Source organism: Novosphingobium sp. (assembly GCF_036803765.1).
Lineage (GTDB): Bacteria > Pseudomonadota > Alphaproteobacteria > Sphingomonadales > Sphingomonadaceae > Novosphingobium.
Genome location: NZ_DAIRTS010000001.1, coordinates 55,146 through 112,816 on the forward strand (window position 1 = coordinate 55,146; position 57,671 = coordinate 112,816).

Consider the following 57,671-nt stretch of genomic DNA (forward strand, 5'->3'; position numbering starts at 1 on the left):
GGCGAATGCGCCGCACTGATGCTGCTCGATGCTTGCATTCGCCTGCTGCCCGGCGTAATGGGCGCGGCTTCCAGTGGGCACGAAGAGTCGTTCGAGAACGGGCTGCTCGAGTACCCGCATTATACCCGACCCCAGGAATGGGAAGGGCGCACGATCCCTGAAGTGCTGCGATCGGGGGATCATGCGAAGATCGCGGAATGGCGCCAGCGCCAGTCCGAGGTCGATACTCGGTCACGCAGGCCGGACCTTTGGGAGCGCCACGTCGGCGCTCGGGACCAGTCTGCCTCTGGCGCGCGGCACGAAGTGCAGGACGTTTGACCATGAACCTGATTCAGCAGATCGAAGCTGAAGCCATCGCCGAATTCAAGGCGAAGAAGGAAATTCCGGATTTCCGCGCCGGTGACACCGTGCGCGTCGGCGTGCGCGTCGTCGAAGGCGAGCGCACCCGCGTCCAGGCCTACGAAGGCGTCGTAATCGCCCGCTCGAACCGTGGCCTCGGCTCGAACTTCACCGTTCGCAAGATCTCGTTCGGCGAAGGCGTGGAGCGCGTGTTCCCGCTCTACTCGCCCAACATCGACTCGATTACCGTCGTGCGCCGCGGTGTCGTGCGTCGTGCGAAGCTCTACTACCTGCGTGGTCGCACCGGTAAGAGCGCACGTATCGCCGAGCGCCGCGACGTTCGTCCCGCCCAGGAAGGCTGATAAGCCGCCGCCGCGACACGGATACAACCGTAAAGGGGCGTCCTGGCTTATGCAGCCAGGGCGCCCTTTTGCTTTTCGGGATGCCCCCCTTGCCATGCGTCTTCGTCCCCTGCTGCTTGCCACCGCGCTGCTTGGCGCGCCGATCGTCGTTCATGCCGCGCCTGCCAAACCGTTGCCGGCTGGTGCTGTGAAGACGGTGCCCGCTGCCGCCGGTGCGTTGACGCTGGAGCGCGTCTTCGCCAGCCCCTCGCTCAACGGGCCGAGCCCGCGTGGGGTGAAGTTGTCGCCCGATGGGCGCTACCTGACGCTGCTGCGCAACCGCACCGACGATCGCGAGCGGTTCGACCTGTGGGGCTTCGATCGCAAGACCGGCAAGTGGTCGATGCTCGTCGATTCGCTCAAGCTCTCGTCGGGCCGCGTGCTCAGCGAGGCGGAGAAGATGCAGCGCGAACGCCAGCGCATCGGCGACCTCAAGGGGATCGTCGCCTACGACTGGGCGAGCGACGGCAAGAGCGTGCTCGTGCCGCTCGACGGCGAGCTGCTGCTGGCGGGCCTCGATGGCACCGTGCGCAAGATCGCCGGCACGACCGGCGGCGAACTCAATCCGCGCCTTGGCCCCAAGGGCCAGCACATCGCCTTCGTACGCGATCGCCGGCTGTGGGTCGGCCCGGTTTCAGGGCAGGGCATGCCGGTCGCGATCAGCCCCGAGGAAAGCGCCGACACGGTGCACTGGGGCGAGGCCGAATTCGTCGCGCAGGAAGAGCTGGCGCGCATGACGGGCTTCTGGTGGGCGCCCGATGAAAAGCGCCTCGCGGTCGAACGCTTCGACGAAGCCAATGTCGGCGTCGTCACCCGCGCCGCGATCGGCGCAGACGGCACCAAGACCTTCGACCAGCGCTATCCGGCGGCCGGCGGCGCCAATGCCGATGTCTCGCTGTGGCTGATGGATGCCGATGGCGGGCATCGCGTGCCTGTAGATCTCGGACCTGACAAGGATATCTACCTCGGCCGCGTCGATTGGGCGCCCGACGGGAAGACCGTCTATGTCCAGCGCCTCGACCGTGCCCAGACCAGGCTCGACATGCTGGCCGTCGACCCGGCGACGGGCGCCGCGCGGGTGCTGTTCACCGAGACCGCGCACGAGAAGAGCTGGATCAACCTGTCGAGCAATTATCGCTTCCTCGATGACGGCAGCCTGATCTGGTGGTCCGAGCGCGACGGTTTCGGCCACCTCTATCGCTTCACGCCCGGCGCCAATGGCGGAACGTGGCAGCAGCTGACGCAAGGCCCGTGGGCGGTGACCGATCTGGTCGGTGTCGACCAGCAGGCCGGCCGCGTCTATTTCGCGGGCACCCGCGACGACGTGCTGGCGGGCCAGGTCTATGCCCTGTCGCTCAAGACGCCGGCCAAGGTCGAGCGGCTGACCGACCTTGCCTTCGCCAATAGCGCAAGCATGGACGGCAAGGGCCAGGCATTGATCGTGACGCGCAGCGGCGATGCGCAGCCGCCGCAGTCCTATCTCGCCGATGGAGCGGGCAAGCGGCTGGCATGGATCGAGGAAAACCGCCTCGATGCCGGCCATGCCTATGCGCCCTACCTCGCCGCGCATCGCCCCGCCACCTTCGGGACGATCCCGGCCGCCGACGGCACGCCGCTGCACTACATGATGATGACCCCGCCGATGGAGCCGGGCAAGCGCTACCCGGTCTTCACCTACCACTACGGCGGGCCGACCGCGAACGTGGTGCACAAGGGCTGGCAGGGCGCGCTGGCGCAGGCCATCGTCGCCAAAGGCTACATCTACTTCGCGCTCGACAACCGCGGCTCGGAAAACCGCGGCGTCGATTTCGCCTCGAAGATCTGGCACGCGATGGGCACGGTCGAGGTGGAAGACCAGCTGGCGGGCGCGCAGTGGCTCAAGCAGCAGCCCTTCGTCGATCCCGCGCGCGTCAGCATTTTCGGCTGGTCCTATGGCGGGTACATGACCGTCAAGATGCTGCAGGCGCATCCCGGCGTCTGGGCGGCGGGCATCGCGGTGGCGCCGGTCACCAAGTGGGAGCTTTACGATACCGCCTATACCGAGCGCTATCTCGGCAATCCCAAGGCCGTGCCCGAGGTCTACAAGGCCGCGGGCGCGCTGGAGAACAGCGCGAAGCTCAAGGATCCGCTGCTGCTGGTTCACGGCATGGCCGACGACAACGTGGTGTTCGAGAACAGCTCCGCGCTCATCGCCAAGATGCAGGGCGAGGCGGTGCCGTTCGAGATGATGCTTTACCCCGGCTATACCCACCGCATCAGCGGACCGAAGGTGAGCCAGCATCTCTACGAGACCATGTTCCGCTTCCTCGACCGCAACGGTGCGGGTACGGGCACGGCGACCGGCGGAAAATAACAAGTTCGCGGGGGCAAAGCCCCTTTCGCTTGGCTGGTCGGAACCAGCCGCTAAGGAGCGGGCGCGCGCAAGGCGTTCGCAGGGAGTGAGAGTTACCATGGGTTATCGGGTTGTAGTGGTGGGTGCCACCGGCAATGTCGGGCGCGAAATGCTCAACATCCTCGCCGAGCGCGAATTTCCGATCGACGAGATCGCCGTGCTGGCCTCGTCGCGCTCGCAGGGGTCTGAGATCGACTTCGGCGAAACCGGCAAGAAGCTGAAGGTCCAAAACGTCGAGCACTTCGACTTCACCGGCTGGGACATCGCGCTGTTCGCCGCCGGGTCGGGCCCGACCAAGATCTACGCCCCCAAGGCCGCCTCGCAGGGCTGTGTGGTGATCGACAACTCGTCGCTCTACCGCATGGACCCCGATGTTCCGCTGATCGTGCCCGAGGTGAACCCCGAGGCGATCGACGGCTACACCGCGCGCAATATCATCGCCAACCCCAACTGCTCGACCGCGCAGATGGTCGTGGCGCTCAAGCCGCTGCACGACAAGGCGAAGATCAAGCGCGTCGTCGTCGCGACCTACCAGTCGGTCTCGGGCGCCGGCAAGCAAGGCATGGACGAACTGTTCGAGCAGAGCCGCGCGATCTTCGTCGGCGACCAGGTCGAGCCCAAGAAGTTCACCAAGCAGATCGCCTTCAACGTCATCCCGCACATCGACAGCTTCCTCGACGACGGCTCGACCAAGGAAGAGTGGAAGATGGTCGCCGAGACCAAGAAGATCCTCGATCCCAAGATCAAGGTCACCGCGACCTGCGTGCGCGTGCCGGTGTTCATTGGCCACTCCGAGGCTCTCAACGTCGAGTTCGAGGACGAGATCTCGGCCACCGAGGCGCAGGACATCCTGCGCGAGGCGCCGGGTGTCATGCTCGTCGACAAGCGCGAGGACGCCGGATACGTGACGCCGATCGAATGCGTGGGCGACTACGCCACCTACGTCTCGCGCGTGCGCGAAGACCCGACGGTGGATTCAGGCCTCGCGCTGTGGTGCGTCTCGGACAACCTGCGCAAGGGCGCCGCGCTCAACGCGGTCCAGATCGCCGAACTGCTCGGCCGTCGCCACCTCAAGAAGGGCTGAGGCAAGCACGCCGCCCCTCGCGCGAGTGAGGGGCGGCGGTGTTTTCCGGCAGGTGCGTCACCCCGGGCATTGACCCGGGGTCCCGCTTCCGGGGCCAAAACCGCGTTCGATAGGTGTCGCCCAAAAGCTGGACCCCGGGTCCTCGCCCGGGGTGACGTGCATGGAGTCGGGCGCCTTATCGCGGCGTCGATGTCAGACGATCGCGCCATGCGGCCAGCCGGCTTATGGCCTCCTCAAGCATGGCTGCCGGCTTGCAATGGCACAGGCGCAGGATGTGGCGCGGGGCCGGCGGGCCTTCCCACAGCGCCGAGAGCGGGATCGTCGCGACGCCGGCCTCGTGCACCGCACGCTCGGCGAATGTCGCGTCATCCAGCGCGATGCCGCTGCGGGCAAGGTCGATGCAGGCGAACCACGTCGCCGCATTGGGCTGCACCGCGAAGCCATGGCGGGCAAGCCCGTCCAGCAGAACCTGCCGCGCGGCCGCCCAGTCGGCCACCAGCGCATCGATCGTCACATCCTGCGCCAGCCCCTCGGCCACGGCTGCCTGCAGCATGGGCGGGGTGGTGAAGGTCAGGAACTGGTGCGCCCGCGCGACGACCGCGGCCAGGGCCGGGGCGGCCAGCAGCCAGCCGACCTTCCACCCCGTCGCGCCAAAGATCTTGCCGGCCGAGCCGATCTTGATCGTCCGTTCCGCCATGCCCGGCTCGGCCATCAGCGGGCGGTGCGGCGCGCCATCGAAGCGGACGGTCTCCCAGACCTCGTCGCAGATCGCCACCAGATCCGCCTCCAAACACAGCTGCGCCAGGGCGGCGCGTTCCGCTGCCGTGGTCACGGTGCCGGTTGGGTTGAGCGGATCGTTGAGGATCAGCGCGCGCGTGCGCGGCGTGACGGCCTGGCGCAGCGCCTCAAGCGGCAAGGCCCAATCGGGCGGGGCGAGGGCCAGGAACACCGGCACGCCGCCCGCCCGGCGCACCAGCGGAGCATAGGCATCGTAGGCCGGCGCGAAGACCAGCACCTCATCGCCGGGTTGCACGACTGCAAGGATGGCCGCCGCCAGCGCTTCGGTCGCGCCCGAGGTCACGACGACATGGTCCGCCAAGACGGCCACGCCCTGCCGCCGCGCATAGAACCCGGCCACTGCCTCGCGCAGCACGGGCAGCCCGGCCATCGGCGGATATTGATGCGACACGCGATCCACCGCTTGCGTCAGCGCCTCGGTCAGCCACGCCGGCGGCGGACCATCGGGAAACCCTTGCCCCAGGTTGATCGCACCGGTCTGCCGGGCAAGCCCCGACATGCGCTCGAACACGGTGGTCGGCATGGCGGCATAGAGCGGGTTTAGCGAAGGCACGGTCATGCCGCGATCACTACCCGCGCCGACGGCAGGCGCAACCGTTGTGCCGCTCAAGCCGCCTTCTTCGCCGCCCGGCGTGCGATGGTCGACAGGCCCTTGGTCAGCTGGACCAGTCCGTTGAGGCGGCCTTGCGGATCGCCCCAGGCGCGCTGGATCACCAGCTTGTTGTCCGGGCGCAGCTTGGCGGTGCCCTTCAGGCGCTCGACATAGGCGATCAGGCCCATGGGGTCGGGGAAGTCGTCGTTGTGGAACGAGACCAGCACGCCCTTGGGGCCGACGTCGATCTTGGCGATGCGCGCCTCGATCGCCTGGCGCTTCACCTCGATCAGCTGGAGCAGGTTCTGTGTCGCCTGCGGCAGCGGGCCGAACCGGTCGATCATCTCGGCGGCCAGCGCCTCGACCGCGTCGGCGCCCTCGGCATCGTTCATGCGGCGATAAAGCGCCATGCGCACGGCAAGGTCGGGGACGTAGTCCTCGGGAATCATGATCGGTGCATCAAGCGTGATCTGCGGGCTCAATGCCTCGCGCTCGCGCGCCAGGCCGATGTCGCCGGCCTTGGCGGCGAGGATCGCATCCTCGAGCATCGACTGGTACAGCTCGAAGCCCACTTCCTTGACGTGGCCCGACTGTTCGTCGCCCAGCAGGTTGCCCGCGCCGCGAAGGTCGAGGTCGTGGCTGGCGAGCTGGAAGCCGGCGCCGAGCGAATCAAGGTCGCCCAGGACCTTGAGCCGCTTTTCCGCGACTTCGGTGAGTGCCTGATCCTCGGGGTAGGTGAGGTAGGCATAGGCGCGCAGCTTGCCGCGCCCGACGCGCCCGCGAAGCTGGTAAAGCTGGGCAAGGCCGAAGCGGTCGGCGCGGTGCAGGACGATGGTGTTGGCGCTGGGGATGTCGATCCCGCTTTCGACAATCGTGGTCGAGAGCAGCACCTCGTACTTCTTTTCGTAGAACGCGCTCATGCGGTCCTCGACCTCGGTCGGGCTCATCTGGCCATGCGCGGTGACGAAGCGGACCTCGGGCACGTTGAGGCGCAGCCAGTCCTCGACTTCGGCCATGTCGGCGATGCGCGGCACGACGATGAAGCTCTGCCCGCCGCGCTGGTGTTCGCGCAGCAGCGCCTCGCGCATTGTGACGTCGTCCCACGGCATGACATAGGTGCGCACCGCGAGGCGGTCGACGGGCGGGGTCTGGATCGTCGACAGCTCGCGCAGGCCCGACATCGCCATTTGCAGCGTGCGCGGGATCGGCGTGGCGGTGAGCGTCAGGACGTGGACGTCGGTCTTCAGCTCCTTGAGCTTTTCCTTGTGCGTCACGCCGAACCGCTGCTCCTCGTCGACGATGACGAGGCCGAGCCGCTTGAAATGCACCGACTTGGACAGCAGCGCGTGCGTGCCGATGACGATGTCGATCGTGCCCGCCTCGATCCCGGCGCGGGTCTCGCTTGCTTCCTTGGCCGGAACCAGGCGCGACAGGCGGCCGATCTGGATCGGGAAGCCCGAGAACCGTTCGACGAAGTTGCTGTAGTGCTGGCGCGCCAGCAGCGTGGTCGGCGCGATGACCGCCACCTGGTGGCCCGCCATCGCCGCGACGAAGGCCGCCCGCAGCGCGACCTCGGTCTTGCCGAAGCCGACGTCGCCGCAGACCAGCCGGTCCATCGGCTTGCCCTCGGCCATGTCGGACAGCACGTCGTCGATCGCGCGTTCCTGGTCCTCGGTCTCGTCCCACGGGAAGCGGTCGACGAAGGGGCCGTAGCTGGTCGGGTCGACCGCGAGCACGTCGGCCTGGCGCAGCGCACGCAGCGCGGCCGTCGCCATGAGTTGCCCGGCCATTTCCAGGATGCGCTCGCGCATCCGCGCCTTGCGGCGCTGCCAGCCTTCGCCGCCCAGCTTGTCGAGCGTGACGCCCTCGCTGTCGTTGCCATAGCGCGAGAGGACGTCGAGGTTTTCGACCGGGATATAGAGCTTGTCGCCGCCGGCGTAGGACAGCTGGACGCAGTCATGTGGGCTCTTGCCCACCGTGATCGCCTCGAGCCCCTCGTAGCGGCCGATGCCGTGGTCCATGTGGACGACCAGATCGCCAACCGACAGCGCGGACAGTTCGGCGAGGAAGGCGTCGGCATCCTTGCGCTTCTTCTTGCGGCGCACCAGGCGGTCGCCGAGAATGTCCTGCTCGGTCAGCAGCTCCAGCTCGGCATTGGCGAAGCCATGCTCGAGCGGAAGCACTACCGCGACCGGCCGGCCAGACGCGGCGAGACCCAGCGCTTCCTGCCAGGTGTCGGCCATGGCGGGCGCCTGCTTGCCGGCTTCGGCCAGCAACGAGGCAAGGCGCGAGCGCGAGCCGGGAGTATAGGCCGCGACGATCGGCTTGAGGCCGCGCGTGCCGAGCGCGGCGAGATGCTTGGCCGCCGCTTCGTAGATGTTGGCGCCCTGTGCGCGATCGGGTGCGAAGTCGCGGCTGCTGGTAAAGCCGAAGTCGAGCACCTGCGCGCTTTCCGGCTCGGCGAACAGCGTGGCGCGGTGAACCGGCCAGCCGGCGATGGCGCGGTCGAGTTCGTCTTGCGTCAGGTACAGCGCGTCGGCCTTTAGCGGGCGATAGGCGCCGGGCTGGCGCGCCGCGCTGTCGAGCCGGGCCTGGTGATAGTCGGCAATGTCGGCGAGGCGGCTTTCGGCGGCCTTGGCGGCGGCGGCATCGATCACCACCACATCGCCCTCGGCGAGATGGTCGAACAGCGTGACCATCCGCTCCTCGAACAGCGGCAGCCAATGTTCCATGCCTGCGAGGCGTCGGCCTTCGCTCACCGCCTGATAGAGCGGGTCACCGGTGGCGTTGGCGCCGAAGGTCTCGCGATAGCGGCTGCGGAAGCGCTTGATCGAGGTTTCGTCGAGCAGCGCCTCGCTCGCGGGCAGCAGCAGGTGTGTCTCGACCGGCTGGACCGAACGCTGCGTGCTGGGATCGAACAGGCGCAGCGTTTCCAGCTCGTCGCCAAAGAAATCGAGCCGCAGGCCATGGTCGAGGCCGGTGGGGTAGATGTCGAAGACCGAGCCGCGCACCGCGTATTCGCCGGCATCGACCACGGTGTCGGTGCGCAAATAGCCCTGGCGCTGGAGTAGGGCGATCAGGCTTTCGCGGCCGATCTCCACGCCGGGGCGCAGCAGGCGAGTCGATTCGCGGATGCGGAACGGGGTGAGCGTGCGCTGTAGCACGGCGTTGATCGTCGTGACCAGCAGCTGCGGCCGCGCGTCGCGCTTGTGTTGCAGCAGTTGCAGCGCCGCCATGCGCCGCGCGCTGATCGACAGCGCGGGCGAAGCGCGGTCGAAGGGCAGGCAGTCCCACGCCGGGAAGTCGATTACCTCGAGTTCGGGCGCGAAGAACGCCGCGCTTTCCACCAGCGCGCGCAGCGCCGTGTCGTCGGGCGCGATGAACACTGCGCGGCCCTGTGCCTTGGCCGCTGCCGCCGCGCGCGCGATGTCCGCCATGACCAGCGGCTGCGCCCCGCGCGCCACGCTGGCAAGGGTCAGGGGGCTGCGGGCAGAAAGGATGCGGGACAAGTCGGGCATGGGGGACAGGCGTTCCGGGGTGATCGGTGAGGTTTAGGGGAAGGTCGGCGTCAACGGGTTTGAAAAGCCACGGGAATGGGTTGGTTCCGGGTGGGATAAGCGTTTGGCATGGGGCTTCGACACGCTCAGCCCGAACGGATCCTTTGAGAAATCCAGCTCCACCCCCGTTCGCCCTGAGCCTGTCGAAGGGGCCAAGCGCGATCAGGCAAAAGGCGAGGCCGTACCCGCAGACCCATCAGCGCGGAATGTCGACGTAATCCAACTTGCGCATCCGCTCCATCAGCGGCCCCTGGTATTCGGCTGGGACCGACAGCGTGCCCAGCGCCCAGCCGAGAATGTCGACGTCTTCCTCGTCCATCAAGGCCTCGAACCATGCGGCCTCGGCCTCGCCCCATTGCGCGTGGAAGCGGTCGAAGTAGCAGCCGATCATGTAGTCGGCCTCGCGCGTTCCGCGATGCCAGGCGCGGAACTTCATCCGGCGCAGGCGGGCCTCGTCGAGCTGCGGGGCGGGCGCAGTGCCGGACGTGCTGCCGGATTCGGGCGTTTCGGGCGTGTCGGTCATGCGGCTGCGGGTAAGCCAGCTTGCCCCATGGCGCAACGGCCCCATGGTGATTATGGGAGTGCCGATGCGCCCCGATCTGCTCAATCCGCTGTTTGCCGAGGCCACCAGTCTCAAGGGCGTCGGCGCCGGGCTGGCGCGCCCGCTCGACAAGCTGGGCCTCACGCGGATTCGCGACTTTCTCTATCACCTGCCCGACCGCTTCGTGGAGCGGCGCGCGGTGCCGACGCTCGACGATGCGGCACTTGGCGAGCAGATCGTGATCGCGCTGACGGTGCGCGAGCATCGCCAGCCCGCCGGGCGCGGCCCGTTCCGCGTGCTGGCCGAGGACGCGGTCGGCAACATGGTGTCGATCACCTATTTCGGTCGCGCTGCCTATTCGGCAAAGAAGGCGCTGCCGGTGGGCGAGACGCGCTGGGTGGCGGGGCGCCTCGACCAGTACGGGCAGAGCTGGCAGATCGTTCACCCCGATCACGTCGCCGAAATGGGCGAGGCGACGCTGGGGCACCTGACCGAGCCGGTCTATCCGCTGTCGGAGGGGCTGACGCAGGGCCGCATCCAGGCGCTGGTGCAGCAGGCGCTGGCCCAGGCCCCGGCGCTGCCCGAATGGATCGAGCCAGGCCTCGTCGCGCGCGAGGAATGGCCCGAATGGCGCGAGGCGCTGGCCCGCGCGCACAAGGCGCAGGACAAGCGCGCGCGCGACCGCCTCGCCTATGACGAACTGTTCGCCAATGCCCTGGCGCTGATGCTGGTGCGCGCCGCCAACCGCGCACGCGCCGGCCAGGCGCTGCACGGCGACGGGCATCTGCGCGCCAAGCTCAACCTGCCGTTCCAGCTGACCGGTGCGCAAAGCCGCGCCATCGCCGAGGTCGAGGGCGACATGGCGCAAGGCTCGCCGATGCTGCGCCTGCTGCAGGGCGACGTCGGCTCGGGCAAGACGGCGGTGGCGCTCCACGCCATGCTGATCGCGGTCGAGGCGGGCGGGCAGGCGGCCCTGCTGGCGCCGACCGAAATCCTCGCGCGCCAGCATGCCGATACGCTGGCGAAGATGGCGCGCGGCACCGGTGTCGACATCGCCTTGCTGACCGGGCGCGACAAGGGCCGCGCGCGCGAGGCCCTGCTGATGAACCTGCTCGACGGCGGGATCGACATCCTCGTCGGCACGCACGCGATCTTCCAGGACAGCGTCGCCTATCGCAACCTCGCGCTGGTGGTGATCGACGAGCAGCACCGCTTCGGCGTGGGCCAGCGGCTGATGCTGACGCAAAAGGCGCGCCGCACCCCGCACTGCCTGGCGATGACCGCCACCCCGATCCCGCGCACGCTGACGCTGGCGCAATATGGGGAGATGGAAGTCTCGCGTCTGGATGAAATGCCGCCGGGGCGCCAGGCCATCGACACGCGCGTCGTGGCGCAGGAGCGGCTGGCCGACGTCGTCGATGGCATAGGCCGCCATATCGCCGCCGGGGCGCAGGCCTATTGGGTCTGCCCCATGGTGCGCGAGGCCGAGAACGAAGACCTCGCCGCGGCCGAGGCGCGCCACGCCATGCTGTCCGAACGCTTCGGCGATGGTGTGGTGATGGTCCATGGCCAGATGCGGCCCGAGGCCAAGGACGCCGCGATGGAACGCTTCGCGCGCGGCGAGGCCAAGCTGCTGGTGGCAACGACGGTGATCGAGGTTGGGGTCGACGTGCCCAATGCCACGCTCATGGTGATCGAACAGGCCGAACGCTTCGGCCTTGCCCAGCTTCACCAGCTGCGCGGCCGCGTCGGGCGGGGCAGCCAGAAATCGACCTGCCTGCTGTTGCGCGGGGACATGGTCAGCAAGGTCGGGCGCGAGCGGCTGGCGCTGATGCGCGAGACGCAGGACGGCTTCCTGCTGGCCGAGGAAGACCTGCGCCTGCGTGGCGGCGGCGAATTGCTCGGCACGCGCCAGTCGGGCGACACGCCGTTCCGCGTGGCCGACTTCGAGCAGATCGCCAATCTTCTGCCGATCGCGCACGACGACGCCCGGTTGCTGATGGAGCGCGACGGCGGACTGTCCTCGCCGCGCGGGGAGGCGGCGCGCGTGCTGCTTTATCTGTTCGAGCGCGACTGGGGGGTGCAACTGCTGCGCGGGGGATGAGGGGGCTTGCCCCTCCACCACCGGCTACGCCGGCAGTCCGCCTCTCCGCCTTCGGCAGGGAGGATCGTGGGGAACGATCCTCCCCACACCGTGGGGAGGGGGCAGGCGCGCCAGTGACTGACGGAGGGGCGAGGCGCAAAACGGCCCCGCAAACAACTCGGACTTATTCCCAACGAGACGCCACTGTGCCACAGCACGCCCGAACCATCCAGGGGCACACCGCCATGACCGAATGCACGCTGGCCATCGACTGGGGCACCACCAACCGGCGCGTCTTCGTGCTCGGGCCGGATGGCGCAGTTGCGCATGTCGAGCGCGACGGGCGCGGCGTGCTGGCGATCGAGGCGGGCGGTTTTGCCGCCGAGATCGACGCGATCCGTGCGCGGCTGGGGGATTGGCCGGTGATCGCGGCCGGCATGGTCGGCTCGCAGCGCGGCTGGGTGACGGTGCCTTACCTGCCGTGCCCGGCGGACACGGCTGCGTTGGCCGGCGCGGTCCATGCCATCGACGCGCGCACGGTCCTCGTGCCGGGCCTGTGCGATCCGCGCGGCGACGTGATGCGCGGAGAGGAAGTGCAGTTCCTCGGCGCGGTCGAGGCGGGTTTGGCGCCAGGGGATGCGCTGCTGTGCCAGCCGGGCACGCATTGCAAATGGGCGCGGATGGAGCGCGGCGCGGTTGCCGGGTTCTCCACGAGCATGACCGGCGAGATCTATGCCCTGCTGCGCCAGCACAGCCTGCTGGCCGAGTTCCTGGATGGCCCGGTCGCCGATGGCCCGGCATTCCGTGCCGGCGTGCGCGCCTCGGCCGAGGGCGCACTGCTGACCACGCTGTTCGGCGTGCGCGCCTCGGCGCTGCTCGGCCTGCGTGCGCCGGAAGACAGCGCGGCCTATTGCTCGGGCCTGCTGATCGGCAGCGACGTGCGCGGCGCGGGTGTCGGTGCTGGCACGGTGGTCCATCTGCTGGCCGATCCTGCGCTGGGCACGCTTTACGCCGCCGCCATTGCCGAATGCGGCGGGACGGCCCACCTCATCGACAGCCAGGCCGCGTTCGTGGCCGGCGTGACCCGCATCGGGAGATTGCTGCGTGACTGAAGGACCCAAGCCCGCCGAACTGCTTGCAACCGCGATGCACGCCTGCCCGCTCGTCGCGATCCTGCGCGGGGTGCGCCCTGACGAGATCGAGGCGATGGCCGATGTCATCATCGCGGCCGGCTTCACGATGATCGAGGTGCCGCTGAACTCCCCCGAGCCGCTCGAATCCATCCGCCGCATCGCGCATCGCTTTGGCAGCGACGTGCTGGTGGGGGCGGGCACGGTGCTCACGGTCGAGGACGTGGACGCGGTGGCCGAGGCCGGCGGGCGGCTGATCGTCTCGCCCAACGTCGATCCGGCGGTGATCGCGCATACTGCCGCCCGCGGGCTGGTTTCGCTGCCCGGCTATGCCACCCCGACCGAGGCCTTCGCCGCGCTCGCGGCCGGGGCGCATGGGCTCAAGCTGTTTCCGGCCGAGGCGGCCAGCCCCGCCGTGCTCAAGGCGCACCTCGCGGTGATCCCGCGCCATATCCCGATCCTCGCCGTCGGCGGCGTCACGCCCGAGAACCTGGGCGAATGGATGGCGGCGGGCGCAGCCGGCGGCGGGCTCGGCTCGGCGCTCTACAAGGCGGGGCGCAGCGTCGACGAGGTAGCCCAGGCGGCCAAGGCCTTCACCGCCGAACTGCGCCGCCTGCTGGGCTGAGGCCGCTCAGCGCAGCGTCAGGCCGTCCTCGCGATCGACTTCGAAGCCCGCTCGGTCGCTCGCGCGCGCAGGTGCCCAGGCGAGGCCGGGGGCAGCGGGGTCATTCCACTCCGCCGCATCCATGATGCGGCCATCGGGTGCGGTCCAGGTGCCATCCTCGGGGAAGCGCGCCATGGCGGATTGCCGGGCAGCTCGCGCTGCGGCGAGCGTCGCGACATGGTCTTCGAGGTCGCGGTCGCGGGTGGCCCAGTCGATCCAGCCGATCGCGTTGTCCTGGCAATAGGCGTTGTTGTTGCCCTGCTGCGTGCGGCCGAATTCGTCGCCTGCGGTCAGCATGATCGTGCCGGTCGAGGCGAACAGCGTGCCGAGCAATGCACGCTTTGCGGTGGCGCGGCGCGCCAGCACATCGGGATCGTCGCTCGGGCCCTCGACCCCGCAGTTCCACGAATGGTTGTCGTTGTGCCCGTCGCGATTGGCCTCGCCATTGGCCTCGTTGTGCTTGGCCGTGTAGCTGACCAGATCGGCCAGGGTGAAGCCATCGTGCGCGGCAATGAAGTTCACGCTGCGGCAGTCGCGAGCCGCACAGGGGCCGAACACATCGGCCGACCCCGCCAGCCGCGTCGCCAGCACAGCGGCCGTGCCCTGCTCGCCCCAGAAGCGGCGGGCATCATCGCGGAACAGGTCGTTCCATTCGAGCCAGCCCTCGGGAAACTCCCCCAGCCGATAGCCGCCGGGGCCGATGTCCCAGGGTTCGGCGATCATCACGCGGTCGGCCAGCCAGGGATCGGCGGCGATTTCGGCGAAGATCGGCGCATCGGCCGCATAGTCCGGCCCGCGCGCCAGCACGGGGGCGAGGTCGAAGCGGAAGCCGTCGACGCCCGCATGGCGCACGAAGTGACGCAGCGTGTCGAGCGTCAGCGCACGCACCGAGGCTTGCGCGAAATCGAGGGTGTTGCCGCAGCCGGTGTGGTTGACCAGCCGGCCTTCGGGGGTGTGCGCGTACGCCGCATTGTCCAGTCCACGCAGTGAGACGATCGGGCCGATCTCCTCGCTCTCGCCGGTGTGGTTGAACACGAGGTCGAGCAGCGTGCCGATGCCGTGGCGGCGCAGCGTGGCGACCGTTTCGAGCAGTTCGGCCATGCCGCCGGGGCACAGGCCGGGATCGAGCGCCATGAACGCGACCGGGTTGTATCCCCAGGCGTTGGTGAGGCCGAGCGGGGGCAGGTGGCGTTCGTCGAGCCAGGCGACGATCGGCATCAATTCTACCGCCGCGACATGCAGTTTCTTGAGGTGGGCGAGCACGGCGGGATGCGCCAGCGCCGCCACGGTGCCGCGCTGCGCCTCGGGGACATCGGGGTGCAGCAGCGTGAATGCGCGGACATTGACCTCGTAGATCAGCCCGCCAGCGGTGAAGACCGGCGGCTGCTGCGGCACCTCGGGCAAGGGCGCAGGCACGATCGCGCGGGGGACGAGGGCGGCGGTGTCCGCCCCGTAGATCGCCAGCGCGGGGTCGAAGGCGAAGCGGCGATCGAGCTCGACCGCGCGCGGATCGACCAGCAGCTTGGCCGGATCGAACCACAGGCCCTCGTCCGGCGCCCAGCGCCCGTCAGCGCGATAGCCGTAAGCCACGCCGGCATGGTCGCCCGGCAGGGTCAGGACCCAGTCGTCGCCCTCGCGCGCCATGGCGTGGCGGGTCTCGGTCTCGCCCGCGAACAGGCAGAGCCACAGTGCTTCGGCCCGTGGCGACCGGACCCGCCAGGTATGCGCCATCAGGTGACGACGTCGGGCGCGGTGCGGCCGGTGTGGCGCGCAATGCCGGCAATGGCGTCCGCCGCGGCGATGAGGTCGGCCAGCATGTCGGGCGTCTCGCGATCGAGATAGCCGTCGGCCGGCTCGTAACGCTCCAGATAGACGCGCAGCGTCGCGCCTTCGGTGCCGGTGCCCGAGAGGCGGAACACGATGCGCGAGCCGCCTTCGAACAGCACGCGCAGGCCCTGGTTCGAACTGGTCGAGCCATCGACGGGATCGAGATACGAGAAACTGTCGGCCTCGGCGACGGTCAGCGGGCCGAAGTCCTTGCCCGGAAGCGTGGCGAGCGCGGCCTTGAGTTCGGCCATCAGCGCGTCGGCCTTGTCGGTCGGGAGGCCCTCGTAGTCGTGGCGCGCATAGTAGTTGCGGCCGTACTTGGCCCAGTGTTCGCGCGCGAGCGCATCGACGCTGATCTTGCGCACCGCGAGGATGTTGAGCCACAGCAGCACGGCCCACAACCCGTCCTTCTCGCGCACGTGGTCCGATCCGGTCCCGGCGCTTTCCTCGCCGCAGATCGTGACCTTGCCGGCATCGAGCAAGTTGCCGAAGAACTTCCAGCCGGTCGGGGTCTCGAACGCGGGCACGCCCAGCGCCTCGGCGACGCGGTCCGCAGCGGCGCTGGTGGGCATCGAACGGGCGATGCCGGCCAAGCCCTTGGCATAACCGGGCGCGAGGTGCGCGTTGGCGGCGAGCATGGCGAGGCTGTCGGAGGGGGTGACGAAGCGGTGCTTGCCCACGATCAGGTTGCGATCGCCGTCACCATCGGATGCAGCGCCGAAGTCGGGCGCATCGTCGCCGAACATGGTGTCGAACAGCGCCTTGGCGTGAACCATGTTAGGATCGGGGTGGTGGCCGCCGAAGTCCTCGAGCGGCACGCCGTTGCGTACCGTGCCGACGGCAAAGCCCAGGCGCTTTTCGAGGATCTCGACGGCATAGGGGCCCGTGACCGCATGCATGGCGTCGAACGCCATCGTGAAGCCGCCTGCCACCGCTGCACGGATCGCGGCAAAATCGAACAGCCGCTCCATCAGGTCGGCGTAGTCGGCCACCGGGTCGATCACCGAGACCTGGCATCCGCCGACATCGACGCTGCCGCAGGTGTCGAGGTCGATGTCGGGGGCGTCCACGGCCATCCAGCGGTCGATGGTCTGCGTGCGGGCATAGATCGCCTCGGTCACGCCCTCGGGCGCGGGGCCGCCGTTGGCGATGTTGTACTTGATGCCGAAGTCCTCGTCCGGCCCGCCGGGGTTGTGGCTGGCCGACAGGATCAGGCCGCCGCTCGCCTTGTACTGGCGGATCACGTTGCTGGCGGCCGGCGTCGAGAGAATGCCGCCCTGGCCGACCAGCACTTGGGCATAGCCATTCGCGGCAGCCATGCGGATCGCCTGCTGGATCACGGTGCGGTTGTGGTAGCGGCCGTCACCGCCGATCACCAGCGTGCTGCCGGCGGGGCGCTCGACCACGTCGAACACCGCCTGGATGAAGTTCTCGGTGTAGTTCGGCTGCTCGAATACGCGAACCTTCTTGCGCAGGCCCGAGGTACCCGGCTTCTGTCCCGCAAATGGCGTGCTGCTGTGCGTCGTCGTCATTCTGCCCCCGCAAGTTGCCGATAGAGCGCAGCATAGGCCTGGCCGCTGCGTTTCCACGAAAAGTCCGTCTTCATGCCCGTGCGCTGCATCTGCGTCCAGGTATCGCGCTGATGGTAAAGATTTATCGTCCGGGTTATCGCATCTGCGAAAGACGGATAAGTGACGCCCGCAAACTGGATGCCGGTGGCGGCCCCCGCCTGGATCGCGGCGAGGTTGGCATCGACCACGGTGTCGGCCAGCCCGCCGGTATGCGCGACCAGCGGAACACAGCCATAGGCCAGGCCGTAGAGCTGGGTCAGCCCGCACGGCTCGAACCGGCTGGGCACCAGGATCACGTCGCCGCCGCCCTGCAGCCGGTGCGACAACGCCTCGTCATAGCCGATGCGCAGGGCAACCTTGCCGGGGTGGCGTGCGGCGGCCGCATGAAGGCCCGCCTCCATCGCCGGATCGCCGGCGCCGAGCAGCGCCAGCCGCCCGCCGAGACCGACCATGTGGTCGATCACCTCGAGCAGGACGTCGATACCCTTCTGCCAGGTCAGGCGCGAGATGCACACGAACAGCGGGCCATCGCTCTGGTCGAGATGGAACTCGCGTTCCAGCGCGCGCTTGTTGGCGCTGCGCCGCGCGATCGAGCGCCACGAATAGCGCTGGAGCAGGTGCTTGTCGGTCTCGGGGTTCCACACCGCCGGGTCGATGCCGTTGACGATGCCGGTCACGCGGTCGCCGCGGCTGTCGATCAGCCCTTCGAGGCCCATGCCGAACGCCGGCTGGCGGATCTCGCGCGCATAAGTCGGGCTGACCGTGGTGATCGCGCTCGCGCTTTCAAGGCCTGCCTTCAGGAAGCCCACGCCGCCGTGATATTCGACGCCGTCGTAAGTCCAGGCCCACGAGGGCAACTCGAGCAGAGCGAAGATGTCGGAGCCGTAATAGCCCTGGAAGGCCATGTTGTGGATCGTCATCACCGTGGGCACGGGCGTGCCGGCGGGGGCGAAGCGGATGTAGGCCAGCGCCATCGCCGCCTGCCAGTCGTGCGCGTGGGCCAGGTCGAAGGTGAGGCCCTTGACCGCGCCGCCTGCGACGTCGGCCGCCGCTCGCCCGAAGGCGGCGAAACGGCGCCAGTTGTCGGACCAGTCGCGCCCGGCCATGTCGGCATAGGGGCCGCCCTCGCGCTGGAACAGCGCCGGGCAATCGAGCACCAGCAGCGGGTGCGTGCCGAGCTTGCCCTGCAGCAGCCGTGCCGGCTCGCCCAGCAGGCTTTCCCACTGGTGCAGCGGCTTGGTGCGGCCCAGCGCCTTGAGCACGGCAGGATAGCCCGGCAGCATCGTCGTCATCGCGACGCCGTGCGGCGCCACCGCATCGGGCAGCGCGCCCGCCACGTCGGCCAGGCCGCCAGTCTTGATCAGCGGCACGGCTTCCGATGCGATCGACAATACGCGCAAGGTCATGGTCGTCTCCTGCCGGGTGAGGGCGGTGATGTCAAAGCGGGGGTGAGTGCTTGGGCTCCACCACCCCCCGACCCCATCCCCTGAAGAGGAGGGGGAGTATCACGTAAAGCCCCCTCCTCTTTAGAGGAGGGGGTTGGGGGTGGTGGCAGCCTTACGCCAAGACGCGTCACCCCAGCTTGTCGATCATGGCCTTGGTGATGAGGCACACCCCGCTGTCGGTGCGGCGGAAGCGCTGCGCGTCGTATTCCGGGTCCTCGCCCACGATCATGCCTTCGGGAATGCGCACGCCCGAATCGAGGATCACCCGCTTGAGCCGCGCACCGCGCCCGATATTGCAGTAAGGCAGGATCACGCCTTCCTCGACCCGCGCGTAGGAGCCCATCTTGACGCCGGTGAACAGCAGGCTGCGCTTGGCGAGCGCGCCCGAGACGATGCAGTCCTGGCTGATCAGCGACGAAATCGCCGTGCCGCGCCGGCCTTCCTCGTCGTGCACGAACTTGGCCGGTGCGGCGACGATCTGATCGGTCCAGATTGGCCATTCGCGGTCGTACATGTTGAGCGCGGGGACGGTGTCGGTCAGGTCGAGGTTGGCATCGAAATAGGCATCGAGCGTGCCCACGTCGCGCCAGTATTCGCCGATTTCCTCGGCTGCGCGGATGCAGCTGTCGGTGAACCTGTGCGCCACCGCCTTGCCGTGTTTGACGATGTAGGGGATGATGTCGCCGCCGAAATCGCGGTTCGAGCCGGGCGTGACCGCATCGCGGCGCAGCTGGTCGAACAGGAACTGCGTCTCGAATACGTAGATGCCCATCGAGGCCAGCGCATGGTCGGGGTCGCCGGGGATCGTCGGCGGATCGGCCGGCTTCTCGACGAAGCTGGTGATGACGCTGTTCTCGTCCACGCCCATGACGCCAAAGCCCGTGGCCTCAGCCTTGGGGACGACGAGGCAGCCCACCGTCACGTCGGCGCCCGAGTTGACGTGCTGCTGCAGCATTAACTCGTAGTCCATCTTGTAGATGTGGTCGCCCGCGAGGATGACCATGTGGCGCGGCGCATGCGCCTGGATGATGTCGATGTTCTGGTACACCGCATCGGCCGTGCCCTCATACCACAGCAGCTCGGAAATGCGCTGCGAGGCGGGAAGGATGTCGAAGCTCTCGTTGCGTTCGGGGCGCATGAAGTTCCATGCGCGGTTCATGTGGCGGATCAGCGAATGCGCCTTGTACTGCGTGGCGACGCCGATGCGGCGGATGCCCGAGTTGATCGCGTTCGACAGCGCGAAGTCGATGATCCGGCTGACCCCGCCGAAATAGACCGCCGGCTTGGCGCGGTTGTCGGTCAACTCCTTCAACCGGCTGCCACGCCCGCCGGCCAGCACATAGGCCATGGCATCGCGGGCCAGGGGTTGCCCATATGTAGCGCGCATCATTCTCTCCTGACCTTTTCGTCTCTGGTTATGACTGGAACTGGAACATCATCGTCGACAGTGGCGGGACGATGACAAGCGCGGCGCCATCCTCGGCGATGATCTGCCCGGTATTGCCAAGGCCACTGCCACCGTAGGTCGTCGCATCGGAATTGAGGACCTCGCGCCAGGTGCCGTCGAGCGGCAGCGGCAGGCGATAGTGGTCGTGGATCGCCGGGGTCATGTTGCACACCACCACAACCGGATCGGCGCCCGGCGCGCGCCGCACCCAGGCGAACACGGAAGCCTGGGCATCGTCCACCACCAGCCATTCGAAGCCCTCGGGCTCGCAATCGCGGGCATGAAGCGCGGGCAGGGCGGCATACGTCCGGTTGAGGTCGCGCACCCAGGCCTGCACACCCTGGTGCGGGGCATATTGCAGCATGTCCCAGTCGAGGCTGCGTGCCTCGCTCCATTCGCGGCGCTGGGCGAATTCCTGTCCCATGAACAGCAGCTTCTTGCCCGGATAACCCCACATCAGCCCGTAATAGGCGCGCAGGCTGGCGAACCGCTGCTCGTCGGTGCCGGCCATCTTGGCGATGAGGCTGCCCTTGCCGTGGACCACTTCGTCATGGCTCAGCGGCAGGACGAAGTTCTCGGTGAAGGCGTACATCAGCCCGAAGGTGATCTCGTCGTGGTGATGGCGGCGATGAACGGGGTCGCGCGCCATGTAGCGCAGCGTGTCGTTCATGAAGCCCATGTTCCACTTGAACCCGAAGCCGAGCGCCGACGACCGCGGCGCATCCTCGCCCACCGGCAGGGTGACGCCGGGCCAGGTGGTCGATTCCTCGGCCATGGTCATCACGCCGGGACTCGCGGCGTAGACCGCCTTGTTCATCGCGCGCAGGAAGGCAACTGCCTCCCAGTTCTCGCGCCCGCCATCGGCGTTGGGGATCCACTCGCCCGCCTTGCGCGAATAGTCGCGGTGCAGCATCGAGGCGACCGCATCGACGCGCAAGCCGTCGACGTGATAGCGCTCGGCCCAGAACACCGCGTTGTTCACCAGGAAGTCGCGCACCTCGCGGCGGCCGAAATTGTAGATCGCGGTGTTCCAGTCGGGATGGAAGCCCTGGCGCGGATCGTCATGCTCGTAGAGCGCGGTGCCGTCGAAGCGCGACAGGCCATGCGCGTCGGTCGGGAAGTGGGCGGGCACCCAGTCGATCAGCACGCCGATCCCGGCTCGGTGCGCGCCATCGACGAAGCGCGCAAAGCCCATCGGATCGCCGAACCGCGCGGAAGGGGCATAGAGCCCCGTGGTCTGGTAGCCCCAGCTCGGGTCATAGGGATGCTCGGACACCGGCATGAACTCGAGATGGGTGAAGCCCATGTCGACGACGTAGGGGATCAGCCGGTCGGCCAGTTCGTCCCAGGCGTAGAACTCGCGTCCGTCGCCCGGCTTATGCCACGATCCGGGGTGAACCTCGTAGATCGTGATCGGCTGGCGGCGAGCATCGACGTTGGCCCAGTGCGCGCGGTGGGCCTCATCGCCCCAGACATGCGGCGGCGCATCGAGCGTGATCGAGGCGGTGTGCGGGCGCAGTTCGGCCGCGAAGGCAAAGGGGTCGGCCTTGTAGGGCTGGACCGTGCCGTCGGCTCCGACGATGCGGAACTTGTAGGCGCGGCCGCCGCCGATGTCGGGAATGAAGATTTCCCAGATGCCGGTGTCGGCGCGGCGGCGCATGGGATGGCGCGCGGCTTCCCAGTCGTTGAAGTCGCCGACCACGCTGACGAGGCGGGCATTGGGCGCCCAGACCGCGAAGTGCACGCCGCGCGCGCCTTCGTGGTCGATGACATGGGCGCCGAGCTTGTCGAACAGGCGCTGGTGGCGACCCTCGCCGATCAGGAAGTCGTCCACCGGCCCCAGCACCGGACCGAACGAATAGGGATCGGTCACCTGCCAGGTATGCGCCCCGCCGCCGGCGCTGCAGTAATAGCGCACCGGCTGGCGCGTTCCCTGCACGGGTCCCTCAAAAAGGCCACGGGGATCGACCCGTTCGAGCGTGCCGAGCAGGGCGCCGTCGAGCGAGCGGGCCTCGGCGGTTTCGGCCCCCGGCAGGATGGCACGCGCAAACGCGCCTTGCGGCCCCGGATGGATCCCCAGCAACGAGAAGGGATCGGCATGGGTGCCGGCAAGAAGGGCCACGATGGCATCCGCCGGAGGCTGCATGGCCAGACGTTATACTCCCCAGATATCGCGGGCATATTCCGCGATGGTGCGGTCGGACGAGAACCAGCCGACGTTGGCAATGTTCCGGATCGCGCTCGCACGCCAGCGGGCCTGGTCTTCCCAGCGCTGGTCGACGTGGCGCTGCGCGGCGTGGTAGGCGTCGAAATCGGCGGCGAGCATGAACCAGTCGCTGTCGTAAAGCCCGTTCATCAGCGCGGTGTAGCGGCTCTTGTCGTCGGGCGAGAACACGCCGTCGGCAATGGCCGAGACCGCCTGGCGCAATTCGCGGCTGCCCTCAATGATCGCGCGGGGGTTGTAGCCGTTGGCTCGCTGGTGCGCGACTTCGTCGGCGGTAAGTCCGAAGATGACGATGTTGTCGTCGCCCACGCGGTCCTTGATCTCGACGTTGGCGCCGTCGAGCGTGCCGATCGTCAGCGCGCCGTTGAGCGCGAACTTCATGTTGCCGGTGCCCGACGCTTCCATGCCCGCAGTGGATATCTGCTCCGACAGGTCGGCCGCGGGGATGATCCGCTCGGCCAGCGTGACGTTGTAGTTGGGCACGAACACGACCTTGAGCAGGCCGCCGACCGCGGGGTCGGAATTGACGCGGCGCGCGATGTCGTTGGCCAGTTTGATGACCAGCTTGGCGTTGTGATAGCTCGACGCGGCCTTGCCGCCGAAGATCTTGACGCGCGGCGTCCAGTCGCGCTCGGGGTGGCTGCGGATCTGGTCGTAAAGCGCGACCGTCTCGATCAGGTTGAGCAGCTGGCGCTTGTATTCGTGGATGCGTTTGATCTGCACGTCGAACAGCGCGTCGGGATCGACGCGCACGCCGGTCAACTGCTTGATGTGGCCGGCAAGGGCGACCTTGTTGGCGCGCTTCACCTCCGCGATGCGTTCACCCAGCTGAACATCGTCAGCCAGTGCATTGAGATCAGACAGCTTTTCCGCATCGTCGAGAAAGCCGTCGCCGATCGCGTCCTTGAGTACACCGACCAGTTTCGGGTTGCATTGCTGCAACCAGCGGCGCGGCGTGACGCCGTTGGTCTTGTTGTTGATGCGCGTGGGATAGAGCGCATGCAGATCGGCAAAGACGGTGGTCTTCATCAGGTCGGTGTGCAGCGCGGCGACACCGTTGATCGAGTGTGCGCCGACGAATGCCAGGTTGGCCATGCGCACGCGGCGCTCGCCGCCTTCGTCGATCAGGCTGATCGCGGAAATGGCGCGGTCGTCAAGGCCCGACTTGCGTGCCTCGCGCAGGACGCGGCTGTTGATCGCGTAGATGATCTGCATGTGGCGCGGCAGCAGGCGCTCGAACAGCGGCAGCGGCCAGGATTCGAGTGCCTCGGGCAGCAGGGTGTGGTTGGTGTAGCCGACGGTGCGCTTGGTCACGTCCCAGGCCTCGGCGAAGTCCAGCCCGTGGACGTCGACGAGCAGGCGCATCAGTTCGGCGACGGCGACCGAAGGGTGCGTGTCGTTGAGCTGGATCGCGGCCTTGTCAGGCAGGGTGCGCACGTCGCCGTGGTACTGCGCATGGCGGCGCACGATGTCCTGGATCGAGGCGGAGGTGAAGAAATACTCCTGGCGCAGGCGCAGTTCCTGCCCGGCGGGTGTGCTGTCGGCGGGATAGAGCACGCGCACCAGCGCATCGGCACGGACCTGCTCGGCCAAGGCACCGGCATGGTCGCCGGCGTTGAAGGCGTCGAGCCGGATCGGGTCGAGCGCATTGGCGGTCCACAGCCGCAGCGTGTTGACGCGCTTGCCCTTGTAGCCGACCACGGGGGTGTCGACCGCGCTGGCCTCGACCTTTTCGGCCGGGCGCCATTCGACGCCGTCACCGTTGTCGATCACTTCGCCGCCGAAGCCGATCATGTAGGCGCTCTCGCGGCGGTCGAATTCCCAGGGGTTGCCGTGGCTCAGCCAGGTTTCGGGCAGTTCGACCTGCCAGCCATCGTCGAGGCGCTGGCGGAACATGCCGTTCACATAGCGAATGCCATAGCCGTAGGCCGCGATATCTAAGCTGGCGAGGCTTTCCATGAAGCAGGCCGCCAGCCGACCGAGGCCACCGTTGCCGAGCGCAGCATCGGGCTCCAGCTCCTCGAGCGCGGCGAGGTCGAAGCCGTGGCTGGCCAGCGCTTTTTCCATTTCGCGCGTCAGCCCGAGGTTGGAAAGCGCATCGCGCAGCAGGCGGCCGATGAGGAACTCGAGGCTGAGGTAATAGACCCGCTTGCCGCCCTCGTCGTAGGTCTTGCGGGTGGATTCCATCCAGCGGTCGATCACGATGTCGCGCAGGGCATAGACCGTCGCGGTGTACCAGTCGTGCGGCTTGGCAGCGCGCTCGTCCTTGCCCACGCGGTGGCGCAGCACATCGATGATGTGGGCGTCGATTTCGGCAACCGGAGACGTGATCTCGAGGCTCATGCGGTATGGCTCCACCTGCTTGGCGCCGGACCGCACGATGCCCCCTGGCACCCCGCGACCGGACCTGTTCTTTCGGCCTTCGCTGGCTCCTGCCACCGTGTCGACATGCGCGATTGCCACCCCCCGGAGGCAACCGGCTCATCGCCGGCGGCTTGTTTGCCACAGTCCGCACGATGCGTCCTGCGGCCTCCCGCAAGCAGGCGTAGGCCAGCGATGGCGCCTGCGACAAGCGCATACTGACGCAGGGTTGTTAATTTCGAGCGGAGGCGTGGCCGGGGCGGGGCAGGAATACGAATCCGCAAATCCGCGTGGACAACGCCTATGCAGGCGGGGCGGTGGTGGGCCGACAGCCAGGCGCGGTTCGCCGGCGACATTTGACCGCGGGCGTCCAAGGGTGCAACGATTGTGCCGCCCGTTTCATTCGCAACCAGACAGGAAGCCCAGCACCTTGCAACGATCGACCAAACGCGGGCTCGGGTTCTGGATGACCCTGGCGCTGGTGGTGGGCAACCTCATCGGCTCGGGCATCTACCTGCTGCCTGCGACGCTCGCGCCGCTCGGGCCCAACCAGCTGGCGGGCTGGGGCATCACCATCGCCGGGTCCTTGTGCATGGCCTATGTCTTCGCGCGGCTCTCGGCGCGCATGCCTTTGCCAGGCGGGCCCTTTGCCTACGTGATGCAGCAATTCGGCCCGGCGGCCGGGTTTGCCGCAGCCTGGGCCTACTGGACCATGGTGTGGTCGGGCAACGGCGCGGTGGCCGTGGCGGTGGTGTCCAACCTCAGTTTGCTGGCGCCCTCGATCGGCAAGACGCCCGGCCTGCCGGCCGCCCTCGCGGTGGGCGCGGTCTGGGTGCTGACGCTGGTCAACATCCGCGGCGTGCGCGCGGCGGGCGACGTGCAGGTCGTGACCACCGTGCTCAAGCTGCTGCCGCTCATCGGCCTGATCGGCCTTGCGCTGTGGCTGTTCCTGAGCGGTGCGCCGCGTGTAGAGCAGCCACCGGTCGCCCTCGCACCTGGCCTGATCGCCAGCGCAGCCGGCCTGACCTTCTGGGGCTTCCTCGGCCTCGAATCCGCGACCGTGCCATCGGACAAGGTCGAGAACGCATCGCGTATCGTGCCGCGTACGACAATGTGGGGCGTGGCGCTGGCGGGGCTGGTCTATGTCGGCATCGCACTGGCGTTTCGCGGCTACATGCCCGAGGGCGCGGCGGCGACCTCGCCGTCGCCGGTGGCCGAGTTCCTTGGCCAGCGCCTGGGCGGCGACGTGTCGGGCGTGGTCGCGATCTTCGCCGCGATCAGCGCCTTCGGTACGCTCAACGGCTTCATCCTCGTGCAGGGGGAGGTGCCCTGGGCCATGGCGCGAGACGGGCTGTTCCCGCGCTGGTTCGGCAAGGAAACCAAGGCCGGCACGCCGATCAACGCGCACATCGTTTCGTCGGTGCTGCTGACCATCATCACGCTGATCAATTTCGGTCGCGACATGGGTAACCTGTTCGCCTTCATCGCCTCGATCAGCCTGGCCGCGGGCATGTTGACCTATATCGCCACGATGATTTCCGCGACGCGCCTGCTGCGCGACGAGCCGGTGCTGGTGGTAGTTGCGATCCTGGCGGCGGCGTTCAACGCCTGGGCGCTGTGGGGCCTGGGGATCGATGCGATCCGCTATGGCCTGGGCCTGGTCGTCCTTGGGGTGCCGGTCTACTGGATGGTCCGGCGCGGCAAGCGGGCGGAGCAGGCCTGAAGGCCGCCCCGCCCACCTTGCACGATCAGGCTGGCTGTCAGCCCTGGACCTTCGTTGCGTCGAAGGTGCCGAGGCCGGGCTTGAAGCTCTTCTCGTCGAGGAACTGACGCGTCGCTTCCTTGCGGGCCGCGACACCGCCATAGCTGTGCAGCGCTTCCTGCGCGCGGATCAGGTAGTCTTCCGCGTTCTCGTAGGTCATGTCGATCATGCGGCGCACGGCCCACTTGGTGGCGCGCAGCGCATTGCCGTCCTTCTTGAGCAGCGCCTCGGCGATCGCGGTGACGCGTGCCTTGAGATCGCCCGCCGGCACGCTTTCGGTGACGAGGCCTTGGGCGGCGGCCTGCTGGCCGGTCAGGTTCTCGCCCATCATCGCGTGGTACATCGCCTTGCGCAGCGGCATGAGATCGGCCGCGACCTTCGAGGCGCCGCCACCGGGCAGGATGCCCCAGTTGATCTCCGACAGGCCGAACTGCGCGTCATCCGATGCGACCGCGATGTCGCAAGCATAGAGCGGGCCGTAGCCGCCGCCGAAGCACCAGCCGTTGACCATGGCGATCGTCGGCTTCTCGTACCAGCGCAGGCGGTTCCACCAGCGATAGGCCTCGCGCTGCGACTTGCGGATCGCCCAGAGGCCCTGGGCCTCGGTCTCGCGGAAGTATTCCTTGAGATCCATGCCGGCCGACCAGGCATCGCCTTCGCCCGACAGCACCAGCACGCCCACGTCCTCGCGGAATTCCAGTTCCTCGATAACCTTGAGCATCTGCCGGTTGAGCTTGGGGCTCATGCAGTTGCGCTTCTCCGGGCGGTTGAAACGCACCCAGGCGATGCGGTTCTCGATCGTGACGGCGACGGTATCTTCTTCCGCGCGAACGAACTGTTCGTCTGCCATGTTCTTATCCTTTCAGGCGTTTCTTTGAATTCAGATCGGGAAGTGGCCGGGCTGGGTCTCCATCGTGATCCAGCGCAGTTCGGTGAAGCTGTCGATCCCGGCCTTGCCGCCGAAGCGGCCGTAGCCCGAGGCCCCGACGCCGCCGAAGGGCATCTGCGCCTCGTCGTGCACGGTCGGGCCGTTGACGTGGCAGATGCCGGACTTGATCTGCCGCGCGACGCGCAGGCCGCGGGCGGTGTCGCGGGTGAAGACCGCGGCCGAGAGGCCGTATTCGGTGTCGTTGGCCAGCGCGATCGCATGGGCCTCGTCGCGTGCGCGGATCACGCCGACCACCGGGCCGAAGCTTTCGTCGCGGAACAGCTTCATCGCCGGGGTCACGCCGTCGACGACGTGCGCGGGCATCAGCACGTTCTGCGTCGTGTCACCGCCGACCAGCAGGGTCGCGCCGGCGGCTACCGCATCCTCGACCAGGCTGCGGCAATGCGCCACGGTCTTGGCATCGACCACTGCGCCCAGCGGCGTGGTACCCTCGCGCGGGTCGCCGACAGCCATCGTCTCGACCTTGGCCTTGAAGCGGCGGGCGAATTCGTCGGCGACGGCCTCGACCACGATGATCCGCTCGGTCGACATGCAGATCTGGCCCTGGTTCATGAAGGCGCCGAAGGCGGCGGCCTTCACCGCTTCGTCGAGGTCGGCATCGTCGAGCACGATGAGCGGCGCCTTGCCGCCCAGTTCGAGCAGGCACGGCTTGAGGTGCTGCGCGGCGCGCACCGCGATGATGCGGCCGACCGCGGTGCTGCCGGTGAAGTTGATGCGCTTGACCTCGGGCGCGTCGATCAGCGCGCCGACGACATCGGCGGCGTCCGCCGGGGCATTGGTCACGACCTGGACGACGCCGTCGGGGAAGCCGGCCTCGGCAAAGGCCTCGACGATCAGCGCATGGGTGCGCGGGCACTGCTCCGAGGCCTTGAAGATCACGGCATTGCCGCAGGCCAGCGGCACGCAGATGGCGCGCACGCCGAGGATGATCGGCGCGTTCCACGGCGCGATGCCGAGGATCACGCCGACCGGCTCGCGCAGCGCCATGGCCAGGCAGCCGGGCTTGTCGGAGGGGATTACTTCGCCCGCGATCTGCGTGGTGAGGGCCGCGGCCTCGCGCACCATGCTGGCGGCCAGGCCAAGGTTGAACAGCGCCCAGCCCTTGGTCGCGCCGATCTCGCCCATCATCGCCTCGACGAAGGCATCGGCGCGCGCCTCGAGCAGGGTGGCGGCCTTCATCAGCACGGCCCGGCGGGCGTTGGGGCCCATCGCGGCCCAGGCCGGGAAGGCGGCGCCGGCCTTGGCGGCGAGGGCGGGAATGTCTGAGGCCTGCATCGCCGCAGCGGACGACGCGACAGCGCCGGTCAGGGGGTTGTGCCGTTCGAACTGCATCTTGAGTCTCCCGTAATATGTTATGAGTTATAGCAATCGCCTGTGTCTGGTGCAAGTGGTCGGAAGGGTAGGGCCGTCATTGTCGTCAGGCTGCGGCCGTCAGCATTTCACCGCGGTAACCATGGATCTCCGCTTGCGCGCGACGCATCCAGTAAGCGTCCATACGGAGCGGAACCGCCCATCTAGAATGACACTAGTTGCAAAAACTGCATTGCAATCGATGCTTTTCGCACTTGCACAGTGACGCCGCCGACGGCATTCAGGACGGGCCTTTCAGGCATCCTCTCCCAAACTTTCCAAGGCCGCCCGATTTCGGAGCGGCCTTTTTTTTGGCCGGCGAGGGGTGGCCATGCCGGTCTCGTCCCAAGGCATAATGGCGAATCACGATGCGTGCCGCCACGATGCAGCATGGCAGCGCTTTTTCGCAAAAGACCGCCTCATAATGATAAAATCGCAGGTGACGGCCACGACGATGGTGGCCTAGGCACAAGCCTGCCGCCGGCTCAGGAGAGGACCCATTATCGTGCGCCCCAATACTCTTGCGTATACTGTTGCTCCCTGCCTTGCCCTGGCGCTCGTATCTCTCCCGTCTTCCGTATTGGCCGCCGATGCCGGATCGGACACCGCCAGCGATGCCCTGCGCGGCGAGCCGATCGTCGTGACGGGTGAGGGGCTGGCGGCGACGCCCGCGGCCCCCGCGTACAATACCCAGACAATCACTGCCGAGCAGCTGTCGCGCACCGCCTCCGGCCGTCTCGACGACGCCCTGCTCAATGCCGCCGGCGTCCAGCAGTTTCGCCGCGCGGACAGCCGCGCCACCAACCCGTCCGCGCAGGGCATTACGCTGCGCGCCCTGGGCGGCAATGCCACCAGCCGCACGCTGGTGCTGCTCGATGGCGTGCCGATGGCCGATCCCTTCTTCGGCTACATTCCGTTCAGCGCGATCGACCCGGAGCGGCTTGCGAGCGTGCGCGTGCAGCGCGGCGGCGGCTCGGGCGCGTTCGGTGCGGGTGCGGTCGCCGGCACCGTCGACATGACCAGCGCCGGCGCCGCGCAGCTCGGCCTGCTCAATGCATCGGGCATGGTCGACGATCGCGGCGAGACATCGGTGTCGGGCGCGCTGGCCCCCAAGCTGGGGCAGGGCTTTGCCGTGCTGACCGGCCGGTGGGATCGCGGCAAGGGATTCTGGACCACGCCCGAAAGCCAACGGGTGCCCGCCAGTGTGCGCGCCAAGTACGACGACTGGTCCACCGGCCTGCGCTTCGTCACCCCGCTCACGCCTTCGATCGAGCTGCAGTCGCGCGTCGCGACGTTCGCCGATAACCGCACGCTGCGCTTTGCCGGCGCGAACAACAGCATCAGCGGCACCGACGGCAGCCTGCGCCTGGTCGGCCATGGCGCGTGGCAATTCGATGCGCTGAGCTATGTCCAGGCCCGCAATTTCAAGGCCGTGACCGTCAGCTCGACCAGCTTCAAGAAGACGCTGGACCAGTACGGCACTCCGTCCACGGGCCTGGGGGGCAAGCTCGAACTGCGCCCGCCGGTGGGTGGCGGCCATGTGCTCAAGTTGGGCACCGACTGGCGCCGTGCGATCGGCGAGACCAAGGAAAACGCGCTGTCGGCGGTGACTGGTGCCGTCACCGCCCGGCGCCGGGCCGGTGGGCGCACCGATGACGTCGGCTTCTTCATCGAGGACGACTGGACGATTGGTCCGGTCGTGCTGACCGCGGGCGGCCGGGCGGACCGCTGGGCGATCACCCAGGGGCACTACAACGAACTGAACGCTGCCGGCGTCCAGACCATTACCTCCGCCACCGACCCGACCGTCGCGTCGCGCAAGGGCTGGCAGGGCAGCTGGCGGGCCGGCGCGGTGGTCCATGCCGCCGCCTGGGCCAGCTTGCGCGCGTCCGGCTATTCTGGCCTGCGCTTGCCGACACTCAACGAGCTCTATCGCTCGTTCACGCTGGCGGCGCCCAACGGCAGCGGCGGGGTCTCGCTGACCAATACTGTGCGCAATCCGGCGCTGCGCAACGAGCGGCTCGAAGGGTTCGAGGGCGGGATCGACCTGACGCCGGCGCCTGGCGTGACGCTGTCCGTCACCGCGTTCGACAACAAGGTCAAGAACGCTATCGCCAACGTGACGCTCTCCTCGGTCGGGACCACCGTCACGCGCCAGCGCCAGAACGTCGCCGCGGTCCATGCGCGCGGCCTCGAATTCGGGGCCGAGGCGACCCTGGGCAAGGTCGCCTTCAATGGCAGCCTCGCCCTGACCGACGCCAAGGTCGAGGCCCCCGGCACCGCGCTCGACGGCAAGCGGCCGGCCCAGACCCCCAAGGTCGCGGCCAGCGGAACGCTCGCCTGGCATCCGGCGCCGCGCTGGACCGGCGCGCTGACGCTGCGCCATGTCGGCCTGGCCTATGAGGACGACCTGCAGACCGCGCCGCTTGCCGCCGCAACCACGCTCGATGCCTTTGCCGAGGTGCCGCTGACCAGCTGGGCCACGTTGACGCTGCGGGGCGAGAACCTGTTCGACGAGACGATCGTCACGCGCAATTCGGGCGGCACGATCGACATCGGCACCCCGCGCACGCTCTGGGCGGGGCTCAGGATCGGGCTGCGCTGACCGACGGTACGCAGCAAAGGGGGGGTACCAACAGGGGCTGGCAACAGGGCGGCTGGCAGCAAGGGGCCGGGTGCAGGGCAGGTCCTCTTGCAGGCGCCCCTTGATCGCGGCGCGCCGCCATGGTTGGTGAGCGCCACGATGAACACCGTAACCAGCCCCGCCTTCGCGCCGCCCCGCCCAGCTTACGATCCCCGCCTCGTTGCGGCCGCAGCCGCGATGAACGCCAATCGCCTGCCCGAGGCCGAGCCGCTGCTGCGCGCGCTGCTCAAGGACGATCCGTTCGACGTGCGCGCGATCCGCCTGTTCGCCGAGCTGGCGGGGCGGATCGGCCGCTACCAGGATGCCGAGAACCTGCTGCGCCGCGCGGTCGAGCTGGCGCCGGGCTTCACCCCGGCCCGCGCGAACCTCGCACTTGTGCTCTATCGCACCAACCGCGCGGCCGAAGCGCTCGAGCAGCTTGCCCTGGTGACGCAGGAAGACCCGGACAACCTGGGCCATGCCAACCTAGCCGCCGCCGCCAATGGTCGCATCGGCGCGTTCGACGAAGCCCTGGCGCTTTATGCGCGCGTGCTGCGCGACGCGCCCGATCAACCACGCGTGTGGATGAGCTATGGCCACATGCTCAAGACCGTCGGTCAGCAGGCAGAGGGCATCGCCGCCTATCGCCGCGCCATCGCGCTGATGCCGGGGCTGGGCGAGGCGTGGTGGAGCCTCGCGAACCTCAAGACCGTGCGCTTCGACGAGGGGGACATCGCCGCGATGGAGGCTGCGCTCGCCGATCCCGCGCTCGGGGCCGAAGACCGCTGGCACCTCGACTTCGCGCTGGGCAAGGCCTTCGAGGACCGGCGCGAGGCCGAGCTTGCCTTCCGACACTATGCGGCCGGCAACGCGCTGCGCCGCAAGCGCATTCCCTACAAGGCGGAGGATACCTCCGCCATGGTCGATGGCCTGATAGCCACCGCCAACCCCGCGCTGTTCGCGGCACATGGCCAGGATGGCTGCCCCGCGCCCGATCCGATCTTCATCGTCGGGATGCCGCGCTCGGGGTCCACGCTGGTCGAGCAGATCCTGGCGAGCCACAGCCAGGTCGAGGGCACCAGCGAACTGCCCGACGTGACGCAGCTGGCGCGCCAGATCGAAGAGTACCCGCAAGGGCTGGCCGGGCTGTCGGCGGAGACTTTGCGCGCCATGGGCGAAAGCTATCTCAAGACCACGCGCATCCAGCGCCACACCGACCGGCCCCTGTTCATCGACAAGATGCCCAACAACTGGGTCCATGTGCCGCTGATCCGCCTGATGCTGCCTCGCGCCAGGATCATCGATGCGCGGCGCCATCCGCTGGGCTGCTGCTTCTCCAACTTCAAGCAGCACTTCGCGCGCGGGCAGGGGTTCAGTTACGACCTTGCCGACATGGGGCGCTATTACGCCGATTACGTGCGGCTGATGGCGCATGTCGATGCGGTGCTGCCCGGCCATGTCCACCGCGTGATCTACGAGCGCATGGTCGAGGACACCGAGGCCGAGGTGCGCGCCCTGCTGCAGTTCTGCGGCCTGCCGTTCGAGGAAGCGTGCCTTGCCTTCCACCGCACCGAACGCGCGGTGCGCACCGCGAGTTCGGAGCAGGTCCGCCAGCCGATCTATCGCGACGGGACCGAGGCGTGGAAGCCGTTCGAGCCCTGGCTCGACCCGCTCAAGGACGCGCTGGGGCCGGTTCTCGCTGCATATCCTGCTGCGCCGCAAAAGGATGGCATGACAGCATAAATAAGACACCCTTCGGCCATCCGTTGCAAATCTGCCACGGCTTCGCGTGATCGAATGGTGCCGATTGTAACCGCTTGACGCACGATCGTACCGCGACGCAAACCTGCAGCACAATATTACAAACAGGGTGGGTTGTACGATGCGAATTGCCAAGGCGGGTCTGCCGCGCTTTCTACTGCTGACGAGCACCGCGCTCTTTGCCCCGGCCACCGTCGCCATGGCGCAGGATGCTGCGCCGCAGGCGTCGGCCGCAGCGCCCGAGGATGCCGGCGGCAACGTCATCATCGTGACCGCGCAGAAGCGGTCGGAAAACCTGCAGAACGTGCCGATCTCGATCCAGGCCCTTGGCACGCAGAAGCTCGACCAGCTCAACATCAGCGATTTCAAAGGCTATACCCAGCAGCTGCCCACGGTGATCTCGCAAAGCTCGGGCACGCCGGGCACCAACATCATCTACATGCGCGGCGTCGCCTCGGGCGGCGACGGCAACCACTCGGGCTCGCTGCCCTCGGTGGGCGTCTATCTCGACGAGCAGCCGGTCACCACCATCGGCGGCAACCTCGACGTCCACATCTACGACATCGCCCGCATCGAAAGCCTCGCCGGCCCGCAGGGCACGCTTTACGGCGCCTCGTCGGAAGCGGGCACGATCCGCATCATCACCAATAAGCCCGACACCAAGGGCTTCGCCGCGCGCCTCGATACCGAGGTCAACACCGTCCACAAGGGCGGCACCGGCGGCAAGGTGGAGGGGATGGTCAACATCCCGCTGTCCGACATGGCCGCGCTGCGCGTCGTCGGCTTCTATGAAAAGGACGCCGGCTACATCGACAACGTGCCGGGCACGCGCAGCTTCCTGCCGCGGCCGGGCGGCATCACCGTCGACAACAAGGCCTTCGTCAAGAAGAACTACAATGACACCGAGATCGCCGGCGGCCGCGCGCTGCTTAAGGTCGACCTCGACGACAACTGGACCGTGACGCCCGGCTTCATGTACCAGGACACGCGCAGCCACGGCAACTACGGCTACGATCCTTCGCTGGGCGACCTCAAGGTGCAGCACTTCCTGCCCGAGTATCGCCGAGACATCTTCGCCCAGGCCTCGCTGACGATCGAGGGCAAGATCGGCAACTGGGACCTGACCTATGCGGGTGCCTATCTCGATCGCAAGACCTTCTCGTCGAGCGACTACACCGATTACGCCGAGGCTTATGACTCGCTCTATTCGGGCGTGGGCGGCCTCGCCGGCTACTTCTACTACCAGGACAACGCCGGCCGCACGATCAAGCCGCTGCAGCAGGTGATCGGCCAGGATCACTTCAAGAAGATGAGCCAGGAACTGCGCTTCGCCTCGCCGACCACCGCGCCGCTGCGCTTCGTCGGCGGGCTGTTCTACCAGCGCCAGACCAATCTCATCCACCAGGACTACAAGGTCGATGGCCTGGCCGACCTGCTCTCGGTCAACGGCAAGCCGGGCACGCTGTGGCTGACGCAGCAGTACCGCGTCGACAAGGACTATGCCGCCTTCACCGAAATCAGCTTCGACCTGCTGCCGACGCTGACCGGTACCGCTGGCGTGCGGTACTTCAAGTACGACAATTCGCTGATCGGGTTCTTCGGCTTCGGCCGCAATCCGGCCTTCGTCCAGGGTGCGGACGGCAATCCGCCGCCCAACGCGGCTGGATCGAGCCGCACCGGCGTCGCGGGCTGCTACACCACCAGCGGGTTGCGTCTGCGCGATGCCCAGCTGGCCGGGCAAAGCAGCACTCTGCTGCCGCCCGCGGTGACCGACAGCCCCTGTACCAACCTGGGTGAATACGTCGACGGCGGCGTCGTGCCGACGCGCGCCAAGGGCGATGGCGGCACCTACCGCTTCAACCTGACCTGGAAGCCGAGCCCCGACGTCACGACCTATGCCACGGTCTCGCGCGGGTTCCGACCGGGCGGCATCAACCGCCGTGCGGACGTGGCGCCCTACCAGCCCGACTTCCTGACCAACTACGAACTGGGTCTGAAGACGACGCTGTTCGACGGGCTGCTGCGCTTCAACATGGCGCTATACCAGCAGAGTTGGAAGAGCTTCCAGTTCGCCTACCTCGGGCAGAACAGCTTCACCGAAATCCACAACGGCCCCGATGCGCGCATTCGCGGCGTGGAATTCGATGCCAACGTGGTGAAGGGCGGCTTCTCGCTCAACGTCGGCGGCGCTTATACCGACGCCAAGATCCGCAAGAACCTGTGCCTGATCGACGATCCGACGTACCAGTGCAGCGGCGACGGCAACCTCGTCTCGGCCAAGGCCGGTACGCGCTTGCCGATCACCCCGCTGTGGAAGCTGACCAGCACTGCGCGCTATTCGGTGCCGATGGGCGCGGCCAAGGCCTATGGCCAGGTCAACGCCACGTACCAGAGCTCGGCGGCCTCGGACCTGCGCAGCCAGATCTTCCAGAGCGGCACCGGTGCGATCATCAGCCCCGCCGATGCCTTTGGCCGGATCAATGCCTTCACGCAGTTCAACCTGGCGCTGGGCAGCGAGTGGGACAAGTTCTCGATCGAGCTGTTCGCCACCAACGTGTTCGACAAGCGTGGCGACATCTCGCGCTATGCCCAGTGCGGCTCGTGCACCCAGCGCATCTACATCGTGCCGACCCAGCCGCGTACGCTCGGTGTTCGCGCCGGCGCGAAGTTCTGATCGACCTGCCGTCTCCCGCGCCCGGCAATCGGGCGCGGGAGGGCTTTGTGCCCCCGTTATCGTAACAATTGTAAGTAGTTAAGCGCGTCCGATTCCGGCTTGCCTCGCTATGGCAAGTGTGAGACCCTCCTCCTCAAGACAATAACAAATGTTGAGGATGTCAGGATGGAGCGCAAACTCCCTGCTGCCGCTGCCGCCGTTCTGGCCGGGATCTTCCTGGCGACGGCGCCGTGTGCCCACGCTGAAAGCGTGTCGGCGATGACGCCCGCCAGCGTCGTCACGGCCCTGCAGGCGCAGGGCTATACCGCCGCCCTGGGCCAGGACGAAGCGGGCGACCCGCTGGTGACCGCCACGATCGGTGGCTGGCGTTCGCAGGTCGTGTTCTACGACTGCAACGAAGTGACGCACGCTGCCTGCCAGTCGCTCCAGTTCAGCAGCAGCTTCCGCCCGGATCGGCCGTTCGACGCGCAAAAGGCCGTCGCCTTCGTCAACGCCAACCGCTTCGGCGCGGTCTCGGTCGCCTCGGACAAGTCGGTGACGGTGTCGTGGGACGTCATCACGGGGCAGGGCATCGACAGCTCGGTCTTCGCGCTGGTGGTCAAGTCGTACCGCATGGCGCTCGACTCGATCGGCACCGAAGCTTTCCCGGCCGGACACCCGCAACTGGCCAGCGCCGCACGCTGACGGCATCGCTGCAAAAGGGTTCAGGGGGAAAGGGCCGCGCAGCAATGCGCGGCCCTTTTAGATTGCGAGAGAGCGGCAATGGTAAACACTTGAACCATCTTGTCGTCACCCCGGACTTGGTCCGGGGTCCAGCCCGAATGCTGGGGTGGCTTCTCGCCTTATGCAAGGCGGCCCGCTGGACCCTGAAACAAGTTCAGGGTGACGAGCGAGGCGGAACGCGAGGTTGGGTATGCCACGCTCGAGTGGCGCCGCCTAGCGCGTCTTCAGCACTCCCTCGAGCGCGCTGACGAAAGCCTTGACGCGCGGTGGGACCAGGCGCGCCGTGGGGTGGACCGCCCAGATCGTCAGCGGCTCGGGCTCGGCATCGTCCAGCGGGACGGTGACGAGCCGCCCTTGGGCAAGGTCGTCGGCGATGTACCAGTCCGACAGGTTGGCAATGCCAAGGCCACCGATCGCCGCGGCCCGTAGCGCCTCGATCGAACTGGCGGTCAGCCGTCCGGTCACGGTTTGCTGGCGCAGCCGGCCTTGCCGCATGAAGCGCCATTGCGCCGGGGAGGTGCCGGCCAGGCAGCAATGCCCTGCGAGGTCCGCGAGCCGGCGCGGCGCGGGGTGTGCGGCGAGATAGGCTGGCGCCGCGCAGAGGCGGCGCGGGTTGGCGGCCAGGGCGCGGGCGACGAGGTGGTTGTCACGCAACGGGGCGATGCGGATGGCAACGTCGATCCCCTGCCGCACGATGTCCACCGCCTCGTCGGTCAGCAGCAGGTCGACGTGCAATCCGGGATGCGCTTGCATGAAGGGGACGAGCATCGGCGCCAGCACGCTGCGCCCGAAGGCCGCGCTGGCGGTGATGCGCAGGCGGCCCGACAGGGCATCCGCACCGGGACGCAGCGTGGCGAGGGCGCTGTCGCGGGCGTCGACCATGGCGCGGGCATGGGGCAGGAAGGCTTCCCCCTCCGCCGTCACGGACAGCGCGCGGGTGGTGCGATGGACCAGGCGGACGCCGAGTTCGGCCTCGAGCGCGGCCAGGCTGCGCGAGGCTGCCATGGCGCTGATGCCGATGCGACGCGCGGCTGCGGCAAGGCTGCCGTGATCCACGGCCTCGACGAAAACGGTCAGCGCAGCGAGATCCATTGTAACGGTATCCGTTATTCCGCCCTATCCCGATAGATCACTACCGCAAGGCGGGTCGCGGTGCCATATGCGCCACGACAATGGCCCGGGCCATCTCGACCCGGACGGCGCGCAGCCGCTCCCCCTCCCATTCGGGTGGCGCCGCGAAAGGATCGCTGGAATGAACACCGAGACTCTAGAGGCCACCGCTACCCGGCCCGAAGCTTCCGCGCCCGAGGCAGGTCTTAGCCGCACGCTGACGCTGGTCATGGCCGTCGCGACCGGGCTTGCGGTCGCCAACATCTATTACAACCAGCCGTTGCTCGGCATCCTGGAGAAGGACCTGCCCGGCCGCGCCACCACTCTGGTGCCGACCGCGACGCAGCTCGGCTATGCGCTCGGCCTGTTCGCGCTCGTGCCGCTGGGCGATCTGGTCGAGCGGCGCCGGCTGATCGTCTGGCAATTCGGGGCACTCGGGATCGCGCTGGTGGGCGCGGCGCTGGCGCCCAACGGCCTCGCGCTGGCGGCGGCCTCGTTCGCGGTCGGTGCGGCGGCGACCGTCGCGCAGCAGATCGTGCCGTTCGCCGCGCACCTGTCCTCTGACCAGAAGCGCGGGGCCACGGTCGGCACGGTGATGGCGGGGCTGCTCTGCGGCATCCTGCTGAGCCGGACGCTGGCGGGCTTCGTCGGGCAGCACGCCGGCTGGCGCACGATGTTCTGGCTGAGCGTGCCGCTTGCGCTCGGCACTGGGGCGATCATGCGCTGGCGCCTGCCGCACAGCCGGCCCGACAGCGACCACGACTATGGCACGCTGCTGCATTCGCTGGTCGGGTTGTGGACGTCGCTGCCTGACCTTCGCCGCGCCGCACTGACACAGGCCCTGCTCTTCGGCGGCTTCACCACGTTCTGGACGACGCTGGCGCTGCACCTGCAGGAGCCGCGCTTCGGCATGGGCGCCAGTGTCGCCGGGCTGTTCGGGGTGGTGGGTGCGGTGGGCATCCTCGCTGCGCCGATCGCCGGACGCTTTGCCGATCGCAGCGGGCCGCGCGGGGTGATCCTGGGTGGCACGGCGCTGGCGGTGCTGGCTTGGCTGGTGTTCGGGCTGTGGAACAGCGTGGCGGGCATGGTCGTCGGCTGCATCGTGCTCGACTTCGCGGTCCAGGCGGTGCTCGTGTCGAACCAGCACATCGTCTATGCGCTGCGCCCCGAGGCACGCGCCCGGCTCAACACCGTTTTCATGGGCGTGATGTTCGTCGGCGGCGCGGCCGGGTCCGCGATCGCCACGGCGGTCTGGGGCTTTGCCGGCTGGACCGGCGTCGCCGCGGTTGGCGGCCTGATGGCACTGGCCGCCTTCGCGCTGCAGGGCCTGGCGGCGCTGCGCCGCGCTCAGGCCTGATGGGGCCGGGCAGCGGCGGGGTGGCGCATGCACAGCAGCGTGCCGCCCAGCACCGCCGCGCCCGATAGCGCCAGCGGCAGGGCCAGGCCATGGCGCACCACCAGCCAGGCGCCCAGCGCCGCACCGGCAAGGATGGCGCCCACTGCGGCAAGGCGGCGGCGCAGATTGGGGCTCGTGCCCCCCGCGGCGCGGCTGTCGGCGGCAATGCCGGTGATCGTCAGCGTCAGCACCGTGGTGGTGAGATCGGGCACTTTCAGCTGGCGCACCGTGGCGTTGCGAAAGCCCATCGCAATCGCCGTCAGGCCGATGATCGCATAGAGCGCCCAGCCGGTAGACGCCGACTGCGGGTCGAAGGCGAAGGCCAGGGCCGCAGCCAGCCACAGCAGTACCGTCTCGAACAGCGCGGCGGCGGTCAGCCAGTGGCGCAAGGGGCGGGTGCCGAGAGTGCGGCCGGCCCGACCTGCGACGAGCGCGCCGAGGATGAAGGTCAGCAGCGCGACGAGGTTGGGCAGCACGCTGAACCCCGGCGTCTGCGCCAGGCCGAAACCGAGGAACACGATGTTGCCGGTCATGTTGGCGGAGAACGTCTTGGCGAGCCCGAGCACGCTGACCGCGTCGATCAGGCCGGTCGTGACCGACAGGACCAGGAGCAGCCCGGGCAATGGCGAGCCGGCCGGCGGGGAGGGGGGCGTCGTGGGCACGAAAAAGTCTCCTTCAGAACCGAAAGTTCGCCTCGGTGCCGACCAGCGTGATGGTGCGCGCGGGGCCGGTGGCGCGGATGAAGCCGCCCGGCAGGAAGGCCGAGGCGGAAACCGACAGCTCGAGCTCGGCGGTCGCCTGCCAGGCCAGCGTGGCCTCGGCTTCCTTGCCGATGAAGCGCGCACCGCTGGTGCCGGGGCCGCGGACCAGATTGCCCGGGATGTCGTAGATCCCGTCGCCGGTGGTATAGCGCCAATAGGCCATGCCGGCGAGGCTGGCGGTCACGCCCTTGCCGAGGACCGCGCTGACCCGCGGGTTGGCGCTGACGATGTTGGTCGGCCCCACGGGCGACAGCTCGCCGAAATACTTGCCCTTGGGAAACAGCGCATTGAACGTGCCGATCGTGCGGTCGCCGGCGCGGGTATCGCCGCTGACCACGTTGACGCGGACCGTCGCGTCGGGCGCACCGGGGGCTTGTGCAAAGCGATGGCCGATCTCGCTGGCGAGTGTCCAGGCGGCGATGCGGCGGGTGCCAAAGCGGCCGACCTGCGCTGCCGCCTCGAAGTTCCAGTGCCAACCCTCGCGCGTGCCGAAGACGCGCGCGCCGAAGGTGTGGCGCACTTCTCGATCGGTCACGCCGCCATAGTGCGCCTGCCGGTTGCGAGTGCCAAGGTAGTAAAGATCGAGCCCAACGTGCGCCAGAGTCGCATAGCTGCCCCAGAGTGCCTTGGCGGCTGACGTGCGGTCGTCGAAGCTGGCCGGGCCGGGCGCCACCGGATTGAGCGCGAAGACATTGATTTTTGCCGTGCCGATGCGAACGATCCCGCGCACGCCGTCGAAGGCCAGCGGGACGTTGGGGCCATAGCGCGTGCCGACCAGCCGCTCGCTGCCCAGCGACAGCATCTGCCGCCCGGCGCGCAGCGTAACCGGCCCGACATTGGCCTCGGCAAAGCCCTGCAGCAGGTCGGTGCGCGTCTGGCTGACCGGGCTGACCGGCGCGGCCATGCCCACGGCATAGGCGGCCACCGGCTGGACGAAGGCGCGGAACCTGCCGAGATGCAGGTCCGCATAGGGCAGGGCGCGTAGCCAGAGGTAGCTGTCGTCGGGCACCGGGGCGCTGCCCCAGAGATCGGCGGTGATGTTCTCGTTGCGCGCACGCAACTCGATGCCGGTGGAGACCCAGGCCCCGTCGCCGAGCGGAATGTACTTGAACGGGCCGGTCCAATGGTGCGCCCGCTTCGCCGCGTCGGCCAGGTCCGACCAGTCCTCGTCGTAGCGGGTGATCGTCAGTGTCGGCGCTTCCCAGGCCTCGGTCGTCTGTGCCCCGGCGCCGGTCGGCAGCAGCAGCAGCAGCAGCAGCACGGCCGCCGCTGGCAGGAGCGCCTGCCTAGGCACGGCGACGATCCCGGCCGGCCTCCAGTTCCGAGACCAGCGCCGCGAGTACCAGCCCGCCGATCAGTCCCAGATGCTCGAAGAAGGCATTGGTCGCCATGAAGCGCTCGGGGCCGGCGGGCATCGTCCAGAAGGCATTGGCGGTGCAGGCCGCAAGCAGCGTGAATACCCCCAGCGCGCCGGCCCCCAGCCAGACCAGCCGCCCCGCGAGCAGAAGCGCGGAGCCTGCCAGTTCGACCGCGATCGTCAGGGCTGCCCAGAGCGCGGGCGGCGTCATCCCGAAATGGGCCTGTTCGGCGACGGCGCCCGGCCAGTCGGTCAGCTTGACGAGTCCGCCCAGGAGATAGGCACTGACCAGCAGCAGGCGCGCGAGAAACCAGGTCGGCGGCCAGTCGAGGATTGCATCGACGAAGCGCGGGTCTCGCCCCGGCCTAGCCATGTCAGCGCCCCGCGTCGGAATGGATCTCGGCGATATAGCCGCCGGGGAAGCGCACGATGGCGCTCTGGCGCGTGCCGAATGTGGCCGGCGCGACCAGTGTCTCGACGCCCGCCGCCTGCGCCTTGGCGAGGGTGGCGGCCAGATCGGGCACGGCATAACCGGTCATGTCGCGGCCATAGGGCCAGGGCAGCAGGCCGTCGCTGACGAAGACCACCATCTTGCCGTAGCCGCTCTCGATCGACACGCGGCGGATGGTCTTGCCCGGCTGGCCCACTTCCGCGCCCGGCCCCGCGCGGTCGTCGGCGGTCACGCGGCCATGGGCAAAGCCCGTCCATGCGGCGATGAAGCGGTCGGCGGCATCGGCGGTCAGGTAGATGCGGTTCTCGGGCACGGTGGCAAGCGGGGCATAGCTCGGCTTGGTGGTGTGCCAGTACAGCTGCATGTTGACGCCGCCCGGCCACTGCACGATCGAATCCCGGCCGATCGGATCGGGAAAGGTCGCGAGCCGGCGCACCGCGCCATGCTTGACCGCAGAGGTCACCGCGGCATCGAGGTCGGTCACGAGATAGCCGGTGCGCTCGTCACCGAACGGGTAGGGGATCGGCGTCTTGAAGCCGAAGACCGAAACCGTGCCCGCGGGGGTGAGCGCCAGCTGCGACTTGGTCAGGCTTTTGGTCGGCGTGACCTGGAATTCGCCCTGCTTGCTGGTCGTGCCGCCGAAGGTTGCGACGAAGCTGGCGACGAAGCGGTCGAAATCGGCCTCGGGCACGTAGACGTGGGTCGTGTCGTACTGCGGACCGACCGCGAAGTCGGCCACCAGCGCCGGCTGGGCCGGACGCGCGAGGGCAGGCGGCGCGGCGGCGACGGTGCCGGCAAGCGCGGCGGCGATGACGAGGGCGAGGGACTTCATCGAGGGGTACTCCGTCATGGACGAGAACGGCGGGGGGCGGCGGTCAGACGGCCCAGCAGCCGCAGCCGAGCGCGCCCCAGAAGGTCTGCACGTCGCGCGCCGGAACCGAGGCGCCGAGCGCTGCGGCGTGGTCATGGCCATGAACCGCGCACGACGATGCGCAGCCGCAGGCCGCAGCGAGCTTGGCCTTCGCCTCGGGCGTCTTGTGATAGCCGCCGAAGGTCGCGACCGGCGACCAGTCGGGCATGGGCCGCGGAAGCTCGGGCGCCAGCGGGGCATAATCCCCCTCGCCATGCACGACCTTGCCGCCAAGCAGCGTCAGCATCGCGCGGATGTGGACGATCTCGGTTTCGGGCACGGCGAAATAGTCGTCGGACAAGACCGCCAGATCGGCCAGCTGCCCGGCCATGATCTGGCCCTTCTTGCCCATTTCGTTGGAGAACCAGGTGTTCTCGTGCGTCCACATGCGCAGCGCCTTTTCGCGGCTTACGCGGTTGGCACCGGGATAGAGCCGCATGCCGCCCATCGTCCGCCCGGTCACCAGCCAAGAGAGCGAGACCCACGGGTTGTAGCTGGCGACGCGCGTGGCGTCGGTGCCGGCACCGACCGGAATGCCCGCGGCGATCATGCGCGCGATCGGCGGCGTGCGCTCGGCCGCGCGGGCGCCATAGCGCTCGACAAAGTATTCGCCCTGGTAGGCCATGCGGTGCTGCACCGCGATCCCGCCGCCGAGCGCGGCGATACGGTCGATGTTGCGGTCGCTGATCGTCTCGGCGTGGTCGAAGAACCAGTTGATCCCCGCCAGCGGAATGTCGGTGTTGACCTTTTCGTAGACGTCGAGCGCGCGGCCGATCGTCTCGTCGTACGTCGCATGCAGGCGCCAGGGCCAGCGGTGCTCGGCCAGCAGGCGGATCACCGGCTCGAGATCGCCTTCCATGCTCGGCGGCATGTCGGGACGCGCGACGCGGAAGTCCTCGAAGTCGGCGGCCGAATAGACCAGCATCTCGCCCGCGCCGTTGTGACGATAGCTGTCGTCGCCCTGGCCGGGGCTCACCTGCTTCACCCAACCCGCGAAGTCAGCCAGTTCCTCCTTGGGCTTCTGCGTGAACAGGTTGTAGCTGATGCGCACGGTCAATTGTCCGTCGGCGTGCAGCTTCTCGATGATCGCGTAGTCGTCGGGGTAGTTCTGGAAGCCGCCGCCCGCGTCGATCACGCCCGTGACGCCCAGGCTGTTGACGTCGCGCATGAAGTGACGCGTCGAATTGATCTGGTAGTCCTCGGGCAGCTTGGGGCCCTTGGCGAGGGTCGCGTAGAGGATCGTCGCATTGGGCTGGGCGAGGAGCAGCCCCGTGGGATTGCGGGCCGCATCGCGCACGATCTCTCCGCCCGGCGGATTGGGGGTGTCCTTGGTGTAGCCCACCGCGCGCAGCGCCGCGCCGTTGAGCAGGGCGCGGTCGTAGAGGTGCAGGATGAACACCGGCGTGTCGGGTGCCACGGCGTTCAGTTCGGCAATCGTGGGCAGGCGCTTTTCGGCGAACTGGTGCTCGGTGAACCCGCCGACCACGCGCACCCATTGCGGGGCGGGGGTGCGGTCGACCTGCGCCTTCAGCATCGCCATCGCCTCGGACAGCGACGGCACGCCGTCCCAGCGCAGCTCCATGTTGAAATTGAGGCCACCGCGGATGATGTGCATGTGGCTGTCGATGAGGCCCGGGATCACGCGGCGGCCCTTGCAGTCGATCACCGCGGCATCCGGGCCGGCGGCGGCGCGCACGTCCTGCTCGCTGCCGACCGCCAGGAATCGGCCGTCACGAATGGCGATCGCCTCGGCCTGGGGGTTGGCGCGATCGAGCGTCGTGACCTTGCCGTTGACGAGGATGAGGGCGGCGTCGCTTGGGGGGGTGCTCATGCCTTTTCCTCGCGGCTGTCGCTGGTGCGGGACGTGTCGATGGGATGGCCGAGCACCTTTTCGGCGCAGTCGGTACGCAGGAACGCGACGACGTCGTGGCCCCCCGCCATGCGCCTGGCGAGCGGAAGGGCCTGTTCGCCCAGCAGCATGCCGAGCAGGCCGATCAGCGCGATGGTCGGCGGCGCCGGCGAGCGCACGCCGAGAAGGCTGTAGATGACGCCGACGAGCAGCCCGACGGCGAGCGAGATCAGATAGGGCTTCATCACATGTCCTTCCCGGCGTGCCGTTCGATCAACCGCGCGCGAAGGCGAGCAGGTCGGCGTTGAACGCGTCCTGGTTGATCGTCGGGATAGCGTGCGTGCCGCCTTCATAGACCTTGAGCGTCGCGTCGGGCACGATGTTCACGGCGCGCTGGGCGGTGATGTGGATGGGCACGACGTGGTCGGTATCGCCGTGAACGATCAGCGTCGGCACGTCGATTGCCTTGAGGTCCTCGGTGAAATCGGTCTCCGAGAACTGCTGTACGCATTCGTACTGCGCGAAAGCGCCGCCGGCCATGCCCTGCTGCCAGAACGCCAGGCGCAGGCTCTCGTCCTTGGGAACGCCGATGTCCCAGCCGAAGAATGTGTCCGGAAACGCCATGTAGAAGCCCGAGCGATTGTCGGCGACCGCCTTGCGGATGCCGTCGAACACTTCTTGCGGCAGGCCGTCGGGGTTGTTGGGGCCGAGCTTCATCACCGGGGTGACGGCGCCGACGAGCACGACCTTGGCCACGCGTGCAGTGCCGTGCCGACCGACATAACGGGCGACTTCGCCGCCGCCGGTCGAGTGGCCGACGAGGATTGCATCCTTGAGGTCGAGATGCTCGATCACGGCGGCGAGATCGTCGGCATAGGTGTTCATGTCGTTGCCGCGCGGGGTCTGCTCCGAACGGCCGTGGCCGCGGCGGTCATGCGCGATGACGCGAAAACCCTGGGCGGCGAGGAACAGCATCTGGCCGTCCCAGGCATCGCCGTTGAGCGGCCAGCCATGCGAGAACACGAAGGGCTGGCCTTCGCCGAATTCGCGGAAATAGATCTGTGCGCCATCCTTGGCAGTCACGAAGCCCATGGGATCATTCCTTGGTTACAGGAGAAAAGGGATCAGCGGGGGCCGGCAGGCCGGATATGCGGGGGGAAGGCCCGGCCTGCCGGCGGGCGCGGTCAGTGACCTTCGGACGCGCCGAACATCATGCGCGCATACTTGATGCCGAGGCCGTAGCCGCCACCCAGTTCGGCGGCGATGCCGGTGGTCGAGGCGTAGGTTTCGCTGCGCGCCCAGTCGCGCTGCAGCTCGAGCATGTACTGCATGGCCGTCATCGGCTTGGCGCCGAGCTGGATCATGCGCTGGCAGGCGCGCTCGTGCGCCTCGGGCGACACGTCGCCGCAGGCATCGGCGATGAAGTAGGCATCGAAGCCCTGGTCGATCGAGGACGCCACCGGGCCGACGATGCACACGCTGGTCCACAGGCCGGCAAAGACGATGCGCGGCTTGCCGATGCGGTTAACTTCGGCGATCACCGCCTCGTCTTCCCAGGTGTTCATCGAGGTGCGGTCGAGCAGCGCCTGGCCGGGGAAGGGATCGGTCACTTCGCTGAACATCGGGCCTGAGAAGCTCTTCTCGGCTACGGTGGTCAGGATCGTGCTGACGCCGAAGGATGCTGCGGCCCGCGCGACGAGGGCTGCGTTGTTGCGCAGCAGTTCGGGCGCGATTGAATTGGTCGCAAAGGCCATCTGCGACTGGAAGTCGATCAGGATGAGCGTGTGGTCGGTCGGCGAAATCAGGGACTTGCCGGGGGCGGCGGTGGCAGTGACGGTCATCTGCGAAAGGCTCCTTGCAGCCGAACGCGCAGCATCGGCCCGGAAAATCCGGGGCGTCACGGCGTGATCGGTACGGGAAAGAGGGCGTATCGGCGCCGCGCTGCTTGGGCGATGCGCTCGGCACGCCGCTGGGTCTACGCCCCGGGGTCGCGACCGTCTTGGACAGGATTGATGCAAACCCTTCGCAATATCCCGTTACCGGGAACCAACTGCGCCGGGATCAGAGCTCGATAAGGCCGCGCCGTGCCGCCAGGGTAACCGCATGGGTACGATCGACGGCGCCGAGCTTGGCGAAGATCAGCTTCATGTGGCCCTTGACCGTCTCCTCGGAGATGGCGAGGCGCGCGGCGATCCGCTTGTTGGAATTGCCCCAGGCCGCCAGCGACAGCACCGCGATCTCGCGTTCGGTCAGCCCTTCGTCGAGCACATGCATGGCGATGGCGGTGGCGACGCTGGCGTCGAGGTGCTTGCCGCCGCGATGCACGGAGCGGATCGCGTCGAGCAGTTCGTGGCGCAGGCTGCCCTTGAGCATGTACCCCGATGCGCCCGCATGGAGCGCCTTGAGTGCGCGGCCGTCACCGGTGAAGGTGGTCAGCACGATGATGCGCGCGCGCGGGTCCGTCGTGCGGATCGCGCGGATGGCGTCGACGCCAGACATGCTGCCCATCTGCAGGTCCATCAGCACGACATCCGGCCGCTCGCTGGCATAGAGCGCAATGGCTTCCTCGCCGTTTGCGGCCTCGGCGGCGATGGCCATGTCGTTCTGCGTCGAGATGACGGCGCGCACGCCTTCGCGCATCAGGGCGTGGTCATCGACCACGAGCACGCGGATCACCGAGGCAAGCCTGCATCGGGCTTCGCTGCGCGCCTCGGTGGGGCGTTCGAACGCAGTCACGCGCGCCTCCGCAGACCGGTGTGGTCCGGGAGCCCGGGACGGCGAACTGGCATGCGGGCGGACACGGCAGGTTGCTTCCTTGTAGTATGGCGGGCGCGAGGGCCGGGTGCCGCGTTGAGGCCCGGACGGGACTTCGACGACCGCGTGGTGCACACCGGAGTGGTGAAACCATTGGGCGGCCGCGAACCACGACGGCAGGCCCGCGACAACGGTCCGTTTCGGATAATACCTTGCTTCACGCCGAATTCCTACGGATCAATCGTCCGGGCTGCGCAAGTCTGTATCGGGTTCGGCCAAGGGCGCCGAAAGGGCCGCGGCAACAGCCGTCGCGTGGCGACCACGAATGTCGAATGTCCAGTCCATCGCGTGGCCGGGTGCGCCGTGGCGTCCGAGGGCAGCAAGCGCGCCGTGCATCATCGCTTCGGCGGCGGGCACGGCCCATGACAGGGGCGGCGCGCTTCCGCACCAGCCCAGCAGGCAGGCCGTGTTCCGGGCAGCCATGCGCAGGGCGGCGTCCATCGCCAGCGCAGTCAGGTCGCCGATGCCGCCCGTGTCGGCCGGGCCGGCGGTGAATCGTCCCGTCTCTGCATTGCGCAACCGGCCGTCGCTATGGACATGCGGGGTGGGTCCCAGCCCGATCAGCATCAGCGCACCGGCGCGGAGCGGGGCGGGTGGAGCAATCAGCGTGAGGGTTTCACCCCAGCCACCGCGAAAGATGCCGCCCTGCCGCAGCCGCCGCAGCGTGCCGTGCCATGCCCGGTCGAGCGCCGCAGCGCCGCCGCCGGGTCGCTCTCCGTCGATCTGCTCCGCCATTCCGACGACGAGCAGGTCGACCGCGCTGTTGATCGCGTCGATCCGGGCAGCGTGAAAGGCTACGCCACCACGCCGGCCGAGCGGGCGGGGCCGCGTCAGGGGCATGAGCGTTCAGGCGGCGCGAAGCATGCGGCGCCACGCGCGCGGCGTCGTCCCGAACGCCCGGCGAAACAGGCGCGTCAGGTGAGCCTGGTCGGCAAGGCCGCAGGCGCAAGCGATCGCGGAAAGCGTGTCGGGCGTGTGCCGCATCAGCAACTGGGCACGCAACAGCCGCTGGCGCACGATATAGGCATGCGGGGTTTCGCCGAGGCTGGCCTTGAACGCCCGGCAGAAATGGCCGGTGCTGACCCGTGCCACGGTTGCCAGATCGTCGACCGCAAGCGAGGTCTCGAGATGGGCCGCGACATATTCCTCCACGCGGCGGATCTGCCAGGGTGCCAGGCCGCCCTTGATCGTAACCGGCGTGACGGCACAGATGGTCGGCTGGACGGGCTGGAGGGGTGGGCCGGATCGCAAGGCATCGCCGTGGGTGGTCGTGGCAGCGATCTGCCCGATCCATGCCATCTCGGCGGAGGAGGTGTAGTCCAGTCTCACCGGGTGGCCCGGTGACGACGTCTCGATGCGGGCTGTGGGTTGTGGCATGCGCAAAACTTGCGCTTTTCCAACCAGATCGTGCAGCCCCGCAAGGGCCAAGGCACACCCCTCTTATGAGGGGTATGCGCGCGTGCGACGATGCCTAGCCCTCCGCTTTGCCAGTGGCTGCGGCTGCCATTCCGATATATGAAACATAAACGAATCGTATTTTAAAGGTCGAAGGACGAGCGATGGGATTGGTCAAAATCGACGAGCACCTGCACGAGGAAGCGCGGCGCGCGAGCACGGTCCTATGCCGCTCGATCAATGCCCAGGCCGAATTCTGGATGAAGATCGGCATGATCGCCGAGGCCAATCCGACGATGACGTTCAACGATATCGTTCGCGCTCAACTGGCACGGGCCGAGCTCGACGCTGTTGCCGGAACCGTCGCAGCATGAGCGAGGCCTCCCACGACGATCCGGCAGCCGAGGCGTTCGAGGCGCAAATCGCGGCGTTCTTTGCCGACTACATCGATGCCTTCGTGCGCGAGGATGCCGATGCCTTGGCCGAGATGTGGGACGACGTTGGCCTCTTTCCCACACCCGCGGGCAATTTCGCGATGGAGCGTGCGGCTTTCCGAGATCACTGCGCCGGCCTCATGGCGTTCTACCGCCGGCAGGGCGTGCACAAGCCGGAAGGCCGTCTGGTATCCGCCGTCGAACTGTTTCCCGGCGTCGCCCAGGCGCGCATGGCCTATCGCATGCTGGGCGAGGCGGGCGCGGTGGTCGCTGAATGGGATCACGTCTACATCCTGCGCCGGCACGAGCGTTGGCGCGTCTCGCTGACGATTGCGGACGGCGAGATGGCGGCCTGGCAGGCGCTGGGCGCGGAATTCTGACGCGTGGTGCTAGAATGGTGGTCCGGTTTGGGGGGCGTATCCGGTTGCCGAGTTAGTGCCCGCGCGGAAAGAGATGAAGCTGGACACCGGATAAAGTCCGGGCTGACGGGTTAAGCTATCTGAGCGTAGCGTCGTCACCCCGGACTTGATCCGGGGTCCAGCTGTGGGCTTATCCCGCATGTGGGCGGCAGGCAGTGCAGAGTTGAAGCCAACATTGAGGTCGGGCCAAGCCACTTTGCCACAGTCCCCGTCGAGGTACCTCTCACTCACCCGCTGCACCGAGCGAATAGTTCGAATGGCCTGGCGATTGTCGACCGGTAGCACAATCCTGGCCTCACGGTGGCACCCTCAGGCAGACCAAGATACTCGCCATCATGCAATCGCATTGGCCAAGCGGATTCGCACCCGGCAGAGCGTTCGCGCGCCAGCCCCACGCACGCTCTCCACCACCCATCAGCGACAGGCGCTTCACCAAGCCAACAGCCGTTCCCGCGCCGCTGCGGCGGGCAGGCACTGCGCGGCGTCGAGGCGCGGGGTGAGCCTGCAATCCCACCAGGCACCTTCACCGCTGCCGCCCCGATCGCGTCGATAGAGGAAGGCAAGGGCAGACCCCTCCTGTCCGCGGCGCCGGCCCGTGACCATGCAACGCGGGCGATGGCCACATGCCTCGAGTGCGGCAATGGCATAGCGGCCTGGGGGCATCGCCGGATCGAGCAACAGCCCAATGTGGTCCGCGTCCGACGCGATCAAATCCTTTCGGGTTGGAGCGTCATGGGCGATATCCGCCGGTGTGCGGCCCGCAGCCATGTCGGCGTTGCCATTACGATGGGGTGCAAAGAGCTCGGTGCGCACACCACCTGCGACGGCATCATCGCCCAAATCGCCCTCGTCCAAACGCGCAAACTGGAGCTGGCCGAGGGATGACCCCGCCGCATGGGCGAGGGACAGCGAGGCCAAGGCATTCTCGTGCGGCTCTGCTCCGAATTCTCCTGGCACACGACGAAAGGCGGCATGCCGTCCCCATCCGCCGCGCCAGCGGTAGAAGGCGTGAACGCCGACCGTCGCCAGTTTGTCCATTTGGTCGCGCCAGCGCGGCACCACATAGTCGGCGTGGTAATGTGTCGCCCAGCCGACGCGCGCATCGACCGCGCCCGCCAACGCTGCGCCGGCAATCGCGCGTGCCCGCGCCCAGACGGCCGCGGCGGGGTGACGCGCGTCGAGGCTGCCGTCGCAAGTGAACGTGAACTGGCAACCCGTGCGCCGGTCCGAGCCCTGGAACACAACGCCGCAGACGCTGGCGGCGAAGGCCGGATGTCGCGCGCGGTTCAGCACGACCTGAACCACCGCGCGCTCGCCCGACGGATCGTCCCCCGCTTCGTACCATGCGGCTGCGGCAAGGCAGTCCCGCGCCCGGTCCTGCGAATCCGGGGGCAGGCCTTCCAACACGAACGGCGTGGCGACACGATCGGGCTGCGGCATCTCGACAATCGCGACAGCCGTGACCGCGGCGTTCGACAGGCGCGCTTCCTCCGCCGGTAGCGGCATGAGCGAGGCAGGATCGGGCAAGGTCGGCGTCGTGCTGCCGTTTGAGACCGGTAACGGCCCGTGCCGCGCGGCGGCCAGGTCGATCGAGATCGGATCCGGTGCCCGGGCGGGAGCAAACCAATGCAGCAGCATTGCCAGTGCGACCACGAATGCGACGGCGATGCCCAGCCGCCATCGCATGTCGACCAGGCCTGAGGCTGTCCACATGGTCGCTTCACCGGGGAGCGGGGTGGCGACAGCTTCCCGGCTCATCAAAATACGTACTTTAGCGTGAGGGTCGCGCGATTCTGGTCGAACTCGCGCGGCTTGGCGGCTGCGGCGTTTGTGCGGGCGAGGGCGTGGCGCAGCGTGGCATCGAGCGTCACGTGCGGAGCCGCCTGCCACGTGGCCGTAAGCTCGCCACTGGCGAACCGATCGACCCGACTGCCGCCGCGATACGTATCGATGGCGTAGGACACGGCGGGGCGCAGGATCAGCGTGCGCAGCAGCTCATGCGCGGCGCCCAGCGTGAAGCGCTGCTGTACCACGCCCGCCACGTCGATGATCGGCGAGCGCTGGATCGTCTTGCCGGCATCGAGACCCAGCGACGTGAGCGGGGTCACGTGCCAACGCAGGTTGGCGCTATAGGCGAAACCGGCGATCACCGGATAACGCGGGCTGGCGAAGACCTGCCGCAGATATCCGGCCGAGATCGTGCCCTCGACCAGCCGTTCGTGGCCGAAAGCCAGCCCCGCCAGCGCAACGAACCCGTGCGAGGCTCGCGCCGGGGTGCCGGGGTTCTCGTGCGGATACCGGCTGGTGTTGACCTGCAAGGCGACGAACGTGCCCACGGCGGGGGACAGGGCCTGCGTTACGCGCACACCGGCGCGGGCCGTGGCATAGTCCCGTTGGCGCAGGGGAATGACCGTCTGGCCGTCGTGGCGAACGGCATAGTCGTAGCGATCGAAATCGAGGTCGAAGGCGAGGCGCGTGGGCCCGCGGTCCCCCTCCGCATGCGCGATCAGGGTGATCTGGCGATAGGCGATCGGCGCCACGCCGAACAGCGTGTCACCCGTCGTGCCGCGCGTTTCGATGCGACGGGCGATGCCGGCATCGAGGGACACCCTGAGATGGGCGGAAAGGTCCGCCGTGGTTTGCAGGGTGGCGCCGTAGCGATCGGTGCCCTCGCGCGGATGGCTGGCATACCGTTCGAACAGAGCATCAAGGCGCAAGGCAAGCAGGTGGCTCTGGCCGTGCTGCTCCACCGCCAGGGCAGGGGCAAGGCTGCCGCCGATATCCGACACCTGCGGGCTGCGCCGGGCGTAAAGATCGTCCGTCGCGATCGTGCCGAACGCCACGCTGGGTAAAAACAGCAGCGATCCGGTCGCGATGCCAGTCCCTTCCTGACCGGGGCGGACGCGGTTCTCCACCGTTTCCGGCCCAAGCCGCCGCTCCCCGTGGATGGACTGCGCCGCCGCCAGCACCGGACATGCCATGGCACCCGCCAGCGACCCGCAACGCAAGACCTGGCGCCAATGTCGACCCAGCCATCGCGATCGCAGGAGCGGCACGCTGCCGCCCCGCCATGCGCCCCTGTGCATCCGGCGTCCCCGCGCCCCGCATTCCGTCTCGATTGCCATGGCTGGACGATTATCACCGGCGCCGCCGCACTGCGGCCCGAAGCAAAACCATTACTGAGTGATTTTGCCGGTGCTCGCTTAACCATCAGGTTTGGCGCGCGGCCAAGGCTTACCGATACACCGGCAAAAGCGTGCCACAGCCGGAATTCTCGTGCCGCTGGAGGCATTTGCGATCCCGAGGTGCCCGCCGCGCAAATGATCCGTTTGCGTGGCGATTGCCCTCAGTAGTTTTGCGCATGCGCCGGCCAGGCCTGGTTAGGGGAAGCCCGAAAGCATTCGTTGACGGTGCTCTGTCAGTCGGGAGGCATGAGCATCTTGCCCGCCCGCATCGCCCCCTGGCACATCGTCTACGCCGCGCGCATGACGGCGCCTTTCGTCGCAGCCTTGATGGGTGGGACTTATGCCGTGGGATCGGCGACGCCGCAGAGTACGGCGGCGCTCGCCTTGCTTTTAGGGCTGCTCATGCTGGCGGCTGTGCCGCGCCGCCGCGCGGGCGAATTGCTGGGCGTGGCGGCGGTGTGGATGACCCTGGCGGAGTTTTGCGTGGCCTCGCAGACCGGCCAGATGCAGGTGTGGCGTTGGGCCATGTCCATCGCGGCGTTGGGGATCGTGGTGGTGCCGCTGAAGATCCAGCACTTGCGGATGCTGGCCCGGCGCGAACCCTATCGCCGGCTGGCGGACCGCACGCGGCGGCGCCAACGCCGGGAAACCACGGTGAACGCCCGCGGCACCGGATCAGCTCTTCGCCCGGCAGGCGAACGGGCCTGCTGACGTGCCATGCCTCACAGGGGGCGTGGTTTTCGCCGATCCGTGGCCGTCAAGCGTGCGGCGTAGATGTCGAGCAGGCTGGTGGTCCACGCGCGCGGCGATAGCGCCAGGTCGCACGTAGCGGCGAAAGCGGCCTTGCTCATCACCGCAATCCTGTCGTCATCGTCGGCCAGCGCGCGCAAGGTGGCTGCGAAACTGCCAGCGTCGCGCGGATCGATTGCGACGGCGGCACCGCGACCCGCCAAATCGGGGGCGAGCAACGCGGTTTCGGCGAGGACTACCGGTATGCCCGACAGGGCTGCCTCCATCGCCACCAGACCATAGGGTTCGGGGTAGCGGCTCGGCATGACCAGCATCCGGGCTTGCTGGGCGATGCGGGCAATGTCCGGCGCAGACAACCTGCCCGACAACTGCGCCTGCGGATAGCGCGCGCGCAGCATGGGCTCGAGCGAGCCGCTGCCCACCAGTCGCAGGGGGAGGCCTGCCTGCTGTGCGGCGGCGGCCGCGAGATCCGGGCCCTTGGTTTCCTCCAGCCGCCCCACAAACAGGATCTCGCTGTTGTTCTCGGCGGCGATGCGGGTCGTGGACCAGGGTTCGACCGGATTGGGCAGGGTATGGATCGCCTCGCGCGGAATGCCGGCACGGGCAAGCAGCGGCGCCATGGCGGAATGGATCGCCAGGATCGGCGGCGCGGCAGTCGGACGCAGCACCTGTCGCTGAATCGCATAGCGGGCAAGGCGCAGTGTCTTGTGGGCGCGACCCTGGCGGTCGCAGGGCGTGGTCAGGCATTGCCGTGACAGCGGCGCGGCGGTGCAGGGGGTGCCGCTGCGCAAGTCTGCGAAAGCCCCGTTGGGGCAAGCGAGGAAGAAGTCGTGCGCCGACACGACGAGCCGATCGCGCACCGGGGCCAGCGCATGAAACACGGCGGGCGAGAGGATCTGCGACCAGCCATGGAGATGATAGACGGTGCCCGGCGTATCGTGCGTGGCAATCCAGCCCGACACCATGCGTGCGGCGGCGTGGTTCCACAGCGCCGCCATTGCGGCCTGCAGCCGGGGCCGTGACAGCAGCCTTGCCTGGCCGAGCGCAACGCAGTCGATCCCGGCGGCGGCGAGTGCCCCGTCATCGCCACCGTCGCCCGCGACCATGGTGACGGCGAGGCCCCGTTCGCGAAAGGCCAGGGCGGACTGTACCGCCAGCGCGCTGGCCCCGCCCATGGGCCGGGACAGGTCGTTGACGACGACCACCCGGTCGATAGCCGTTGCGCGCATCACGTATTGGCGCAGGCGGCTCTGAGCCGCTCTGCCAGCAGGGTTATGTCGGCGCGGGTGCTGGCGATCAGCGCGGCATGTCGTGCGGCATCGACGCCTTCCGCCAGAGCCTGTTGGGCAAGTCCCGCCATCGCTGCCGGCGCGCAGGTCGTGCCGTTGACCGCGAACCGCGCGCGCCCGGCCAAGTCGAAGAAGCTGGCGAGCTTCTCGTCCCAGGTCAGGCCGATCGTCGGAACGCCGAAGGCATGCGCGGCAATGCAGGCATGCATCCTGTGGGCGATGACGAGATCGCAGCCGGATACGAACGCCGCAAGATCGGCGGGGGCGGAAAAGGGTGCCGCCATCGACACCCATCCGCGCGGCGCGGCATTCCGGTAGGCGGCGTTGCCATTGGCCATCCAGCCTTCGACGTTGCGTTGGAGACAGGACTGGTCTTCCGGGCTGCCGTTGGTGAAGAGCACCACATCCATGCCGGTCTCCGCCAGCGTGCGCGCCACATTGCCATACCACCCGCATAGCGCCGTGTCGGCCTCCTCCGCGCTGTGCTTTGCCTTCATGTGCTGGCCCGGGTGGTGCTGGCCGACGTGGTAGCGCAGCGCGAGCGGCGCGGTGATGCACAGGCCGACATGCGGACGCCCGGACACGGTGGGAGAGGAGGGGGGGGCTTGCGGGTAGTGGCGTGCCGCAACCAATCCAGGATCGCCCGCAAGCGTTGCACCCGCGGCGCCGTCGGCCACCAGTTGGGCCTGCCATGCCCGGCGCGAGCGCTCGTCGCGGACGGTGGCGTGGACCAGCGGCACGCGGGTAGCGGCGCGCGCCAGCAAACGTCTTCCTTGCGCCGACCAATCGGCGCCCGCGCCGACGGCATGGACGGCGAGTGGTATCCGATGGCGCGCCACCGCGCGGACTGCGGCATCGAGCTTGACCGGAAAGTTGAGATCCGCATCGGTGAACAAGTTGCCGCCCCCGATGACGGCGGCATCGCAATGTGCAAGCTGTCGCCGGAAATGGGGTCGCAGCACGAGGACGGACAAGGTGCGTAGCGTCAGCCCAGCGCAGAACCGGCGTAGTCCGGGCGGGAGCCGTTCGAGGACTGCGAGCGCGCACTGCCGCAATGTGGCGCGAAGGCTGCCCGTTCCGGCGGGCAGCCATTTCTTGCGCGCCGCGATGTCGATCGAATAGACCTGTGCCCCGTTGCCGAGCGCCTGCGCCAGTTCGCGCTCCAGGCACTCGGCCAGCAGTCCGTCGCCGAGGTTGGGGCTAAACTTGACGTTAAGCAATGCGATGCGCAGCGGTGCGCGGGCCGCTACGGCCGGGGCAGAGGCGCGTCTTTCTGCCGGACGCGGGGCGCCGCCGTCATGGTACAGCCGGTCGAGCATGGTGGCGGCGGGACACATCGGGCAGCAATCCTTGGGCGGGAGAGACGTGTCCCGTCTTTCCCGCCTTGCCGCGCCGCAGCAAGCATCGATGCAGCCGGTTCGCGACCGTTACGGAGCGATCCCGCCGCCCAGCACTTCGTAGAGGGTCACCATGTTCGTCGCGCGGGCCAGGCGCGCCGACACCAGGGCCTGCCGCGCCGCATAGGCGGTACGGTCGGCATCGAGAGGTTCAAGGAAGGTATTGATGCCGTTGCGATAGAGCGAGCGGGTGATGTCCGCCGCCTTCTGCGCATTGGCGAGATAGCTTTCCTGCGCCTTCAGCTTGTCGTCGATGGTGCCGCGACGTGCGAGCGCATCGGCCACTTCGCGGAATGCGACCTGGATCGACTTCTCGTAGGAGGCGACGGCGACATCGCGCGTCGCCTTGGCGTAGGCGAGGTTGCCGGCCAGCGCCCCGCCGTCGAACAGCGTCTGGGTCGCGCTGCCGCTCGCGGACCACGTGAAGCGGCCGCCGTCGAACAGACCCGACAGGCTGGAACTCGCCAGCCCGAGCAGCCCGGTCAGCGAAATCCTGGGAAAGAACGCCGCGCGGGCCACGCCGATGCGCGCGTTGGCGGCCTCGAGCGTGTGCTCGGCCTGAAGCACGTCGGGACGTCGCAGCAGGACCTCGGACGACAGCCCGACCGGCAGGCTGGTCAGCATCTGCGTGCCGTCGCCCAGCGTGGTGGGAAGGAGCGCCTCGGGCACCGGGGCACCGGTGAGAAGTTCGAGCGCGTTGCGGTCCTGTGCCACGGCGGTGGTGTAATCGGCTACGTCGGCGCGGGTGGTGTCGAGCGCGGTCTGCGCCTGGGCCACCGCCAGCTTGGTGCCGATGCCATTGGCCTCGAGCTGCTGCGTCAGCTTGAGCGTCTGCTCGCGCGTGCCGAGCGTCGCCTGCGCCACGGCCAGGCCGTCGCGATCGGCAGCCAGGGTCAGCCACGCGGTCGCGGTTTCGGAGACCAGCGTGATCTGCGTTGCGCGGCGGCCTTCGGCGCTGGCGAGATAGGTCTCGAATGCCGCGCGGCTGGTGTTGCGCAGGCGGCCCCAGAGGTCGAGCTCGAAAGCCGAAATCCCGCCGCTCAGCTGATAGTTCTCGTTGGTCCCGCTGCCGAAGTTGCCGCCGGCGCCGGTGCCATTCCCGCCATTGCCGCCCCGGCTGATCGAGGCGCTGGGGCCTGCGGTCACCGTCGGCAGCAGGGCGGCGCGGCCGACCTTGTACTGCGCACGGGCCTGCTCCACCGCCGCGATGGCACTGCGCAGATCGCGATTGTTGGCCAGCGCCAGTGTGATCGTGTCCTTGAGGCGCTGGTCGGTGAAGAACGCCTGCCAGCCGATCGCGTCGACCGCACCGTCGCCGGCCGCCAGCGTCGGATAGCTGGTGCCTTGCGGAAGCGCGGGCGCGACGGGCAGGTCGGGGCGCACGTAATGCGGCGCCATGTTGCAGGCGCCCAGCGCCATGAGCGTGCCGCCGGCCATGAGGCCGCGGGCGAGCGTGGCGATGCGGGTCATGCCGTCACCTCGTTGTTGGGATGATCGCGGCCACCGTCGTCGGGTGCCGTATCGGTCTTCTTGCGGCGGTCGAACAGGCGCTTCACCAGCACGAAGAACAGCGGCACGAGGAAGATCGCGAGGAACGTCGCCGACAGCATGCCGCCGAGCACACCGGTGCCGATCTCGCGGCGGCCGTTGGCGCCGGCGCCACTGGCGATGGCGAGCGGGATGACGCCGGCGATGAACGCCACCGAGGTCATGATGATCGGGCGGAAGCGCAGGCGCGCGGCCTCGAGCGCCGCGTCCACCGGCTTGGCTCCGCGCAGCAGCGCGGCCTCGGCGAACTCGACGATGAGGATCGCGTTCTTGGCGGAGAGGCCGATCGTGGTCAGCAGCGCCACCTG

At 68.2% G+C, this 57,671-nt stretch carries 45 protein-coding genes (2 of these 45 cut by a window edge); 16 read left to right on the forward strand and 29 right to left on the reverse strand.

The window, feature by feature from the left end; all coding sequences use genetic code 11:
- From trmD to V7Q48_RS00310, 4 genes are all read left to right on the forward strand, one after another.
- Positions 1-318, forward strand: the final stretch of a protein-coding gene (gene trmD, locus V7Q48_RS00295) for a tRNA (guanosine(37)-N1)-methyltransferase TrmD (protein WP_333835587.1). 561 nt of this gene lie to the left of the window's left edge; 318 of the gene's 879 nt are visible here — the last part of the coding sequence; the start codon falls outside the window, past its left edge; the stop codon is at positions 316-318.
- Between the two features lie 2 nt (positions 319-320).
- Entirely contained in the window at positions 321-701 is a 381-nt protein-coding gene (gene rplS / locus V7Q48_RS00300) for a 50S ribosomal protein L19 (RefSeq protein WP_333835588.1), read from the forward strand.
- Between the two features lie 94 nt (positions 702-795).
- Positions 796-3,093 carry a S9 family peptidase gene (locus V7Q48_RS00305; protein ID WP_333835589.1) on the forward strand — a complete coding sequence of 766 codons (2,298 nt, stop codon included), beginning with the start codon at positions 796-798 and terminating at the stop codon, positions 3,091-3,093.
- A gap of 97 nt (positions 3,094-3,190) precedes the next feature.
- Positions 3,191-4,216 carry an aspartate-semialdehyde dehydrogenase gene (locus V7Q48_RS00310; protein ID WP_333835590.1) on the forward strand — a complete coding sequence of 342 codons (1,026 nt, stop codon included), beginning with the start codon at positions 3,191-3,193 and terminating at the stop codon, positions 4,214-4,216.
- A gap of 175 nt (positions 4,217-4,391) precedes the next feature.
- Here the strand turns inward: V7Q48_RS00310 and V7Q48_RS00315 are convergent, their stop codons facing one another.
- From V7Q48_RS00315 to V7Q48_RS00325, 3 genes are all read right to left on the reverse strand, one after another.
- On the reverse strand, positions 4,392-5,573 hold the full coding sequence (locus V7Q48_RS00315; protein WP_333835591.1) for an aminotransferase: 1,182 nt from the start codon (positions 5,571-5,573) through the stop codon (positions 4,392-4,394).
- 47 nt (positions 5,574-5,620) lie between these two features.
- On the reverse strand, positions 5,621-9,124 hold the full coding sequence (gene mfd, locus V7Q48_RS00320) for a transcription-repair coupling factor (RefSeq protein ID WP_333835592.1): 3,504 nt from the start codon (positions 9,122-9,124) through the stop codon (positions 5,621-5,623).
- Positions 9,125-9,359: 235 nt separating this feature from the next.
- Positions 9,360-9,599, reverse strand: a complete 240-nt coding sequence (locus V7Q48_RS00325; RefSeq protein ID WP_333835745.1) for an FAD assembly factor SdhE — start codon at positions 9,597-9,599, stop codon at positions 9,360-9,362.
- 151 nt (positions 9,600-9,750) lie between these two features.
- On the opposite strand from V7Q48_RS00325, the gene recG reads away from it, so the two are divergent.
- From recG to V7Q48_RS00340, 3 genes are all read left to right on the forward strand, one after another.
- On the forward strand, positions 9,751-11,808 hold the full coding sequence (gene recG / locus V7Q48_RS00330; protein ID WP_333835746.1) for an ATP-dependent DNA helicase RecG: 2,058 nt from the start codon (positions 9,751-9,753) through the stop codon (positions 11,806-11,808).
- Between the two features lie 224 nt (positions 11,809-12,032).
- Positions 12,033-12,899, forward strand: coding sequence for a 2-dehydro-3-deoxygalactonokinase (locus V7Q48_RS00335; protein WP_333835593.1), 867 nt, complete (start codon positions 12,033-12,035; stop codon positions 12,897-12,899).
- A gap of 34 nt (positions 12,900-12,933) precedes the next feature.
- On the forward strand, positions 12,934-13,542 hold the full coding sequence (locus V7Q48_RS00340) for a 2-dehydro-3-deoxy-6-phosphogalactonate aldolase (protein ID WP_333835747.1): 609 nt from the start codon (positions 12,934-12,936) through the stop codon (positions 13,540-13,542).
- Between the two features lie 6 nt (positions 13,543-13,548).
- Here the strand turns inward: V7Q48_RS00340 and glgX are convergent, their stop codons facing one another.
- The 6 genes from glgX to V7Q48_RS00370 all read right to left on the reverse strand — a co-directional run bounded on the left by glgX (position 13,549) and on the right by V7Q48_RS00370 (position 24,438).
- Entirely contained in the window at positions 13,549-15,312 is a 1,764-nt protein-coding gene (glgX, locus tag V7Q48_RS00345; protein ID WP_333835594.1) for a glycogen debranching protein GlgX, read from the reverse strand.
- Positions 15,312-16,940 carry an alpha-D-glucose phosphate-specific phosphoglucomutase gene (locus V7Q48_RS00350; RefSeq protein ID WP_333835595.1) on the reverse strand — a complete coding sequence of 543 codons (1,629 nt, stop codon included), beginning with the start codon at positions 16,938-16,940 and terminating at the stop codon, positions 15,312-15,314. Before V7Q48_RS00350 ends, glgX begins: the two co-directional genes overlap by 1 nt.
- The gene (glgA, locus tag V7Q48_RS00355) at positions 16,937-18,385 is read right to left on the reverse strand and encodes a glycogen synthase GlgA (RefSeq protein WP_333835596.1); all 1,449 of its coding nucleotides are present in this window, start codon (positions 18,383-18,385) and stop codon (positions 16,937-16,939) included. The genes V7Q48_RS00350 and glgA overlap by 4 nt, the downstream gene beginning before the upstream one ends.
- A gap of 166 nt (positions 18,386-18,551) precedes the next feature.
- Positions 18,552-19,811, reverse strand: coding sequence for a glucose-1-phosphate adenylyltransferase (gene glgC, locus V7Q48_RS00360; RefSeq protein ID WP_333835748.1), 1,260 nt, complete (start codon positions 19,809-19,811; stop codon positions 18,552-18,554).
- Between the two features lie 28 nt (positions 19,812-19,839).
- Positions 19,840-22,017 carry a 1,4-alpha-glucan branching protein GlgB gene (gene glgB, locus V7Q48_RS00365; protein WP_333835597.1) on the reverse strand — a complete coding sequence of 726 codons (2,178 nt, stop codon included), beginning with the start codon at positions 22,015-22,017 and terminating at the stop codon, positions 19,840-19,842.
- 9 nt (positions 22,018-22,026) lie between these two features.
- Complete coding sequence (locus V7Q48_RS00370; protein WP_333835598.1) at positions 22,027-24,438, reverse strand: glycogen/starch/alpha-glucan phosphorylase; 2,412 nt, start codon at positions 24,436-24,438, stop codon at positions 22,027-22,029.
- Between the two features lie 484 nt (positions 24,439-24,922).
- On the opposite strand from V7Q48_RS00370, the gene V7Q48_RS00375 reads away from it, so the two are divergent.
- Positions 24,923-26,179, forward strand: a complete 1,257-nt coding sequence (locus V7Q48_RS00375; RefSeq protein ID WP_333835599.1) for an amino acid permease — start codon at positions 24,923-24,925, stop codon at positions 26,177-26,179.
- Positions 26,180-26,216: 37 nt separating this feature from the next.
- On the opposite strand, the gene V7Q48_RS00380 is transcribed toward V7Q48_RS00375, so the two are convergent.
- Together V7Q48_RS00380 and V7Q48_RS00385 are read right to left on the reverse strand one after the other, a co-directional pair.
- Positions 26,217-27,068 carry a p-hydroxycinnamoyl CoA hydratase/lyase gene (locus tag V7Q48_RS00380; RefSeq protein ID WP_333835600.1) on the reverse strand — a complete coding sequence of 284 codons (852 nt, stop codon included), beginning with the start codon at positions 27,066-27,068 and terminating at the stop codon, positions 26,217-26,219.
- A gap of 30 nt (positions 27,069-27,098) precedes the next feature.
- Positions 27,099-28,499, reverse strand: coding sequence for an aldehyde dehydrogenase (locus tag V7Q48_RS00385; protein ID WP_333835601.1), 1,401 nt, complete (start codon positions 28,497-28,499; stop codon positions 27,099-27,101).
- Between the two features lie 598 nt (positions 28,500-29,097).
- Here V7Q48_RS00385 and V7Q48_RS00390 point away from each other — a divergent pair.
- From V7Q48_RS00390 to V7Q48_RS00405, 4 genes are all read left to right on the forward strand, one after another.
- A complete protein-coding gene (locus V7Q48_RS00390) occupies positions 29,098-31,122 on the forward strand; it encodes a TonB-dependent receptor (protein WP_333835602.1) in 2,025 nt (674 codons plus the stop codon).
- Between the two features lie 138 nt (positions 31,123-31,260).
- Positions 31,261-32,883: a tetratricopeptide repeat-containing sulfotransferase family protein gene (locus tag V7Q48_RS00395; protein ID WP_333835749.1), complete on the forward strand. Its 1,623-nt coding sequence runs from the start codon at positions 31,261-31,263 to the stop codon at positions 32,881-32,883.
- Between the two features lie 139 nt (positions 32,884-33,022).
- Positions 33,023-35,575 carry a TonB-dependent receptor gene (locus V7Q48_RS00400; protein WP_333835603.1) on the forward strand — a complete coding sequence of 851 codons (2,553 nt, stop codon included), beginning with the start codon at positions 33,023-33,025 and terminating at the stop codon, positions 35,573-35,575.
- Between the two features lie 165 nt (positions 35,576-35,740).
- A complete protein-coding gene (locus tag V7Q48_RS00405; RefSeq protein ID WP_333835604.1) occupies positions 35,741-36,259 on the forward strand; it encodes a YbjN domain-containing protein in 519 nt (172 codons plus the stop codon).
- A 252-nt stretch (positions 36,260-36,511) separates the two neighbouring features.
- Here V7Q48_RS00405 and V7Q48_RS00410 read toward each other — a convergent pair whose 3' ends face one another.
- On the reverse strand, positions 36,512-37,390 hold the full coding sequence (locus V7Q48_RS00410) for a LysR family transcriptional regulator (RefSeq protein ID WP_333835605.1): 879 nt from the start codon (positions 37,388-37,390) through the stop codon (positions 36,512-36,514).
- Between the two features lie 160 nt (positions 37,391-37,550).
- Between V7Q48_RS00410 and V7Q48_RS00415 the strand changes: the two genes are divergently transcribed.
- On the forward strand, positions 37,551-38,765 hold the full coding sequence (locus tag V7Q48_RS00415; RefSeq protein WP_442947073.1) for an MFS transporter: 1,215 nt from the start codon (positions 37,551-37,553) through the stop codon (positions 38,763-38,765).
- Here the strand turns inward: V7Q48_RS00415 and V7Q48_RS00420 are convergent.
- From V7Q48_RS00420 to V7Q48_RS00470, 11 genes are all read right to left on the reverse strand, one after another.
- Positions 38,756-39,466 (reverse strand): YoaK family protein, encoded by a 711-nt coding sequence (locus tag V7Q48_RS00420; RefSeq protein ID WP_333835606.1) that lies wholly within the window; start codon positions 39,464-39,466, stop codon positions 38,756-38,758. The genes V7Q48_RS00415 and V7Q48_RS00420 overlap by 10 nt on opposite strands.
- A gap of 13 nt (positions 39,467-39,479) precedes the next feature.
- Complete coding sequence (locus V7Q48_RS00425; RefSeq protein ID WP_333835751.1) at positions 39,480-40,826, reverse strand: alginate export family protein; 1,347 nt, start codon at positions 40,824-40,826, stop codon at positions 39,480-39,482.
- Positions 40,827-40,851: 25 nt separating this feature from the next.
- Positions 40,852-41,295, reverse strand: a complete 444-nt coding sequence (locus V7Q48_RS00430) for a DoxX family protein (RefSeq protein ID WP_333835607.1) — start codon at positions 41,293-41,295, stop codon at positions 40,852-40,854.
- Position 41,296: 1 nt separating this feature from the next.
- A complete protein-coding gene (locus V7Q48_RS00435; RefSeq protein ID WP_333835608.1) occupies positions 41,297-42,205 on the reverse strand; it encodes a glyoxalase in 909 nt (302 codons plus the stop codon).
- 43 nt (positions 42,206-42,248) lie between these two features.
- The gene (locus tag V7Q48_RS00440; protein WP_333835609.1) at positions 42,249-44,114 is read right to left on the reverse strand and encodes an amidohydrolase; all 1,866 of its coding nucleotides are present in this window, start codon (positions 44,112-44,114) and stop codon (positions 42,249-42,251) included.
- The gene (locus V7Q48_RS00445) at positions 44,111-44,377 is read right to left on the reverse strand and encodes a DUF1427 family protein (protein ID WP_333835610.1); all 267 of its coding nucleotides are present in this window, start codon (positions 44,375-44,377) and stop codon (positions 44,111-44,113) included. Before V7Q48_RS00445 ends, V7Q48_RS00440 begins: the two co-directional genes overlap by 4 nt.
- A gap of 28 nt (positions 44,378-44,405) precedes the next feature.
- Positions 44,406-45,224, reverse strand: a complete 819-nt coding sequence (locus V7Q48_RS00450; protein ID WP_333835611.1) for an alpha/beta fold hydrolase — start codon at positions 45,222-45,224, stop codon at positions 44,406-44,408.
- A 92-nt stretch (positions 45,225-45,316) separates the two neighbouring features.
- Positions 45,317-45,973 (reverse strand): isochorismatase family protein, encoded by a 657-nt coding sequence (locus V7Q48_RS00455; protein ID WP_333835612.1) that lies wholly within the window; start codon positions 45,971-45,973, stop codon positions 45,317-45,319.
- A gap of 220 nt (positions 45,974-46,193) precedes the next feature.
- A complete protein-coding gene (locus V7Q48_RS00460) occupies positions 46,194-46,808 on the reverse strand; it encodes a response regulator (RefSeq protein WP_442947075.1) in 615 nt (204 codons plus the stop codon).
- 315 nt (positions 46,809-47,123) lie between these two features.
- Positions 47,124-47,786 carry a peptidase M17 gene (locus V7Q48_RS00465; RefSeq protein WP_333835614.1) on the reverse strand — a complete coding sequence of 221 codons (663 nt, stop codon included), beginning with the start codon at positions 47,784-47,786 and terminating at the stop codon, positions 47,124-47,126.
- Positions 47,787-47,792: 6 nt separating this feature from the next.
- Positions 47,793-48,323 (reverse strand): AraC family transcriptional regulator, encoded by a 531-nt coding sequence (locus V7Q48_RS00470; protein WP_333835615.1) that lies wholly within the window; start codon positions 48,321-48,323, stop codon positions 47,793-47,795.
- 182 nt (positions 48,324-48,505) lie between these two features.
- Here V7Q48_RS00470 and V7Q48_RS00475 point away from each other — a divergent pair, with 182 nt between their 5' ends.
- The gene (locus V7Q48_RS00475) at positions 48,506-48,715 is read left to right on the forward strand and encodes a ParD-like family protein (protein WP_333835616.1); all 210 of its coding nucleotides are present in this window, start codon (positions 48,506-48,508) and stop codon (positions 48,713-48,715) included.
- On the forward strand, positions 48,712-49,155 hold the full coding sequence (locus V7Q48_RS00480) for a hypothetical protein (RefSeq protein WP_333835617.1): 444 nt from the start codon (positions 48,712-48,714) through the stop codon (positions 49,153-49,155). The genes V7Q48_RS00475 and V7Q48_RS00480 overlap by 4 nt, the downstream gene beginning before the upstream one ends.
- Positions 49,156-49,623: 468 nt before the next feature.
- Here V7Q48_RS00480 and V7Q48_RS00485 read toward each other — a convergent pair whose 3' ends face one another.
- Positions 49,624-50,952 (reverse strand): cell wall hydrolase, encoded by a 1,329-nt coding sequence (locus V7Q48_RS00485; protein ID WP_333835618.1) that lies wholly within the window; start codon positions 50,950-50,952, stop codon positions 49,624-49,626.
- The gene (locus V7Q48_RS00490) at positions 50,952-52,175 is read right to left on the reverse strand and encodes an outer membrane beta-barrel protein (RefSeq protein WP_333835619.1); all 1,224 of its coding nucleotides are present in this window, start codon (positions 52,173-52,175) and stop codon (positions 50,952-50,954) included. Before V7Q48_RS00490 ends, V7Q48_RS00485 begins: the two co-directional genes overlap by 1 nt.
- 450 nt (positions 52,176-52,625) lie before the next feature.
- On the opposite strand from V7Q48_RS00490, the gene V7Q48_RS00495 reads away from it, so the two are divergent.
- The gene (locus tag V7Q48_RS00495; RefSeq protein WP_333835620.1) at positions 52,626-53,090 is read left to right on the forward strand and encodes a hypothetical protein; all 465 of its coding nucleotides are present in this window, start codon (positions 52,626-52,628) and stop codon (positions 53,088-53,090) included.
- A gap of 11 nt (positions 53,091-53,101) precedes the next feature.
- Here V7Q48_RS00495 and V7Q48_RS00500 read toward each other — a convergent pair whose 3' ends face one another.
- The 4 genes from V7Q48_RS00500 to V7Q48_RS00515 all read right to left on the reverse strand — a co-directional run.
- A complete protein-coding gene (locus V7Q48_RS00500) occupies positions 53,102-54,358 on the reverse strand; it encodes a glycosyltransferase family 4 protein (protein ID WP_333835621.1) in 1,257 nt (418 codons plus the stop codon).
- Positions 54,358-55,755, reverse strand: a complete 1,398-nt coding sequence (locus tag V7Q48_RS00505) for a polysaccharide pyruvyl transferase family protein (RefSeq protein ID WP_333835622.1) — start codon at positions 55,753-55,755, stop codon at positions 54,358-54,360. The genes V7Q48_RS00500 and V7Q48_RS00505 overlap by 1 nt, the downstream gene beginning before the upstream one ends.
- A 90-nt stretch (positions 55,756-55,845) precedes the next feature.
- Entirely contained in the window at positions 55,846-57,285 is a 1,440-nt protein-coding gene (locus tag V7Q48_RS00510) for an efflux transporter outer membrane subunit (protein WP_333835623.1), read from the reverse strand.
- Positions 57,282-57,671, reverse strand: the final stretch of a protein-coding gene (locus V7Q48_RS00515; protein ID WP_333835624.1) for an efflux RND transporter permease subunit. 2,769 nt of this gene lie beyond the right edge of the window; the window shows 390 of its 3,159 coding nt (coding positions 2,770-3,159); its start codon lies beyond the right edge, outside the window; the stop codon is at positions 57,282-57,284. Before V7Q48_RS00515 ends, V7Q48_RS00510 begins: the two co-directional genes overlap by 4 nt.

Excerpts from the sequence above, each read along its gene's own strand:
- V7Q48_RS00370 (WP_333835598.1), bottom strand. The coding sequence starts at position 24,438 with ATGAGCCTCGAGATCACGTCTCCGGTTGCCGAAATCGACGCCCACATC.
- V7Q48_RS00465 (WP_333835614.1), bottom strand. The coding sequence starts at position 47,786 with ATGCCCCTGACGCGGCCCCGCCCGCTCGGCCGGCGTGGTGGCGTAGCC.
- V7Q48_RS00395 (WP_333835749.1), top strand. The coding sequence starts at position 31,261 with ATGAACACCGTAACCAGCCCCGCCTTCGCGCCGCCCCGCCCAGCTTAC.
- V7Q48_RS00380 (WP_333835600.1), bottom strand. The coding sequence starts at position 27,068 with ATGGCAGACGAACAGTTCGTTCGCGCGGAAGAAGATACCGTCGCCGTC.
- V7Q48_RS00500 (WP_333835621.1), bottom strand. The coding sequence starts at position 54,358 with ATGCGCGCAACGGCTATCGACCGGGTGGTCGTCGTCAACGACCTGTCC.
- glgB (WP_333835597.1), bottom strand. The coding sequence starts at position 22,017 with ATGCAGCCTCCGGCGGATGCCATCGTGGCCCTTCTTGCCGGCACCCAT.
- V7Q48_RS00335 (WP_333835593.1), top strand. The coding sequence starts at position 12,033 with ATGACCGAATGCACGCTGGCCATCGACTGGGGCACCACCAACCGGCGC.
- V7Q48_RS00415 (WP_442947073.1), top strand. The coding sequence starts at position 37,551 with ATGAACACCGAGACTCTAGAGGCCACCGCTACCCGGCCCGAAGCTTCC.
- V7Q48_RS00485 (WP_333835618.1), bottom strand. The coding sequence starts at position 50,952 with ATGAGCCGGGAAGCTGTCGCCACCCCGCTCCCCGGTGAAGCGACCATG.
- V7Q48_RS00305 (WP_333835589.1), top strand. The coding sequence starts at position 796 with ATGCGTCTTCGTCCCCTGCTGCTTGCCACCGCGCTGCTTGGCGCGCCG.
- rplS (WP_333835588.1), top strand. The coding sequence starts at position 321 with ATGAACCTGATTCAGCAGATCGAAGCTGAAGCCATCGCCGAATTCAAG.
- glgA (WP_333835596.1), bottom strand. The coding sequence starts at position 18,385 with ATGACCTTGCGCGTATTGTCGATCGCATCGGAAGCCGTGCCGCTGATC.
- recG (WP_333835746.1), top strand. The coding sequence starts at position 9,751 with ATGCGCCCCGATCTGCTCAATCCGCTGTTTGCCGAGGCCACCAGTCTC.
- V7Q48_RS00410 (WP_333835605.1), bottom strand. The coding sequence starts at position 37,390 with ATGGATCTCGCTGCGCTGACCGTTTTCGTCGAGGCCGTGGATCACGGC.
- V7Q48_RS00450 (WP_333835611.1), bottom strand. The coding sequence starts at position 45,224 with ATGGGCTTCGTGACTGCCAAGGATGGCGCACAGATCTATTTCCGCGAA.
- V7Q48_RS00495 (WP_333835620.1), top strand. The coding sequence starts at position 52,626 with ATGAGCATCTTGCCCGCCCGCATCGCCCCCTGGCACATCGTCTACGCC.
- V7Q48_RS00470 (WP_333835615.1), bottom strand. The coding sequence starts at position 48,323 with ATGCCACAACCCACAGCCCGCATCGAGACGTCGTCACCGGGCCACCCG.
- V7Q48_RS00445 (WP_333835610.1), bottom strand. The coding sequence starts at position 44,377 with ATGAAGCCCTATCTGATCTCGCTCGCCGTCGGGCTGCTCGTCGGCGTC.
- V7Q48_RS00315 (WP_333835591.1), bottom strand. The coding sequence starts at position 5,573 with ATGACCGTGCCTTCGCTAAACCCGCTCTATGCCGCCATGCCGACCACC.
- V7Q48_RS00510 (WP_333835623.1), bottom strand. The coding sequence starts at position 57,285 with ATGACCCGCATCGCCACGCTCGCCCGCGGCCTCATGGCCGGCGGCACG.
- V7Q48_RS00475 (WP_333835616.1), top strand. The coding sequence starts at position 48,506 with ATGGGATTGGTCAAAATCGACGAGCACCTGCACGAGGAAGCGCGGCGC.
- mfd (WP_333835592.1), bottom strand. The coding sequence starts at position 9,124 with ATGCCCGACTTGTCCCGCATCCTTTCTGCCCGCAGCCCCCTGACCCTT.
- V7Q48_RS00440 (WP_333835609.1), bottom strand. The coding sequence starts at position 44,114 with ATGAGCACCCCCCCAAGCGACGCCGCCCTCATCCTCGTCAACGGCAAG.
- V7Q48_RS00480 (WP_333835617.1), top strand. The coding sequence starts at position 48,712 with ATGAGCGAGGCCTCCCACGACGATCCGGCAGCCGAGGCGTTCGAGGCG.
- V7Q48_RS00400 (WP_333835603.1), top strand. The coding sequence starts at position 33,023 with ATGCGAATTGCCAAGGCGGGTCTGCCGCGCTTTCTACTGCTGACGAGC.
- glgX (WP_333835594.1), bottom strand. The coding sequence starts at position 15,312 with ATGGCGCATACCTGGCGGGTCCGGTCGCCACGGGCCGAAGCACTGTGG.
- V7Q48_RS00375 (WP_333835599.1), top strand. The coding sequence starts at position 24,923 with ATGACCCTGGCGCTGGTGGTGGGCAACCTCATCGGCTCGGGCATCTAC.
- V7Q48_RS00385 (WP_333835601.1), bottom strand. The coding sequence starts at position 28,499 with ATGCAGTTCGAACGGCACAACCCCCTGACCGGCGCTGTCGCGTCGTCC.
- V7Q48_RS00505 (WP_333835622.1), bottom strand. The coding sequence starts at position 55,755 with ATGTGTCCCGCCGCCACCATGCTCGACCGGCTGTACCATGACGGCGGC.
- V7Q48_RS00405 (WP_333835604.1), top strand. The coding sequence starts at position 35,741 with ATGGAGCGCAAACTCCCTGCTGCCGCTGCCGCCGTTCTGGCCGGGATC.
- V7Q48_RS00310 (WP_333835590.1), top strand. The coding sequence starts at position 3,191 with ATGGGTTATCGGGTTGTAGTGGTGGGTGCCACCGGCAATGTCGGGCGC.
- V7Q48_RS00455 (WP_333835612.1), bottom strand. The coding sequence starts at position 45,973 with ATGACCGTCACTGCCACCGCCGCCCCCGGCAAGTCCCTGATTTCGCCG.
- V7Q48_RS00325 (WP_333835745.1), bottom strand. The coding sequence starts at position 9,599 with ATGAAGTTCCGCGCCTGGCATCGCGGAACGCGCGAGGCCGACTACATG.
- V7Q48_RS00490 (WP_333835619.1), bottom strand. The coding sequence starts at position 52,175 with ATGGCATGTCCGGTGCTGGCGGCGGCGCAGTCCATCCACGGGGAGCGG.
- V7Q48_RS00350 (WP_333835595.1), bottom strand. The coding sequence starts at position 16,940 with ATGACGACGACGCACAGCAGCACGCCATTTGCGGGACAGAAGCCGGGT.
- V7Q48_RS00435 (WP_333835608.1), bottom strand. The coding sequence starts at position 42,205 with ATGAAGTCCCTCGCCCTCGTCATCGCCGCCGCGCTTGCCGGCACCGTC.
- glgC (WP_333835748.1), bottom strand. The coding sequence starts at position 19,811 with ATGCGCGCTACATATGGGCAACCCCTGGCCCGCGATGCCATGGCCTAT.
- V7Q48_RS00430 (WP_333835607.1), bottom strand. The coding sequence starts at position 41,295 with ATGGCTAGGCCGGGGCGAGACCCGCGCTTCGTCGATGCAATCCTCGAC.
- V7Q48_RS00340 (WP_333835747.1), top strand. The coding sequence starts at position 12,934 with ATGCACGCCTGCCCGCTCGTCGCGATCCTGCGCGGGGTGCGCCCTGAC.